Source organism: Streptomyces sp. NPDC049970 (assembly GCF_040660235.1).
GTDB lineage: Bacteria > Actinomycetota > Actinomycetes > Streptomycetales > Streptomycetaceae > Streptomyces.
Genome location: NZ_JBFALP010000009.1, coordinates 115,343 through 172,048, shown reverse-complemented (window position 1 = coordinate 172,048; position 56,706 = coordinate 115,343). Strand labels below are relative to the sequence as shown.

General features: G+C 71.7%; 52 protein-coding genes and 1 riboswitch (1 of these 53 running past the window's edge). Of the genes, 36 read left to right on the top strand and 16 right to left on the bottom strand.

The features are described from left to right. Positions 1-242 precede the first annotated feature (242 nt). Entirely contained in the window at positions 243-902 is a 660-nt protein-coding gene (locus AB0I83_RS18605; RefSeq protein ID WP_363305346.1) for a TetR/AcrR family transcriptional regulator, read from the top strand. Between the two features lie 73 nt (positions 903-975). On the opposite strand, the gene AB0I83_RS18600 is transcribed toward AB0I83_RS18605, so the two are convergent. The 10 genes from AB0I83_RS18600 to epsC all read right to left on the bottom strand — a co-directional run bounded on the left by AB0I83_RS18600 (position 976) and on the right by epsC (position 11,779). After that, positions 976-1,569, bottom strand: a complete 594-nt coding sequence (locus tag AB0I83_RS18600) for a flavin reductase family protein (RefSeq protein ID WP_363305345.1) — start codon at positions 1,567-1,569, stop codon at positions 976-978. Then, on the bottom strand, positions 1,566-3,032 hold the full coding sequence (locus AB0I83_RS18595) for a dihydroorotase family protein (protein ID WP_363305412.1): 1,467 nt from the start codon (positions 3,030-3,032) through the stop codon (positions 1,566-1,568). Before AB0I83_RS18595 ends, AB0I83_RS18600 begins: the two co-directional genes overlap by 4 nt. Beyond that, positions 3,029-4,315 (bottom strand): acyl-CoA dehydrogenase family protein, encoded by a 1,287-nt coding sequence (locus AB0I83_RS18590; protein ID WP_363305344.1) that lies wholly within the window; start codon positions 4,313-4,315, stop codon positions 3,029-3,031. Before AB0I83_RS18590 ends, AB0I83_RS18595 begins: the two co-directional genes overlap by 4 nt. Next, the gene (locus AB0I83_RS18585; RefSeq protein ID WP_363305343.1) at positions 4,294-5,397 is read right to left on the bottom strand and encodes a PrpF domain-containing protein; all 1,104 of its coding nucleotides are present in this window, start codon (positions 5,395-5,397) and stop codon (positions 4,294-4,296) included. Before AB0I83_RS18585 ends, AB0I83_RS18590 begins: the two co-directional genes overlap by 22 nt. Beyond that, positions 5,394-7,250: an asparagine synthase (glutamine-hydrolyzing) gene (gene asnB / locus AB0I83_RS18580; protein WP_363305342.1), complete on the bottom strand. Its 1,857-nt coding sequence runs from the start codon at positions 7,248-7,250 to the stop codon at positions 5,394-5,396. Before asnB ends, AB0I83_RS18585 begins: the two co-directional genes overlap by 4 nt. An 8-nt stretch (positions 7,251-7,258) precedes the next feature. Further along, the gene (locus AB0I83_RS18575; RefSeq protein ID WP_363305341.1) at positions 7,259-8,125 is read right to left on the bottom strand and encodes a cupin domain-containing protein; all 867 of its coding nucleotides are present in this window, start codon (positions 8,123-8,125) and stop codon (positions 7,259-7,261) included. Between the two features lie 294 nt (positions 8,126-8,419). Further along, positions 8,420-9,370: a DMT family transporter gene (locus AB0I83_RS18570; protein WP_356530676.1), complete on the bottom strand. Its 951-nt coding sequence runs from the start codon at positions 9,368-9,370 to the stop codon at positions 8,420-8,422. 81 nt (positions 9,371-9,451) lie between these two features. Continuing rightward, the gene (locus tag AB0I83_RS18565; protein WP_363305340.1) at positions 9,452-10,009 is read right to left on the bottom strand and encodes a cupin domain-containing protein; all 558 of its coding nucleotides are present in this window, start codon (positions 10,007-10,009) and stop codon (positions 9,452-9,454) included. A 2-nt stretch (positions 10,010-10,011) separates the two neighbouring features. Next, the gene (locus tag AB0I83_RS18560; protein WP_363305339.1) at positions 10,012-10,995 is read right to left on the bottom strand and encodes a cysteine synthase family protein; all 984 of its coding nucleotides are present in this window, start codon (positions 10,993-10,995) and stop codon (positions 10,012-10,014) included. 73 nt (positions 10,996-11,068) lie between these two features. Further along, positions 11,069-11,779: a serine O-acetyltransferase EpsC gene (epsC, locus tag AB0I83_RS18555; RefSeq protein ID WP_363305338.1), complete on the bottom strand. Its 711-nt coding sequence runs from the start codon at positions 11,777-11,779 to the stop codon at positions 11,069-11,071. 271 nt (positions 11,780-12,050) lie between these two features. Between epsC and AB0I83_RS18550 the strand changes: the two genes are divergently transcribed. From AB0I83_RS18550 to AB0I83_RS18540, 3 genes are all read left to right on the top strand, one after another. Beyond that, positions 12,051-12,296, top strand: a complete 246-nt coding sequence (locus tag AB0I83_RS18550; protein WP_363305337.1) for a 4-oxalocrotonate tautomerase family protein — start codon at positions 12,051-12,053, stop codon at positions 12,294-12,296. Beyond that, entirely contained in the window at positions 12,293-13,288 is a 996-nt protein-coding gene (locus AB0I83_RS18545) for a hypothetical protein (protein ID WP_363305336.1), read from the top strand. Before AB0I83_RS18550 ends, AB0I83_RS18545 begins: the two co-directional genes overlap by 4 nt. Before the next feature lie 242 nt (positions 13,289-13,530). Then, positions 13,531-14,067, top strand: a complete 537-nt coding sequence (locus AB0I83_RS18540; protein WP_363305334.1) for a hypothetical protein — start codon at positions 13,531-13,533, stop codon at positions 14,065-14,067. 175 nt (positions 14,068-14,242) lie between these two features. Here AB0I83_RS18540 and AB0I83_RS18535 read toward each other — a convergent pair whose 3' ends face one another. After that, positions 14,243-17,287 carry a BTAD domain-containing putative transcriptional regulator gene (locus AB0I83_RS18535; protein WP_363305333.1) on the bottom strand — a complete coding sequence of 1,015 codons (3,045 nt, stop codon included), beginning with the start codon at positions 17,285-17,287 and terminating at the stop codon, positions 14,243-14,245. A gap of 432 nt (positions 17,288-17,719) precedes the next feature. On the opposite strand from AB0I83_RS18535, the gene AB0I83_RS18530 reads away from it, so the two are divergent. The 5 genes from AB0I83_RS18530 to AB0I83_RS18510 all read left to right on the top strand — a co-directional run bounded on the left by AB0I83_RS18530 (position 17,720) and on the right by AB0I83_RS18510 (position 23,598). Beyond that, positions 17,720-18,667, top strand: a complete 948-nt coding sequence (locus tag AB0I83_RS18530) for a sugar kinase (RefSeq protein WP_363305332.1) — start codon at positions 17,720-17,722, stop codon at positions 18,665-18,667. After that, positions 18,664-19,284 (top strand): bifunctional 4-hydroxy-2-oxoglutarate aldolase/2-dehydro-3-deoxy-phosphogluconate aldolase, encoded by a 621-nt coding sequence (locus AB0I83_RS18525; RefSeq protein WP_363305331.1) that lies wholly within the window; start codon positions 18,664-18,666, stop codon positions 19,282-19,284. Before AB0I83_RS18530 ends, AB0I83_RS18525 begins: the two co-directional genes overlap by 4 nt. A gap of 477 nt (positions 19,285-19,761) precedes the next feature. Continuing rightward, positions 19,762-21,315: a pectate lyase gene (locus AB0I83_RS18520; protein ID WP_363305330.1), complete on the top strand. Its 1,554-nt coding sequence runs from the start codon at positions 19,762-19,764 to the stop codon at positions 21,313-21,315. A 212-nt stretch (positions 21,316-21,527) separates the two neighbouring features. Further along, positions 21,528-22,205 carry a GAP family protein gene (locus AB0I83_RS18515; protein ID WP_363305329.1) on the top strand — a complete coding sequence of 226 codons (678 nt, stop codon included), beginning with the start codon at positions 21,528-21,530 and terminating at the stop codon, positions 22,203-22,205. Positions 22,206-22,341: 136 nt separating this feature from the next. Further along, positions 22,342-23,598, top strand: coding sequence for a cysteine desulfurase-like protein (locus tag AB0I83_RS18510; protein WP_363305328.1), 1,257 nt, complete (start codon positions 22,342-22,344; stop codon positions 23,596-23,598). Positions 23,599-23,750: 152 nt separating this feature from the next. Here AB0I83_RS18510 and AB0I83_RS18505 read toward each other — a convergent pair whose 3' ends face one another. Then, the gene (locus tag AB0I83_RS18505) at positions 23,751-24,539 is read right to left on the bottom strand and encodes an IclR family transcriptional regulator (RefSeq protein ID WP_363305327.1); all 789 of its coding nucleotides are present in this window, start codon (positions 24,537-24,539) and stop codon (positions 23,751-23,753) included. 223 nt (positions 24,540-24,762) lie between these two features. Between AB0I83_RS18505 and AB0I83_RS18500 the strand changes: the two genes are divergently transcribed. The 6 genes from AB0I83_RS18500 to AB0I83_RS18475 all read left to right on the top strand — a co-directional run bounded on the left by AB0I83_RS18500 (position 24,763) and on the right by AB0I83_RS18475 (position 31,737). Further along, the gene (locus AB0I83_RS18500; RefSeq protein ID WP_363305326.1) at positions 24,763-26,091 is read left to right on the top strand and encodes an enolase C-terminal domain-like protein; all 1,329 of its coding nucleotides are present in this window, start codon (positions 24,763-24,765) and stop codon (positions 26,089-26,091) included. 180 nt (positions 26,092-26,271) lie between these two features. Continuing rightward, a complete protein-coding gene (locus tag AB0I83_RS18495) occupies positions 26,272-28,545 on the top strand; it encodes a heavy metal translocating P-type ATPase (RefSeq protein ID WP_363305325.1) in 2,274 nt (757 codons plus the stop codon). 80 nt (positions 28,546-28,625) lie between these two features. Next, on the top strand, positions 28,626-29,078 hold the full coding sequence (locus AB0I83_RS18490; RefSeq protein WP_363305324.1) for an NAD(P)H-dependent oxidoreductase: 453 nt from the start codon (positions 28,626-28,628) through the stop codon (positions 29,076-29,078). A gap of 435 nt (positions 29,079-29,513) precedes the next feature. Beyond that, positions 29,514-30,176 (top strand): helix-turn-helix domain-containing protein, encoded by a 663-nt coding sequence (locus AB0I83_RS18485; RefSeq protein WP_356530703.1) that lies wholly within the window; start codon positions 29,514-29,516, stop codon positions 30,174-30,176. 105 nt (positions 30,177-30,281) lie between these two features. Beyond that, positions 30,282-31,505: a cytochrome P450 gene (locus AB0I83_RS18480; protein WP_363305323.1), complete on the top strand. Its 1,224-nt coding sequence runs from the start codon at positions 30,282-30,284 to the stop codon at positions 31,503-31,505. A gap of 40 nt (positions 31,506-31,545) precedes the next feature. After that, on the top strand, positions 31,546-31,737 hold the full coding sequence (locus AB0I83_RS18475; RefSeq protein ID WP_363305322.1) for a ferredoxin: 192 nt from the start codon (positions 31,546-31,548) through the stop codon (positions 31,735-31,737). 280 nt (positions 31,738-32,017) lie between these two features. On the opposite strand, the gene AB0I83_RS18470 is transcribed toward AB0I83_RS18475, so the two are convergent. Next, complete coding sequence (locus AB0I83_RS18470) at positions 32,018-32,248, bottom strand: hypothetical protein (protein WP_363305321.1); 231 nt, start codon at positions 32,246-32,248, stop codon at positions 32,018-32,020. A 356-nt stretch (positions 32,249-32,604) separates the two neighbouring features. Further along, positions 32,605-32,790: riboswitch (cyclic di-AMP (ydaO/yuaA leader) on the top strand. A 4-nt stretch (positions 32,791-32,794) separates the two neighbouring features. Here AB0I83_RS18470 and AB0I83_RS18465 point away from each other — a divergent pair. Next, complete coding sequence (locus AB0I83_RS18465) at positions 32,795-33,643, top strand: LysM peptidoglycan-binding domain-containing protein (protein WP_363305320.1); 849 nt, start codon at positions 32,795-32,797, stop codon at positions 33,641-33,643. Positions 33,644-33,883: 240 nt separating this feature from the next. Then, a complete protein-coding gene (locus tag AB0I83_RS18460; protein WP_363305319.1) occupies positions 33,884-34,507 on the top strand; it encodes a hypothetical protein in 624 nt (207 codons plus the stop codon). 69 nt (positions 34,508-34,576) lie between these two features. Here the strand turns inward: AB0I83_RS18460 and AB0I83_RS18455 are convergent, their stop codons facing one another. Next, the gene (locus tag AB0I83_RS18455) at positions 34,577-35,473 is read right to left on the bottom strand and encodes an SIS domain-containing protein (RefSeq protein WP_363305318.1); all 897 of its coding nucleotides are present in this window, start codon (positions 35,471-35,473) and stop codon (positions 34,577-34,579) included. Positions 35,474-35,878: 405 nt separating this feature from the next. On the opposite strand from AB0I83_RS18455, the gene AB0I83_RS18450 reads away from it, so the two are divergent. From AB0I83_RS18450 to AB0I83_RS18385, 14 genes are all read left to right on the top strand, one after another. Beyond that, positions 35,879-36,871 (top strand): MBL fold metallo-hydrolase, encoded by a 993-nt coding sequence (locus AB0I83_RS18450; RefSeq protein WP_363305316.1) that lies wholly within the window; start codon positions 35,879-35,881, stop codon positions 36,869-36,871. A gap of 81 nt (positions 36,872-36,952) precedes the next feature. After that, entirely contained in the window at positions 36,953-38,377 is a 1,425-nt protein-coding gene (locus AB0I83_RS18445; protein ID WP_363305314.1) for an ATP-binding protein, read from the top strand. Beyond that, positions 38,374-38,796, top strand: a complete 423-nt coding sequence (locus AB0I83_RS18440) for a roadblock/LC7 domain-containing protein (protein WP_356530713.1) — start codon at positions 38,374-38,376, stop codon at positions 38,794-38,796. Before AB0I83_RS18445 ends, AB0I83_RS18440 begins: the two co-directional genes overlap by 4 nt. Continuing rightward, entirely contained in the window at positions 38,793-39,146 is a 354-nt protein-coding gene (locus AB0I83_RS18435) for a DUF742 domain-containing protein (protein WP_356842486.1), read from the top strand. Before AB0I83_RS18440 ends, AB0I83_RS18435 begins: the two co-directional genes overlap by 4 nt. After that, positions 39,124-39,735, top strand: coding sequence for an ATP/GTP-binding protein (locus tag AB0I83_RS18430; protein WP_356530716.1), 612 nt, complete (start codon positions 39,124-39,126; stop codon positions 39,733-39,735). Before AB0I83_RS18435 ends, AB0I83_RS18430 begins: the two co-directional genes overlap by 23 nt. Continuing rightward, positions 39,735-41,042: a cytochrome P450 gene (locus AB0I83_RS18425; protein ID WP_363305312.1), complete on the top strand. Its 1,308-nt coding sequence runs from the start codon at positions 39,735-39,737 to the stop codon at positions 41,040-41,042. Before AB0I83_RS18430 ends, AB0I83_RS18425 begins: the two co-directional genes overlap by 1 nt. 75 nt (positions 41,043-41,117) lie before the next feature. Further along, positions 41,118-41,525, top strand: a complete 408-nt coding sequence (locus AB0I83_RS18420; protein ID WP_356530718.1) for a cell division protein SepF — start codon at positions 41,118-41,120, stop codon at positions 41,523-41,525. Positions 41,526-41,580: 55 nt separating this feature from the next. Beyond that, complete coding sequence (locus AB0I83_RS18415; RefSeq protein ID WP_363305311.1) at positions 41,581-42,762, top strand: ATP-binding protein; 1,182 nt, start codon at positions 41,581-41,583, stop codon at positions 42,760-42,762. 65 nt (positions 42,763-42,827) lie between these two features. Next, on the top strand, positions 42,828-43,187 hold the full coding sequence (locus AB0I83_RS18410; RefSeq protein ID WP_363305309.1) for a nucleotide pyrophosphohydrolase: 360 nt from the start codon (positions 42,828-42,830) through the stop codon (positions 43,185-43,187). A 135-nt stretch (positions 43,188-43,322) separates the two neighbouring features. After that, positions 43,323-43,853, top strand: coding sequence for a DUF6099 family protein (locus AB0I83_RS18405; protein WP_363305308.1), 531 nt, complete (start codon positions 43,323-43,325; stop codon positions 43,851-43,853). 135 nt (positions 43,854-43,988) lie between these two features. Beyond that, positions 43,989-44,912 (top strand): LLM class F420-dependent oxidoreductase, encoded by a 924-nt coding sequence (locus tag AB0I83_RS18400; protein ID WP_356530725.1) that lies wholly within the window; start codon positions 43,989-43,991, stop codon positions 44,910-44,912. Positions 44,913-45,159: 247 nt separating this feature from the next. Continuing rightward, the gene (mmuM, locus tag AB0I83_RS18395) at positions 45,160-46,092 is read left to right on the top strand and encodes a homocysteine S-methyltransferase (protein WP_363305307.1); all 933 of its coding nucleotides are present in this window, start codon (positions 45,160-45,162) and stop codon (positions 46,090-46,092) included. 43 nt (positions 46,093-46,135) lie between these two features. Continuing rightward, positions 46,136-47,728 carry a 3' terminal RNA ribose 2'-O-methyltransferase Hen1 gene (locus tag AB0I83_RS18390; RefSeq protein WP_363305306.1) on the top strand — a complete coding sequence of 531 codons (1,593 nt, stop codon included), beginning with the start codon at positions 46,136-46,138 and terminating at the stop codon, positions 47,726-47,728. Further along, positions 47,725-50,307 (top strand): polynucleotide kinase-phosphatase, encoded by a 2,583-nt coding sequence (locus AB0I83_RS18385; protein WP_363305305.1) that lies wholly within the window; start codon positions 47,725-47,727, stop codon positions 50,305-50,307. Before AB0I83_RS18390 ends, AB0I83_RS18385 begins: the two co-directional genes overlap by 4 nt. Before the next feature lie 128 nt (positions 50,308-50,435). On the opposite strand, the gene AB0I83_RS18380 is transcribed toward AB0I83_RS18385, so the two are convergent. Further along, on the bottom strand, positions 50,436-50,771 hold the full coding sequence (locus AB0I83_RS18380; protein WP_363305303.1) for a nuclear transport factor 2 family protein: 336 nt from the start codon (positions 50,769-50,771) through the stop codon (positions 50,436-50,438). Between the two features lie 189 nt (positions 50,772-50,960). Between AB0I83_RS18380 and AB0I83_RS18375 the strand changes: the two genes are divergently transcribed. The 3 genes from AB0I83_RS18375 (at position 50,961) to AB0I83_RS18365 (ending at position 55,013) form a co-directional block, all read left to right on the top strand. Further along, entirely contained in the window at positions 50,961-52,193 is a 1,233-nt protein-coding gene (locus tag AB0I83_RS18375) for an arginine deiminase (RefSeq protein ID WP_356842475.1), read from the top strand. Positions 52,194-52,339: 146 nt separating this feature from the next. Further along, a complete protein-coding gene (gene argF, locus AB0I83_RS18370; protein ID WP_356530735.1) occupies positions 52,340-53,356 on the top strand; it encodes an ornithine carbamoyltransferase in 1,017 nt (338 codons plus the stop codon). 178 nt (positions 53,357-53,534) lie between these two features. Next, on the top strand, positions 53,535-55,013 hold the full coding sequence (locus tag AB0I83_RS18365; protein ID WP_363305301.1) for an amino acid permease: 1,479 nt from the start codon (positions 53,535-53,537) through the stop codon (positions 55,011-55,013). Here AB0I83_RS18365 and AB0I83_RS18360 read toward each other — a convergent pair. Next, positions 54,961-55,419: an ATP-binding protein gene (locus AB0I83_RS18360; RefSeq protein ID WP_356530739.1), complete on the bottom strand. Its 459-nt coding sequence runs from the start codon at positions 55,417-55,419 to the stop codon at positions 54,961-54,963. The two genes, AB0I83_RS18365 and AB0I83_RS18360, sit on opposite strands and share 53 nt — an antisense overlap. A gap of 306 nt (positions 55,420-55,725) precedes the next feature. Here AB0I83_RS18360 and AB0I83_RS18355 point away from each other — a divergent pair, with 306 nt between their 5' ends. Together AB0I83_RS18355 and AB0I83_RS18350 are read left to right on the top strand one after the other, a co-directional pair. After that, positions 55,726-56,553 (top strand): enoyl-CoA hydratase family protein, encoded by an 828-nt coding sequence (locus AB0I83_RS18355; protein ID WP_363305299.1) that lies wholly within the window; start codon positions 55,726-55,728, stop codon positions 56,551-56,553. Positions 56,554-56,557: 4 nt separating this feature from the next. Further along, positions 56,558-56,706: the 5' portion of a bifunctional salicylyl-CoA 5-hydroxylase/oxidoreductase gene (locus AB0I83_RS18350; RefSeq protein ID WP_363305298.1), read on the top strand. It continues 2,191 nt past the right edge of the window; only the first 149 of its 2,340 coding nucleotides appear in the window; it begins with the start codon at positions 56,558-56,560; the stop codon falls past the right edge of the window.

The following is a 56,706-nucleotide window of genomic DNA, read 5'->3' as shown; positions in this document are numbered from 1 at the left end:
GTGCTGAACCGGGAGAGCGGACAGCTTCGGCTCTCGCCCACCGCTGCTGCGGACGAATCGGCCCGCGTGTGTAGGGCGCCCGGCAGTCCGTGAACGTCCTGCTCCCACGCGGGCCGACACGGGCTGCCGGGCTCTGCCGCCCTCCGTGGGACCGGACGGCTTCTCGGCGCCCGGATCCACGGGTACCGGTCGTACCAGGATCACTGGGCAGCCCTATAAGTTTCGCCCTGTAAGGTAACAGCATGGCAGACGAAACCTCCACGACGCCCGTCCGCGTCCGCAACCGCCGCGGCGAGGGTGCCCGGCTGCGCCACGAGATCGTGGCGGCGGCTGTCGAGCTGCTCGACGAGACCGGGGACGAGAGCGCCATCACCCTGCGCTCCGTCGCCCGTCGGGTCGGCATCGCGGCCCCTTCGATCTATCGCCACTTCCCCGACCAGCCGGCCATCATGCTGGCCGTGGTGCGTAGTGCCTTCGCCGAGCTGGACGAACAGCTGGGCGTCGCCGTGGACGCCGCGGGGGAGGGGGCCCGGGAGCGGCTCACGGCTCTGTGCCGGGGTTACCTGGACTTCGCCCAGGCCTATCCGGGCCGCTACCGCACGATGTTCGGGGGGCTCTGGGCGCCCGATCTGAACGCGAGTTCCGTGACCGTGGAGGACATGGCCGCGCTCGGTCAGGAGAGTATTCGGCGAATCGTCGCGGCCCTCGACGGCTGCGTCACCGCCGGTTGTGCGACGAGCACGGACGTCGCCGCCGACGCCGTCGCGCTCTGGCTCGGCCTGCACGGACTCGCCCACCAGCGAGCGGTCTCCCCCTCGTTCCCGTGGCCGTCGGACATCGCCGAGCGCGTGATCGACACGCTCGCCCACTTCACGGACGAGCGGGACGGGCAGGGCGAGTAGGCGCGACAGTGCCCCGTCCGCTCCGGCCGGGACCGGAGTGGACGGGGCACTGTTCTCACACTCCCCGACCCGGTCAGCGCGCCTCCACCGGCCTCGCGTGTGCGAAGCCCCTGTGGTGCCAGACCAAGCCGCCGGCCGGGCGGCCGAGGCAGTCGGAGGCGGCGACCCGCCCCACCAGGATCGTGTGGTCACCCGCCTCGATCAGGTCGTACCGTGAGCAGGTCAACCGCAGTGCGCTTTCCGCCAGTTGGGGAGCGTGCAGGGAGGTCGGGCCGTTGGCCAGCTCGACGTCCTCGAAGCGCTGCGCGGTCGGGCCGGCGAACTTCCGGCCCAGGGCCTCGTTCTCCGGGCCGAGAAGATGGACGGTGAAGGCCGCCGCGCCGGTCAGTACGTCGTGGGTGCGTGAGCCCCTGTCCAGGCAGACCAGCAGCAACGGCGGGTCCAGCGACAGCGAGGAGACCGCGCTCGCCGTCAGGCCCCGAGGGGTACCCGTGTCGTCGTAGCACGTCACGATCGTGACAGGGGCGGCGAGAGAGGACATCGCGGCACGGAACTCGTCGGCCGGGATGTCGCGGGACATGAACGCCCCGGGGTCGTGGGCGGCAACCGCTGTCGCGGAGGGTGCGGACAGTGTCACGGATTCGGTCAGCAGGCTCGTGGCGCTCATCGGGAGGCTCCTTCCAGCTCGCGGTCCATCGTGGGCGGCGTGACGGACTCGGGGGCAGGCGGGACCGGTCCCGGCAGCCAGCGGCCGTTCGGCTCGCCCACCGTCCCGCGCTCCAGGTCCCAGGCCACCCTGCCGCCCGTCACCACGGTCGTGAACCGGCCGGTGAACATCCAGCCCTCGTACGCCGACCAGCCGCACAGCGACTCCACGTGGGAGGCCGACAACTGCCAGCGCGCGGTGGGATCGAGGAGCGCGAGGTCGGCGTCCGAGCCGACCGACAGCCTGCCCTTGCCCGCCAGCCCGAACAGGTCCGCGGGCCCGGTGCCCATCAGCCGCGTGAGGTGGGCCGCCGCGGTGTCGGCCTCGATTCCGCGCGCGAGCATCCCGGTCCACACCGATACGGCGAGTTCCTGGACGCCCGGCAGGCCGGGTGGCGCCTCGGCCGGCGGGCGGTTCTTCTCCTCGACGGTGTGCGGGGCGTGGTCGCTGCCGACGGTGGTGGCCTCCCCGCTGAGCACCGCCTGCCAGAGCCGTTCGCGGTCGCGCGGGGCCCGGATCGCCGGGGACAGCCGGGTGCGCGGGCCGCGCCGGGCCGTGTCGTGGTCGGTGAAGGACAGGTGGTGGCCGGTGACCTCGAAGGTGATCGGCAGCCCCTCGGCCGCCGCCGCGGCCAGCATGTCCGTCTCCTCCGCCGACGACACGTGCAGTATGTGCACCTTCGTGCCGTGGGTACGGGCCAGCTGGACGACCTTGGCGACCGCGACGATCGCTCCCGAGCGCGGGCGGTGCGGTTCGTAGGCGTCGTACGACTCGGGGTCGCCGCTGCGCGAGTCCAGCAGGTCGAAGACGTGCTGGTCCTCGGCGTGCAGCACCAGGCGGACGCCGCCGCGTGCGGCGGACGCGAACGCGGCCTCCAGTTCGTGCGCCTCACGGAAGACCACGGGCGCGGTGTGGTGCCCGGCCATGAACGCCTTCGCCGAGGTCGCCACCGCCGGGTCCAGGTCGGCGAGCACCTCCGGGTGGTCGGGGTCGGCCCCCAGGTGGAAGCGGTGGTCCACGTAGGAGCGGCCCGCGATCAGAGCCGCCTTGGCCCGCAGGGAGGGCGCGTCCAGGGACGGCGGACGGGTGTTGGGCATGTCCATCACCGTGGTCACGCCGCCGGCCAGGGCGGCCCGGCTGCCGTTCTCCCAGGTCTCCTTGTGCTCCAGCCCCGGAGTGCGGAAGTGCACGTGCGAGTCGATGAGGCCCGGCAGGACGTACCGGCCGCGGGCGTCCAGGCGCGGCCCCGGGGGGAGCGGGTCGCCGGGGGCGAGGATGGCGTCGACACGGCCGTCGCGGACGACGACGGTGCCGTCGAGGACTCCCTCGGGGGTGACGAGGCGGCCCCCTTCCACCACCAGGTCGGCCTCGGCCCGGGTGTGACGGGACGTCTGGGATATGCGGGACGAGAGTTCGGTGTTCAGCGGTTCCACGACAGACTCACCAGTTCCTTGCAGAGGTCGTTGGTCGGTCCCATCAGGGCGACGGCACGGGCGTCGCGCCCGAACCGGTTGATCGGGTGCGTCTCGACGTATCCCGCCGAGCCGAGGAACTGCGCCACGTCCGCCACCACGCGCTCGGCCGTCGCGGACGCGGCCAGCTTGGAGTGCAGGGTGGTCAGTCCCGGGTCGGCCGAGGTGCGGCGGCCGGCGCGCTCCACCACCGCGCGTGCGGTCTCGACCTGGGTCGTCAGGTCCACCAGGCGGTGGCGTACCGCCTGGTGCGCGTGCAGCCCCCGGCGCGAGGCGTGCTCGTGCGCGGCGTCGAGCGCGGCCTGGGCGATCCCCACGGCGACCGCGCCGAGCGAGGCCCCGCTGTTCCTGACCCGGGCGATGATGGACGCGGCCACACCCGTGGCGCCGAGCCGTGCGGTGTCGGGGACACGGCACTCCCGCACCGACACGAAACCGGTGGCGGAGCCGCGCATCCCGGCGAGCCTGAGCGAGGTGTCGGGCAGCAGACCGGGGTTGTCGCCGGGGATCAGGAAGAACGTCTGCCCGGCGGCGCCGTATCCGGTGTCCTTCGACGAGGAGTCCGACGCGGCGGGCTCGTCCCCCCGCGACTCCTCCTCCGGCTCCTGCGACTGCGCCAGGACGAGATAGACGTCCGCCAGCCCGGCACTCGTGGTGAAGGACTTCGCGCCGTCCAGCAACCAGCCTCCGTCGGCGGTGCGTCGGGCCAGGGTCGAGAGGTTCTTCTTGGCTGCCCCGGCCCCGCTCTCCGACCAGGCCGAAGCCGCCAGCCACTGGCCGCCGGCCAGTCTCGGCAGCACCTCGCGGTGCTGTGCGGGGGAACCGTTCTCGACGATCCGGCTCGTGACGGCGCAGTGCTGGAAGAGCATGATCGCGGCGGAGGCGTTCACCGAGGCGACCTGCTCGACACAGGAGTTGAGTGCCACCGCGTCGGCTCCCGCACCGCCGTGGGACTTCGGCACGACGAGGGCGAGCAGTCCGCTCTCGCGCAGCACGGCGACGGCCTCACGGTCCGGCTCCCCGCTGCGATCGGCCACCTCGGCGCAGGCCGCCAGCCGGCTCAGCACCTCGGGTGAGGGGGTGAGGGGTGCGCGGCGGACGGGATCGACGCGACCGGCACGGTGGAAGTCCGCCGGTGTGTACGGCGCGGCGTACGTGGTGGCGGCGTAGGAATCGGTCAGGGCCTGCGGCGGGATGCTCCCGCGCACGGCTGTCAGGCTGTCTGCGGAACCCACGAGGTCTCCTCGGATGAGTGGTCGGACGTGGCGAGTACGGGGGTACGGCGGCCGGCCGCGGCGACAGACCGCGGGGCCGTGGCCCGGGGGCGCGACAGCAGCCCCCGGTACTCGACCTGCTTCTCGGCGACCGAGACCCAGGCGAGCCTGCGGACTCCGTCGGTGCCGTGCGTCGAGTGGGCGGCGACCCGCACGCACCCGCCGGGGGTGCGCACCGGCAGCAGTGCGTCGGGGTCGCGTGCCGCCGACCCGGCCAGCGACCAGGGCACGCTGCCGGCGATCCCGGCGGCGGCGCCCAGGCAGATCGCGCCGGTCAGAGCGACCGTGGGGTGCCAGGACGGCACGGACACTGCCCGCACGTACAGTCCGCCGCTCTCCTGCGGCAGCAGGGCCGCGATCTTCGGGAAGGCCCCGAAGGTGTCCCAGCCCTGGGACTCGCAGACCGCGACCCGCAGCCTGGTCATGGCGTCGAACAGTCGCGGATCGTCCGCGAAGAGCGCGTCGGGGCCGCTCACACCGAGGTCGGCGGCGTCGACGAAGGCGTACGCGTTGCCCATCGACACCAGGGAGACGGGCACCGAGCGGCCCTCGAAGGGGACGTGGGTCACGGTCTCACCCGTCATGAGCAGCTCGGGCAGCCTCAGCGGCGGCGAGCACAGGAAGTGGGCGGTGAACCGGGTGCCCCCGTCGGAGGTCTCCTCGGTCTCGCACACCACGTTGTCGCCGTTGTTCAGCACGTTGACCCGGACCCGGCAGCCCGGCACCAGCGGCTGGATCATGCCGGTGCGGGCAGCCGCCTCGACGGCGGCCAGGATCGAGTGACCGCACGAGCCGCGCAGGTCGAAGCTGTCGTGGCTCTGCGGGAGGGACTGCACGAACCGGTAGTCGAGGTCGAAGAGCGGGTGCCTGGACGGTCGGACGATGGCGTTCTTGAGTACGTCGCCGGCGCCCTGCCCGCTCAGATCGGCCCGCAACTCGGCCAGTGCGCCGAGGAGTTCGGATTCGGATTCGGGAAAGGACCGGCCGTCGAGGACAGCGGTGGGGCAGGGTGCGCCGTGTGCCTTGGCGAGGGAGACGTTCATCCGAGTGCTCCCGCCGGCTCGGGCGTGCGCAGTGAGGCCCCGGCGGCCGCGCCGAAGAACTCGGTGCGCCACATCTGGTGCGACATCAGTGCCCACAGGGCCAGAGACACCTGGTCGGACGGCTTGACCGCCTGCTCGGCGAACAGCGCGTCCACCGCCTCGTACCGCAGCCTCCCGTCGGCGCGCAGCGCCTGCGGGGAGAGCACGTCGCGGGCCATCGCCCACATCCGCTGGCCGGGGGCCAGCATCGCGGTGATCGGCAGGGTGAAGGGCTGCTTGGGGCGGTTCAGGACACTGTCCGGCAGCAGTCCGTCGGCGGCCTTGTACAGGGCGCGCTTGACGCCCGTGCCGGGGATCGTGCGGTGGTGGTCGGGCAGCGTCGCCGCGTAGCGCACGATGCTCGGCTGGCAGAACGGCAGCCTGGCCTCGACCGAGCTCGCCATCGACAGGTGGTCGACCCGGCGCAGGTGGTAGGCGGGCAGCCGGTAGCGCTGCTCGATGCGGGAGATCCGCTGGAGGCGGCTGCCCGAGCCGTGCGCGAGGATCTCGCCGAGGCCGGGCGGCATGGCCGAGCCGTGGGACAGGACCCGTGCGGCGTAGTCGCCGGTGTAGAGGTGCTCGCGCAGGGAGCGCGGCACGGCGGCCAGGTGGTCGAGGTAGGCGCCGGCCCAGTCCGAGCCCTCCGGAGCGGCGACGGCCTGCGTCATGCGGGCGTATCCGCCGAAGAGTTCGTCCGCCGCGTCGCCGGTGAGGGCGACCTTGAAGCCGGCGTCGCGGACCGCCCGGAAGAGGGAGAAGGTGCTGAGGGTGATCGGGTCGGCGTTGGGCTGGCCCAGGTGCCGTACGACGTCGCCCATCAGGTCGGGGAAGGTCGCCGGGTCGATCTCCACCTGGTGGTGGACGGTGCCGGTGTGCCGGGACACCTCGGCGGCGAACTCCCGCTCGTCGCCGGGCCAGTTGCCCGTGTAGGCGATGTTGAAGGTGTGCAGGGCGCCGGTCGCGCCGCGGTCCCGCAGGGTGCTGGCGGCGAGTGCCGTGACCAGGCTGGAGTCGAGACCGCCGGAGGTGATGGCGGCGACCGGGGCGTCGGCGATGAGCAGCCGTGACACCTCGCGGGCCAGCAGGTCGCGCAGTTCGCCGCCCGCCTGTGTGAGGCTGCGCTCCTCGCGGACCGGCGGCGCGCTCTCGTACCCCATGCGCCGGGTGGTGAGGTGCAGGCCCTCCGCACGGGTGACGACCGCGGTGGCGGCCGGCGGCAGCACGTCGATGCCCTGGAACATGGTGCGCTGGCCGAAGGGCGTCTTGGCCGAGAGGTAGGTGTGCAGGCCGAGTTCGTCCTCGTAGGGCCGTACGTCGGTGAAGCCGAGCAGGGCGGGCAGCTCCGAGGCGAAGTGGAACCGGCCGCTGCGCTCCTCCCAGTGGTAGTAGAGGGGCTTCATCCCGGAGGCGTCGGTGGCGATCACCAGGCGCGGGGCGGACCGCAGGTCCATGACGGCGACGGAGAACATGCCGTCGAGCTGCTCGGCGAACCGCTCGCCGTACGTGAGGTACAGGGCCGGCAGGATCGAGCCGTCGCAACGGTCCTCGAAGTGGAAGCCCTGCCGTATGAGTTCCGTGCGCAGCCGGTCGTGGTTGTAGAGCTCGCCGTTGAAGACGACGGTGATGTCACCGAGGCGGTAGGGCTGTGCACCGCCCTCGGGGTCCATGATCGACAGCCGGTTGTTGCCGAGTGCCCAGCCGGAGTGCTGGGCGAAGGACTGGGCGTCGGGCCCGCCGTGGTGCTGGAGGGCGGCGACGTCGCGCATTTCCTGGGCGGTGGTACGGGCGTGGAAGGATCCGTGGATGCGGCACATGGCTCAGATCACCTGACGTCGGAGGAGAGACCGGCGGCGGAGTAGAGCGCCGGGTCGTACGGGCTGGGACCACCGCAGGTCACGAAGCGCAGGGCGTCGGGACCGGTGTGCGGGTTGCGGGTGCCGTGCAGGACGCCGGGTGCGGCGTACAGGACGTCTCCGGGGGACACGTCGACCCAGCGGTCGGCGAGATACATCTGGCCGATGCCTTCGAAGGCGATCATCGACTCGTCGCTGTCGGGATGCAGGTGGACGCTGAAGGTCTCACCGGGCTGCTGGATGCCGCAGTGCAGGCAGAGCCGGCTGCTGCCGTTGCCGGGCCAGAAGACGAAGTTCATGGTGGCGCGCTTGGCGTCGGGGGCGATCTGGCCGGTGCCGCCGAAGCCGCGCAGCTGGGTGGTCTCGTCCCAGAGGCTGGAGAACGGCTCGGGGTCGGTACCGGGGACGGAACCTGCGGCCAGAGGGGTGCGCCAGACGTAGACGGTGAGACCCTCCGCATCGGCGGTCGGGCTGTCCGGGCCGGCGCCGGGGTCCTCCGTGTCGGCGGTGAGGGTCAGGGCCTGGCCGGTGGGCGCGTACACGGCGTCGGCCCGGCCGATCCGTTGGGTGCGCGAGCCGACGGTCGCGGTGCCGAGACCGGAGAAGACGACCGCGGTGTTCTCCTCCTCGGCGCTGGCCTCGGGGCTGAACGACTCGCCCGCCGCGACTCGCACGACGTGCAGGGTGACGTGGGTGGCGCCCGCGGCGGGACTCACCGGAGTGGCGAGCGTGGTCCGCCGGCCGGGGAGCGAGGCGAACTCGAATTCGGCGGAGGCGATGATGCGGGCGTCCCCGAGGGGGGTCGCGGTGAGGGTTCCCGAGGTGGATGTGCGCATGATGCGGTGGACTCCTTGGGGTGGGGGAGGGGCGAGGGTTCCGGTGCTTCCCTTCGTCCTGTGACCTCAGAGTGGCTCCCTCCGGTCCCGCCGCACTCCCGCTCCGCTACCGCCGCGAGGGACATGGCCGGGAAGCGTCCCGGACCACCGGACGCGTGTCGTCATAACGTCAACTGCCTTACAGAGGCGCCTAGTTGCTGCACCCGTGGCGCAACGAGCCGGGGCCGGCGCAGGCACCCGCAAAGGGTGTCCGCGCCGGCCCCGGCTCGGTGTGGTGCGCTGTGCGTCCCCTGGCTACGGGCGGGCCTCCTCAGGCACGCGTGCGGGGGCGACGGGCGTCGGAGGTTCGGTTGCCGAGCGCTTGGAGAGGGCGGAGATGCGGCCTTCCGCCAGGGCGAGCGCGGCGATGACGACGACTCCGCCCACCGGCACGTTCCAGGTCAGCGGCTCCCCGAGGGCCAGGACACCCACGATCACGGAGAACACCGGCACGAGGTAGTTCACGCCGGAAGCGGTGGTCGGCCCGGCGTCCGCGATCAGACGGTTGAGCAGGGCGAACGCGATGCCGGTCGAGGCGGCGCCGAGCACCAGGAGTGCGAGCAGCGGCTTGGCTGTCAGGTCGCCGTGCAGTGTCCAGCCGGTCATGAAGGTGGTCACCACCACGGTGATGACGGCGGCGAACCCGAGCTGGGCGGCGGTCACGGAGAGGGCCGGCAGCTTGTGGGGGCCGATGAAGCGGCGTACGTACACGAAGCTGACGGCGTAGCTGGCCGCGGCGCCGACACAGGCGAGCTGACCGCCCAGCGTGCCGAACCCGTCGGTGTTCCAGGGCCCGACGACCACGATCAGCCCGATGAACCCGCCGATCAGACCGATCACCTTGCGGGTCGTCGGCTTCTCCTCGGAGAGCGCGAGGGCGGCGACGCCCATCGTGATGAGGGGAGTCGCTCCCTGGATGACGCCGGCGGTGGTCGCGGTGGTGTGCTGCTCGCCGATGGCGAAGAGGGTGAAGGGGATGACGTTGCCGAAGACCGAGGCGACGGCGATGTGCCCCCAGATCTTGCGGGAGGGCAGGGTCAGCCGCTTCAGGGCGAGGATGCCGAGCACGACGAGGGCGCCGACGATCAGACGGCCGGAGGCGAGCTGGAGCGGTGCGAAGGCCTCCAGGGACATCTTGATGAAGGCGAAGCTGCAGCCCCACAGGGCGGCCAGCAGGCCGAAGCGGCCCCAGTTGGTGAGGTTCATGGCGAGTTCTCCAGAGATGGAAGTGGGATGAAGGCGAAGGGGAGTCGAGCGGTGTCTGTAATGCCTGTGGTGCCTGTGATTTCAGTGGTGGACGTGCGGTGCCTGGTGCGTGTGTGAGCCGTCGGCGCCGTGGTGGTGGTGCCCGTCCCCGTGGGAGGGCGGGTGGTCGTGGTCGGTGTCGGGAGCCTCGACCTCGTACTGGTCGTACTTCTCCATCAGGGCGACCATCTCCTCGCGCGACGGTCGGTTGCCGTCGGCGAGGAGAGCGGCCAGGCCCTGGAAGTAGCCCTCCCGGTGCTCCGCCGGGGTGAAGATGATCAGCATCTCCACGAGGGAGTCGCTCTCGTTGCGGAAGCCGTGCACGGCGTTCTCCGGCACGTGCAGGAAGTCCCCCGCCCGAGCGGTGCGCCATCCGGTCCCGTCGTGCAGGCGTACTTCGCCCGAGAGCACGTAGAAGGACTCCGAGATCTGGGAGTGGTAGTGCGGATCGGCACCACCGGCGCCCGGCAGCATCGAGTGGTGGAAGAGCCCGAAGCGGCCGTCGGTGGTCTCGGCGAGAGCGATGAACCGGGTGGTGGTGGCCACCCCGATCTCGGCCTTCACCGCGTCGGCGTACGCCCGGAACATGGCGTGACTCATGCTCAGGCCTCCCACATGCTCAGATAGCGCTCGCCGGTGTCGGGAAGCAGGGTCACCACCACGCGGTCACTGAACTCGGGCCTGCGAGCGATGAGTTCCGCGGCGTACGTGGCAGCACCGGACGAGACGCCGGCGAACAGACCCTGACCGCGGGCGAGCCTGCGCGCGGTGTGGAGGGCGTCCTCGTCGGAGACGGTGAGCACCTCGTCGATGAGTGTGACGTCGGTGGTGTCGGCGACGAAACCGCCGTTGAGCCCCGGGATGCGGTGCTGACCGGCGTAACCCTTGGAGAGGATCGGCGACTTCTCCGGCTCGACGGCTATCACCCGCACGTCCGGGTCCTGTTCCTTCAGGTGGCGGGCGACGCCGGTGAGGGTGCCGCCGGTGCCGACCGCGCACACGAAGGCGGCGATGCGGCGGCCGGTGGTGGCGACGGCGGAGTGGATCTCGGGGCCCGTTGTCTCGTAGTGCGCCCGGACGTTGTCCTGGTTCTCGTGCTGGCAGGGGAACCAGGAGCCGAGAGTGGCGGCGTGCAGCCGCTCCGCCTCGGCGATCGCCCCCGGGTAGCCGAGCGCGCTCGGCGTCTGGACGATCTCCGCCCCGAAGGCGCGCAGCAGCTTGACCCGCTCGGTGGTGGCGTTGTCCGGGAGCACGATCACACAGCGGTAGCCGCGGGAGGCCGCGAACGCGGCGAGCGAGATACCGGTGTTGCCGGAGGTGGCCTCGATAACGGTGCCGCCGGGCGGCAGGTCGCCGCGGTCCTCGGCCGCCCGCAGCATGTAGAGCGCGGCGCGGTCCTTGCTGGAGGACATCGGGTTGGCCGACTCCAGCTTCGCCAGCACGCGGGCGCCGGGAGCCAGGTCACGGAGCCGCAGTTCCAGCAGGGGCGTGGAGCCCACGAGGTCCTCGATACGGGAGGCGACCGCGGGGCGGACTGGGGCGGTGTGGGCCAGGGGGGCCTGTGCGGTGATCGACACGGTTCTCATCTCTCGCAATCGGGGAGTCGTACCGGGGGGCGGGAAGGTCGGGAGAGCGGGGGGCGGTGCGGAGTCCGGGAGATCACCAGGAACCCGCGGAGGCGATGACGGTGAAGACGTCCTCCATCAACTCCGGACGGCGGCCCGGCTCCTTGATGACGGCGGTGGGGGCGAGTACCCGGGCGCCACCGGGGACGTCCTTGTTGACCAGTGCCTGCGCGCCGATGACCGCGCGGTCGCCGACGGTCACCGGGCCGAGCACGGTGGCGTTCGCACCGAGGATCACACCGCTGCCGACCACGGGGTGGCGGCGGTCTCCCTCGGGCCGCTTGTTGTCGCTCCACCAGCCGACCGCGCCGAGGGTGACCTGGTGGTACATCGTCACGTCGTCACCGACGACGGCGGTCTCGCCGATCACCACTCCGGCGCCGTGGTCGATGAACACCCGGCGGCCGAGCACCGCGCCCGGATGGATCTCGACGGCGGTCACCCGCCGCGCCCACCGGGCGAGCAGCCGGGCCGGCATCCGCAGGCCGCGGCCGTGCAGGCGGTGAGCGACCCGGTGCGCCCACAGTGCGGTGAGCGCGGGATGGAGTACGGCCTCCTTCGAGCCCCGCACCGACGGGTCGCGGGCGACGACGACGTGCAGGTCCTCGCGGAGGGTGTGAAGGAGACGGGGAGTGGGGGATGCGGGAGTGGCGCCGGTCGCTGCGGGGCTGCCCGTGGGGGCGGTACCGGACGCGGGGCCGGATGCCGGAATCGGCTCCCGTTTCGTCGGACTGAGCAGGCTCATCGTGGCTCCAGTGGCGGGGCGGGCCTCTTGACTGGAACAGAGCGTGCCTGGCCGCCTTCCCGCCGGAGTCCCGGTCCGTTCCCGCCCGGAGGGACCGCCGGCCGTGTCGGCGGAACGAGGAGGGAACGTGCCGGGAAACAGACGGGAACGGCCGTCCCCACACTCGCCTGAGCAGCACCCCGTCGTGCACCGGCCTCCGGCGCACGAGCCTGCCGGTGCGACGGTCAGCCGACCGCACACCGTCATCCCACTTCGAACAGAGGAGCTCCCCGTGCCCGTCATCTCCGTCGACTGGTGGAAAGGGAACGACCGTGCCCAACGCCAGGAGCTGGTCACAGAACTGACCGCCTGCGTGTCCCGCATAGCGGGATGCCCCAAGGAGGCCGTCACCGTCATCGTGCGGGACGTGGATCCCGGTCACTGGGGTAAGGGCGGCGTGCTCGCCGACGTGCTCCTTGCCGACGCCGACGCCGACGCCGACGCCCCCGAGCCACAGGACACGGGGGGAAAGCCATGACGTCGCCCGCCGGGCGGAGCGACTCCGACCCGCGGCGACTCCTCCTCGTCTCACCGCCGCCGCGGCTGGTGGCGGAGGCCACGGAGGCCGGCTTCCACATCCTCACCGTCACGGACACGGACGGCTTCCCGGACGACGAATCGCTCCGCGCGTACCTCGCGCAGACGGCCCGCACCCACCGGGTGAGCAGGATGATCGCCTGCGGTGAGGCGGCCGCCCTGCCCGCCGTACTGGAGACGGCCGAACGCCTCAGCCTGTCCCCGAACCCGGCCGCCCTGCCCTGTCTGCTGGCCGACCCGGAGCGTATCCGGGGCCTGCTGACCCGCAGCGGCCCCCAGTGGGAGGCGGTCGCGCTGCCCGCGGAGGCACGGGACGGATCCCTGTCGTACGACGTCGAGTACGGCGTGGAGACACTGACGGCGGAAGGGATGCACAGGGTCACCGGCATCGTCGAACTGAGCTCCACCGGACCGGACGGACCCCGCGCCGGGTCCGAGCCCGGGCCGGGAGACGGGGGCGGGCCCGGGGCCGCCGGGGCGGAGCGCGGGGGAACACCCGTCCACACCTTTCCCGCGCCGCTCACCGGGCAGGAGGAGGCGGAGATCCGGGCCCTGGCCACCGGTCTGCTCGATCTCGCCGGCTACGAGTTCGGATATGCCTTCACCCGCATCGCGCAGACGGGACAGGGGCTCCGCATCATCAACTCCCTCACCCGGCAGTCGTGTCGGCCCGCCTCCCGGCTGATCGAGCTGACCACAGGGCTGGTTCCCGAGAGGGAACTGGTGCGCGCGCTGTCGGGGAAGCCGATGGAGGCGCCGGTCCTGGTCGGATGCGCCTCCGCCGTACCGCTGCCCGACGCGTCCCGCGTCCCCCAGGGCATCACGGCGCTCGACGGCGTGCGAGAGGTGCGGGACGGGCACGTCGTGCTCACCGCCCTCACGCCCGCCCAACTCGCCCGCTGCACGGCGGCCGTTCTGGATCGCCTGGCCTGAGTCCCTCCCCCCGTGTCATGCCGTGAAGGACCCGCCGACGACCCGGCGGGTCCTTCACGCAATGGGGCTCCAGACGCCCTCCAGACGCCCTTCCGCCGTGTCTGGTCAGGGTTTCCCGCCCCGTTCCCGTCGGGCGGAAACAGCGGGTAGCGGAAGCGGAACGGGCCGGGAGCGGGTCCGGCGAAAGTCATTCCTGTCAGAAGGAAAGCCCAGGCAGGACCCCACCAGAAGGCGGAAATCAGATGCGGAACTCGGTGTTCACGATCGCGGGAATCGTCACGGCTGCTGTCCTCACGCTGGGGGCGGGCGGCATCGCCGCCGCGGAGGCCACGACGGACCGTGTCGTGCTCGCCTCGGTGGCCACCGCGCACCTGTTCACCGACGGCGGCGAGGGCCCCAACGCCGCGCCCACCGCGCCGACGTCCGGTGAGGGTCCGAACATCGTCCCGACTTCGGGTGAGGGTCCGAACTTCGCTCCCACGTCCGGTGAGGGTCCGAACTTCGCGACCGACGGCCCGACTTCGGGTGAGGGTCCGAACATCGTCCCCATCTCTGGTGAGGGCCCCAACTTCGGTACTGACGAGCCGACTTCAGGTGAGGGCCCCAACATCGTCCCGACTTCGGGTGAGGGTCCGAACTTCGCTCCCACGTCCGGTGAGGGTCCGAACTTCGCGACCGACGGCCCGACCTCCGGTGAGGGCCCCAACATCGTCCCCGCGTCCGGTGAGGGCCCCAACTTCGCCCCCACCTCGGGTGAGGGTCCGAACCTCGCGGTGTGAGCCCTGCCGTCACAGGTCGCCTCCCCGCCCCCGGTGAATCCGTCGAGCGGATGCCCCGCCCCCCCACAGGGGAGCGGGGCATCCGCTCATTCGCGTCGGTACCGGACGACGGGTGCGCCGGGCGTCCGGAGCGCCGGCGGGGAGGCCGGGGGAGGGCCTGGGTGCGCTCTCGTCGTCAGCTGCCCTGCGGGATGCCCATCGCCTCGAACGCGAGGTCCGCCGCCGTCAGATGGACCCGAGCCGCCTCGTGTTCACCGAGCTGTCGCAGGGCGCGGGCCATACCGGCCAGCGCGCGCGCCTCCTCGACGCGGTAACCCACCCCGGAGGCGGCGCGGTGCGCCCGCTGGTGGAGTTCGAGGGCGAGGGCGTGCCGGCCCCTGCGGGCGTGCAGCCGGCCGACGATGTTGCCGACGGCGGCCTCTCGGATCGGCGCGCCGCTCAGGTCTCCGAGCTGGAGCGCCGAATCGGCCCACTCGGTGGCCTGCGCGCTCTCGCCGAGCCGGTCGGCGGCATCGGCGGACAGGGCGAGCAGCAGCGACATGTCGGCGGGGGACATGACGTCCACGGCCAGCTTGCGGGCGCGCCGCAGCACCTCGGCTGCCTCGTCGACCGCGTCCAGGCCCAGCCGGGCGATCGCGAGATCGACGAGGCCCTCCACCTCCTTGTCGATCGCCCCGATGCTGTGCGAGAGCGAGACGGCGCGGGTGGCGGCCGTGACCGCTTCGGGATACCGGCCCCATTCGGCGTACAGATTGCTGAGGTTGGTGAGGGACTCGGCCTCGGCGCGTTCCGCACCGAGCTCCCGCTTGATGGCGATGGACTGCTCCAGGCGGGGCAGGGCCTCGCCGTACCGCCCCAGCGCGCTGAGCAGGAGGCCGAGTACGCCGGTGTCCTTGGCCTCGCCCCGGCGGTCGTTGAGGCTGACGGCCAGGCCGTACGCCTCCTCCGACATCTCTATCCCCTCCTCGAAGCGGCCAAGCTTCCAGCAGGCCACCGCGAGGTTGGACAGGCTCAGCCGCAGCAGCGCCGGATCGCCGAGCCTGCGCGAGGCGGCGACCGCGGTGCGGCTGAGCTCCCGGAACTCCTCCAGTCGCCCGCGCAGGTCCAGCGGGAAGACAACGTTGGCGGCCAGCAGCCCGACGTGGCTGTCCAGCCCCCAGCGGTACGCGAGGGAGACGGCGGCGAGCAGTGAGTTCTGCTCGCGGTCCAGCCAGTCCCTGGCCTGCTCCGGGGTGTGCAGTGGCGGGAGCTCGGCGCCCGGCAGGCGCTCGGAGCCCGGAATGCGGGCCCGCCCGGGGAAGAGGAGGTCGCAGGCGGCGTCCGTGGCACCCAGGGCGTAGTCGAGCAGACGGCGCACGGCGCGAGCCGCCTCCTCGTCGCCCGGGCTGCCGTCGCCGGCTTCCGGCGAGGGGCCCCCGGTGCCGCGCGAGAGGTTCTGGGCGAAGCTGCGGACCAGGTCGTGGAACGTGTAGCGGCCGGTCTCGTGCTGTTGCAGCAGGTGCATGTCCAGGAGGTACTCAAGGACGTCCTCCGCGTCCCGCGCCCGTCTGTCGAGCAGGGCTCCCGCCGCGTACACCTCGATCTCGGCCCCCGGGTGCTGGCCCAGCAGCCGGAACGCCTCGCGGGTCTCCGCGGACAGACCCTCGTACGAGAGCCGCAGGGTCACCTCGACGCTGCGCTCGCCCGAGTTGAGCTCGGCGAGTCGGTGGGCGTCGTCGCGGAGCCTGTCGACGAGGTAACGCACCGTCCAGCGCGGGCGCTTGCGCAGCCTGGCGGCGGCGATGCGCAGGGCGAGCGGCAGATGGCCGCAGAGTTCGGTGAGCTGCGCGACGGCCTCGGGCTCGGCGCGTGCACGGGCACTGCCGAGAACGCCCTCGACGAGGGCGACGCTGTCGTGCGGAGGCATGACGCCGAGGGAGACGGTGTGCGCGGCGTCCAGGTCCGAGAGCAGGGCGCGGCTGGTGACCAGGACGAGGGTCTGGGTGGGTGACGCGAGCAGCGGTCTGACCTGGGACTCGTCCGCGGCGTTGTCGAGCAGCAGGATCATCCGGCGGGAGCTCATGGTGCGCCGCCAGAGGGCGATGCGGCCCTCGGCGTCGTCGGGGATGCGTTCGCCCGGGGCGCCGAGCATGCGCAGCAGGGCCTCGGCGGCCGCACCGGCGCTGAGCGGCGGCTCGCTCGGGGTGAACCCCCGCAGGTCCAGGTGGAGCTGAGCGTCGGGGTACCGGTCGGTGAGCTGGTGGGCGGCGCGTACGGCGAGTGAGGTCTTGCCGCTGCCGCCCATGCCGTCGATGGCGACGATGAGCGGCCCGGTACCGGGCGCCTCCTCCACGAAACCGAGCAGCTGGCCGACCTCCTCCTCTCGGCCGGTGAAGTCGCGCAGGTCGTAGGGGAGGGTGGAGGGCGAGCCCTCCGGGGCGAACGGCGCCGGCCCGGCGGGCTGGGGCGGGGCGGCGAGCTCGGGGCTGTTGCGGAGTATGGCGTGGTGCAGGTCGGTGAGCGCGTCGCCGGGGCCGATGCCGAGTTCGTCGACCAGGAACTCGCGGACCTTGGCGAACTCCTCCAGGGCCTCGGCCTGCCGCCCGGATCGGAAGAGGGCGAGCATCAGCTGGCCGCGCAGCGTCTCGCGCAGCGGATTGGCCTCGATGAACTCACGTAACTCGCCGACGAGTTCGCCGTTGTCCCCGGCCGCGAGCCGCAGATCGAAGAGCTGCTCGACGGCGGTCAGCCGACGTTCCTCCAGGGCCGCGGAGGCCGCGGACAGCACGGAGCCGCCGCTGCCGGAGAGCAGGGGGCCCCGCCACAGGTCGAGCGCCTCGCGCAGCGCCGTCGCCGCGTAGGCATTCTGTCCGGCAGCCGTCGCTTCCCTGGCTTGTTTCAGTGCCTCGGTGAACCGGCTGAGGTCCACCTGGTCGGGTGTGGTCAGCGCCCGGTAACCCGGCCCCTCGGTGACGATCAGGTTCCGTCCGTCGGGGATACGCTGCCGCAGCTCGGCGACCGCCTTGCGCACCTGGTGGGCTGCGGTGGCCGGTGCGTTGTCGTCCCAGACGGCCTCCACCAGCCGGAAGACCGGGAGTACGCGTTGCGGCTCCAGGAGCAGGGTGACCAGTACTTTCTCGTGTACGGACCCACCCACTCGGACGCGCTCCGGTCCGTCCCAGCACTCGAATGAGCCCAGGATCCGGAACCGGACCCCGTGCCCGCCTATGTCCTCACCCATGAAACTCGTCCTTCCAGCAGGCCCCTGAGCAGCTGCTGCTGCCACCCCACGAACACCGACGTCCCCCGGTCCCGTCCGTCCCTAATGTGCCATCACATCAGGGCACTTCGGCGGGCGGCAAGACGGCCCTCCGTTCTGTGGCCGCAAATTCTTCCCATCGCAAAAAAACTAATATGCCGTCAACACATATTCGCGGTAGTGGATCCCTGGTCGAGAACCGACAGTCCGATGACATCCTGGGCGTACGGGCAACGGCCGGAACAACCGGGCTTTGCCCCGCGCACCCCCGGCGACCAGCGCGTCACCCAATACCTCCGGTCGTCCCCGGAAGTGTCACCGGGGAATCCCTGCCCGTATCCCGCCCGTTTGTGATGTGCATCCCGCACAGCGTCAAGGTGGAGTGCGACGGGAACTTCCGGAAAGGCGGGAGACGTGACTGATCTACCGGCCGATGCGGTCTGCATCGGCGAAAGCATGGCCATGCTCGTTCCCGAGGACGCGAGCCCCATCACCGACCGATCGCGCTTCGTGGTGCGCGTCGGAGGCGCCGAGTCGAACGTGGCGGTGTCACTCGCACGCCTCGGCCACCGTTCACGCTGGGTGAGCGCCCTGGGTGCTGACCCGTTCGGCCGCATCGTCCTCGACGACGTCGCCGGGGCGGGTGTCGACACCTCGTTCGTCGTCACCGACGACGCCGCCCCGACGGGCATCTACGCCAAGGACCCCCAGGGGCCCTCCACCCGTGTCCACTACTACCGCCGCGGTTCGGCCGCGTCGCGGATGGACGTGACGGGCATCGACCCGGCTGCGGCGGAGGGCGCGGGCGTCGTGCACCTGAGTGGGACGACGCCCGCCCTGAGCGAGTCGTGCCGGCGGCTGACGCGCGCCGTGGTGGCCGACCGGTCGCTCGGCACCGCGAGCGTCAGCTTCGACGTGAACTACCGACCCGGGCTCTGGTCCGTCGCGGAGGCCGCGGGAGAGCTGGCGGCGATCGCCAGGCGCGCCGACATCGTCTTCGTCGGCCGCGACGAGGCAGCCACCCTGTGGGGCACCGACACGGCGGAGGACGTCCGGGACCTGCTGCCGGAGCCCGCGGTGCTCGTCGTGAAGGACGGGGCGACCGGCGCGAGCGTCTACGGCCCGGACGGGACGACCTGGGCGGACGCACTGCGGGTCCCGGTCGTGGAGACGGTCGGAGCGGGCGACGCGTTCGCCGCCGGGTGGCTGAGCGCCTGGCTGCGCGGGCTCGGCCCCGAGTGCTCGCTGCGGCTCGGTCACCTGGTCGCCTCGCGAGCCGTGCAGATCGTCGGCGACTGCCCCGAGGTGCCGCCACGTGACGAGATCGACCGCTACCTCGGACTCCAGGAGGGACGAGCATGACCCAGGACCAGCCCTTCGACCGGCTCTTCGCCGACGTCCGGGTGATGGGTATCTTCCGCGGGCTGTCCCCGCGGAAGACCGTCGAGCTGTGCCACGCCGCGTGGGACGCGGGTGTGACGGCCGTCGAGGTGCCGGTGCAGACGGAAGAGGCGTTCGGCGCGCTCGCCGCCGCGGTGGCCGCCGGGCGTGAGCGGGGCCGGTCCGTCGGCGCCGGTACCGTGCGGTTCCCCGCCCAGCTGCGCCGTGCCACAGAGCTGGGCGCGCAGTTCACCGTGGCCCCGGGCCTCGACCTGGACATCGTCCGGCTCTCCGACGAGATCGGTGTCCCGCACCTCCCGGGTGTCGCGACGTCCACCGACATCGACACCGGGCTCAAGGCCGGGCTCACCTGGCTCAAGGCGTTCCCGGCGTCCGTGCTCGGCGCGGAGTGGGTGCGCGCACAGCTCGCCCCGTTCCCCGAGGTGCGCCTCGTCGCGACCGGCGGGATGGGCGCGGCGAACGCCCGCGAGTTCCTGGACGCGGGCTGCCGCGCCGTCGCCGTCGGCTCGGCCTTCGGCGACCCGGCGCAGCTCGCCCGGCTCGTGGACGAAGGGCTGCTGCCGACGTCCCCCGGGTGAGCCCGAGGCGGTCCCGGCGCCGGGCCGGGACCGCGGGAGCTGCCCGGGCCACGGATCCGCAGTCGGCATTCGTGCGTGTCATGAACCTTGTCAGCCGCGCCGTGGCGGCTCTATTGTCACGGGCAGAAAGCGCTTTCCCCTCCTGGGGTCCGCCCGGTGGAAGCGCCCGTCGCGACGGCCATCGTGACGGTCGCGCATGAGCCGCCACCGGTCCGGTGCAGGTCTTCACACAGATCGCCGATCCGTCGCGGAACGACCGGTGCGTGCCACGAGGCGCACGCCGCTCCGAGGCCGGTTCCGGCGATACCGCGTCTCGGGACCGGCGGCGTGACCGCCGATCCGATCGCTGTGGGAAGCGCCTGCGTGACCGGGGCGACGCGGTTTTGCCGGCGAACGCCCGGCAGGCCCGCCGACGCGCGTACGGCGCTGCCGTATCCAGCGGCAACACCCGGCATTCGAAGACGAATGGGACACGACATGAGACGACCAGTCGCGCTGCGACTCTATGCGGCGCTGGCCACGACTGCTCTGGCGACGGCGACAGGCGTGATGGTGGCGATGCCGTCGGCATCGGCGGCGGTGACCGGCAGTGCCACCGGTTACGCCACCCAGAACGGCGGCACGACCGGCGGAGCGGGCGGGCAGACGGTACGGGCCACCACGGGTACCGCGATCCACGCGGCGCTGTGCGGCCGGGCCAGCAGCAGCACCCCGATCACCATCGAGGTCGAGGGCACGATCAACCACGGCAACACCACCAAGGTGTCGGGTGGCAGCTGCAACACCGCGGCCGGAGTGATCGAGCTCAAGCAGATCAGCAACGTCACGCTCGTCGGCGTCGGCAGCGGTGCCGTCTTCGATCAACTGGGTATCCACATACGCCAGTCCAGCAACATCATCATCCAGAACGTGACCGTGCGGAACGTCAAGAAGTCCGGCTCGCCCACGTCCAACGGCGGCGACGCCATCGGTATGGAGAGCGACGTCCGCAACGTCTGGGTCGACCACACCACCCTGGAGGCGTCGGGTGGCGAGTCGGCGGGCTACGACGGCCTGTTCGACCTGAAGGACAACACCCAGTACGTCACCCTGTCCTACAGCACCCTGCGCAACTCCGGCCGCGGCGGCCTCGTCGGATCCAGTGAGACCGAACTGTCCAACGGCTACATCACCTACCACCACAACCTGTACGAGAACATCGACTCGCGCACACCGCTGCTGCGCGGTGGCATCGCGCACATCTACAACAACTACTACGTGAAGCTCAACGAGTCCGGCATCAACTCCAGGGCCGGTGCGCGCGCCAAGGTGGACAACAACTACTTCAAGGACTCGAAGGACGTCCTGGGCACCTTCTACACCGACGCGGCCGGATACTGGCAGGTCAGCGGCAACACGTTCGACAACGTGACCTGGTCCGCGCCCGGTTCGGAGAACAACCCGGCCGGACCGGACCCGAAGTCCAACACCACCGTCAGCATTCCCTACGCCTACACCCTCGACGGCGCGAGCTGCGTACCCGCCGTCGTGACCCAGACCGCCGGCGCCGGCAAGGGGCTGAAGGTGTCGGACGGCAACTGCTCGGCGCAGACGCCGACACCCGCACCGACGACCCCGACGGAGCCGACCCCGGACCCGACCACTCCCACGCCCGACCCCACCCAGCCCAGCGGCACCAACCTCAGCATCGGTGCGGGCTCGGACGGTTCCAGCAAGGCGGGTGGGTCGAGCTACGGCAACGTCCGGGACGGTGACCTGAACACATCCTGGTCACCGGCCGGTTCGACCGGTTCCATCTCGATCAAGTGGGGCGCGGCCACCTCCGTGTCCAAGGTCGACATCCGTCAGGCCTCGGGCTCCGCCATCGGCTCCTGGAGGGTCGTCAACGGTGACACCGGCGCCGTCCTCACCTCCGGCAGCGGCGCGGGCGTCATCACCTTCGCGAAGACCTCGCTGAAGAAGATCACGTTCGAGATCACCGGTTCGACGGGGACGCCGAAGATCGCCGAGTTCGAGACCTACGCCGGATAGCGGCACGGGTCCTCCACCCGGGGCGGGGCCGTCGGAAGCGACGCCCCGTCCCGGGTGGTCGCCGCACGTCACGACCCGTTCGACACCCACTCGACCGCCACTTCGACGACCCGTACGGACGGCGGTGCGGGAGTCCGCCGGAAGGGCGCCCCCGGTACTGTCCTGAGACGCGCTCCGAGGAGCCCCGCGAGTGCGGTTCGGAAGGGAAGTCGATGCTGACGCAGACGATCGGAGCCGTGCTGCCCACGGCGCTCGCGGTCGCGCTCAGCCCCTTCCCCCTGATCGGGATCGTCCTGATCCTGGCCGGACCGCGGGGCCGGCGGAACGGTCTGCTCTTCACGGCCGGATGGATCGCCGGACTCGGGATCGTGGCCACGCTCGTCGTGGCCGTCCTCGGCGGGGCGCACGACCCCGACAGCCCCTCGTCGGCGATCGCGGACTGGGGCCGGATCCTCGCAGGAGGGGCCCTCATCGCACTGGGGGCACGCAAGTGGTGGCGGCGTCCCCGTGCGGGGGAGGAGAGCCGGACACCCCGCTGGATGGCGTCACTCGACGACGTCTCGGCATCCCGGGCGCTGCTCCTGGGTGCGCTCCTGTCGGGCGCCAACCCGAAGAACCTCGTCCTGACCGCGTCGGCCGCCGCCTCGATCGCCGAAGCGGGTACGGACGACACCGATCTCGCCCTGGCCGTCACGGTCTTCGTGCTCATCGGTTCCTGCACCGTCCTCGGCGCGGTCGTCGTCCACCTCCTCGGGGGAGAGCGTGCGGTGTCGTTCCTGGACGGTGTCAGGCGCTTCATGGTCGGCAACAGCACGGTGATCACCGTGATCGTGTTCCTCCTGCTGGGGGCGGGAATCCTGGGGGACGGCCTCACGGGCCTCGGACGGTGAGGCAGGTCCACCTGCCAGGACGCCCCGTGGCGCGGTGGCCCGGTAACGCGGCAGCGCCGCGATGCCCGTTGCCGATCCGGCCGGCGCTGCCCATGATGAACCTCCGGCCCCCTCGCTCCGTCCCCCTGGAGTTCCCTTGACCAGCGACATCACCACCGCAGGCGCCACCACCGGCGACCCCGCCACCCGCGACGCTCTCGATGTGCACGCGATCCGCGCCTGCTTCCCCGCGCTGAAGGCGGGAACAGCCCGATTCGACGCCCCCGGTGGCACCCAGACGCCCCAGCAGGTGATCGACGCGATCTCCGAGGCGCTGTCCCGGCCGCTGGCCAACCGCGGGGGGCTGACGGAAGGCGGCCGCAACGCCGAGGCGATCGTCAACGGTGCGCGGCAGGCGTTCGCCGATCTGCTCGGCGCCGAGGCCGATTCGGTGGCCTTCGGGCGCAGTGCCACCCAGCTCGTCTACGACCTGGCGCGCACCCTGGCCAAGGACTGGGGGCCGGGCGACGAGGTGGTGGTCTCCCGACTGGACCACGACTCGAACATACGGCCCTGGGTGCAGGCCGCCGAGTCCGTGGGGGCGACGGTCCGGTGGGCCGACTTCGACCCCGCCACGGGTGAGCTGGAGACCGGACATGTCGAGGCGGTGCTGTCAGGGCGTACCCGGCTGGTCGCCCTCACCGCCGCCTCCAACCTCATCGGCACGTGCCCCGACATCTCCGCCGTCGCGGAACTGGTGCACCGGGCCGGGGCGCTCCTCCACGTCGACGCCGTGCACTACGCCTCGCACCTCTCGGTCGACCTGGACGCACTCGGCGCGGACACCCTGGTCTGCTCGCCCTACAAGTTCCTCGGACCGCATCTCGGCGTCCTGACGGGCCGGCCGGAGCTGCTGCACACCCTGCGGCCGGACAAGCTGCTGCCCTCCAGCGACGCCGTGCCCGAGCGTTTCGAACTCGGCACGCTGCCCTACGAACTGCTCGCGGGGGCGACCGCGGCCGTGGACTTCCTGGCCGGCCTGGTGCCCGGCGGTGCCGGTGGCCGGCGGGAGGACCTGCGCCGCGCGTTCACGGCACTCGAATCGCACGAGGACCGGCTGAACAGGCGGATCGAGGAGGGTCTGGCCGCGCTGGACGGCGTCACGGTGTACTCACGTGCCGCACGGCGTACGCCGACCACCCTGTTCACCGTGGCGCGGAGGACCCCCGCAGACGTCTCCCGGGAGCTGGCCGAGCGCGACGTGGACGCGCCCGCCGGATCGTTCTACGCGTGGGAGGCGTCGCACCGGCTTGGCCTCGGTGAGGCGGGCGGCGTACGCGTCGGCCTCGCCCCCTACACGTGTGACGACGACGTCGACCGGCTGCTGAACGCGCTCGACGTGCCGCGCCCCTGACGCGACGGAGACGGAGGACGAGCGGCGGGGCCGTCCGGCGGGGCGTGGACCGGCGCGGACGCCGCGGCTCCGGTGAGCACCCCGAGGGCGCCCGCCCCTTCCGACGGCGGCGTCCGAGGGGCGGGCGCCCTCACGGATGACGACGGCGCGGGTCAACGCCAGTCGGGAGCGCCCGGAGCCGGCGACAGCGCACTCTCGATCTTCGCCCTGATCTCCCGCATGACCGCCACGACCCGGGCCTCGTGCTCCTCGCCGAGCCGCGCCACCGGTACCGAGCAGCTGACGGCGTCGACGGCCGGCGAGTCGTACCGCAGGGCGAAGCCGAACCCGGCGATGCCGCTCACCGTCTCCTCGCGGTCGACGGAGTAGCCGCGCTCGCGCACCCCGGCGAGATCGGCGAGCAGCGCGGCCCGGTCGGTCAGGGTGTTCGCCGTGCGCGCGGGCAAGGGGCCCGCGGGGAGCGGAAGCCGGTCGTCCGGACGCTCGGCGAGCAGAGCCTTGCCGAGCGCTCCCGCGTGGGCCGGGATCCTGCGGCCGACGCGGCTGATGGTGCGTACGTACTCGTGTGACTCGCGTGTCGCGAGGTAGACCACGTTCGGGCCGTCGAGCCGGGCCAGGTGGATCGTCTCGCCGAGTGCGTCCGACGCCTCGTCGAGGTACGGGCGCGCCGCGCGCACGTGCGGATCGCTGTCCAGGTAGCTCGTACCCGTGTGCAGGGCGCGGATCCCGATGCCGTAGAGGGAGCCCGTCGTGTCGGTGCGTACCCAGCCGCAGTCGATCAGGGTCCGCAGCAACTGGTACATGCTGCTGCGCGGTACGCCGAGCTCCCCGGCGAGTTCGTCCAGGCGGGCCGGGCGGTCGCCGCGGGCTGCGAGGAGTTCGAGCAGGGCGACGGTACGGGACGCCGACTTCACACCGCGGACACCGCTGTTCTCCGGCATGAGCACATCGTAGATCCGCGTCGTCGCACCCATTGACCTCGGCGTGTTCAGCCGCCTAGCCTCCGTTTTCATACATATATTTCATCTGCATATGGGGATGATGCCTCCTCGCTCCTGCGGCGTCCTGGCCGGGGAGACCCTCGACACCATCGGTCTCCAAGAGCCCCGGCCGCCGTCCGTCCCACCCACCCACCCACCCACGCTCCCGAGGAACCCGACACGCATGAGCCAGCCGACCGTCACCCGCTTCTCCGTCCATCCCGTCGCAGGCCGCGACAGCATGGAGCTGAACCTCTCCGGCGCCCACGGCCCCTTCTTCACCCGCAACATCGTCGTCCTCACGGACTCCGAAGGCCGCACGGGGCTGGGGGAGGTGCCCGGCGGGGAGCGGATCACCCGGACCCTGCGGGACGCCGAGCCGCTGGTCGTCGGCGCCCGGGTGGGCGACTACAAGCGCGTCCTCCGCGAGATCGGGAGCCGGTTCGCGGACCGCGACCAGGGCGGCCGGGGAGCCCAGACCTTCGACCTGCGGACCACCGTGCACGCCGTCACGGCCGTCGAGTCGGCACTGCTCGACCTGCTGGGACGGCACCTCGACGTGCCGGTGGCGGCCTTGCTGGGCGACGGCCAACAGCGCGACGCCGTAAGGGTGCTGGGCTATCTCTTCTACGTCGGTGACCCCGGCCGCACCGGCCTGGAGTACGTCCGGGAGCCCGGGGCGGACGTCGAGTGGTACCGCGTCCGGCACGAGGAGGCGCTCACCCCCGAGGCGATCGTCCGCCAGGCCGAAGCGGCCTACGACCACTACGGCTTCCGGGACTTCAAGCTCAAGGGCGGTGTCCTGGCCGGCGCGGAGGAGGTCGAGGCCGTACGCGCGCTCAAGCGCCGCTTCCCGGAAGCGCGGATCACGCTGGACCCGAACGGGGCGTGGTCCCTGCGCGAAGCGGTCGAGCTGTGCGAGCCGCTGGTGGGCACGCTCGCGTACGCCGAGGACCCCTGCGGGGCGGAGGGCGGCTACTCGGGGCGCGAGATCCTCGCCGAGTTCCGCCGTGCCACGGGCCTCCCGGTGGCGACGAACATGATCGCCACCGACTGGCGGCAACTTACCCACGCACTCGCGCTTCAGTCGGTGTCCATTCCGCTCGCCGATCCGCACTTCTGGACCATGGAGGGCTCGGTCCGCGTGGCCCAGCTGTGCAATGCGATGGGCCTGACCTGGGGGTGCCACTCCAACAACCACTTCGACATCTCGCTCGCCATGATCACGCACTGCGGCGCCGCGGCCCCGGGGGAGTACAACGCCCTGGACACGCACTGGATCTGGCAGGAGGGCCTGGAACGGCTGACCGTCGCTCCGCCCCGCATCGTGAACGGCGAGATCGCGGTCCCGGACGCCCCCGGCCTGGGCGTCGAGCTCGACACGGACCGCCTGCTCGCCGCCGAGGAGCTGTACCGCGAGAAGGCGCTGGGCGCGCGGGACGACGCCGCCGCGATGCGGTACCTCGTACCGGGCTGGACCTTCGACGCCAAGCGTCCGTGCCTGGTGCGCTGAGGGTGCGGGCCCGAGGGTGCGCGGTCCGGCGGTTGCGGGGTGCCGCTGGGCCGTGAGCCGGTGGCCGTACTCCGTGGGGGGTCGAGATTTGCCAAAGATACCGGAGGGGGGTATAGGTAGAAGGGCGGGAAGGATACCCGGTGGGGGTATATCGGATCCCGTCCGAACGAGGAGTGGAGAATGACTCCCAGGACTCCCGGTGCCACCCGGGTCGAGCTCGCCATCAGCGGTATGACCTGTGCCTCGTGCGCCGCGCGGATCGAGAAGAAGCTGAATCGGATGGAGGGGGTCGACGCCACCGTCAACTACGCCACGGAGAAGGCCGGTGTCACCTTCGCCGAGGACGTCTCCGTCGATGACCTGATCGCCACGGTCGAAGCCACCGGATACTCGGTCCGGCCGCCCGAGCCGTCCCGGTCCGCGCCCGCCGTGGGTGCGGCTGTGCCCGGCGCCCCCGCCGAGGAGGAACCCGCCGACCCCGAGCTCGCTTCGCTGCGGAAACGGCTGGTCGCCGCGGTCGTGCTCGCGGTGCCCGTCATCGCGATGGCGATGGTCCCCCCGCTCCAGTTCCAGTACTGGCAGTGGCTCTCCCTCACGCTCGCCGCCCCGGTCGTGGTCTACGCGGGCCTGCCCTTCCACCGGGCCGCCTGGACCAACGCGCGGCACGGCGCGGCCACCATGGACACCCTGATCTCCCTCGGTACGTCCGCCGCGTTCCTGTGGTCGCTGTGGGCACTCTTCCTGGGCACGGCCGGCATGCCGGGCATGACTCACCCGTTCGAATTCACCATCTCCCGAAGCGACGGTTCCGGGAACATCTACCTGGAGGCCGCCGCGGGTGTCACGGCCTTCGTCCTGGCCGGCCGGTACTTCGAGGTCCGCTCGAAGCGCAAGGCGGGTGCCGCCCTCAAGGCGCTCATGGAGATCGGGGCCAGGGAGGTCACCGTTCTCCGCGACGGCCGCGAGATCACGCTGCCCACGGCGGAGCTCAGTGCAGGAGACCGCTTCCTCGTCCGCCCCGGCGAGAAGATCGCGACGGACGGCACGGTGACCGAGGGCTCGTCCGCGGTGGACGTCTCGATGCTCACCGGCGAGTCGGTACCCGTCGAGGTCTCCGTCGGCGACCCCGTCACCGGCGCGACACTGAACGCCGGCGGACGCCTGGTCGTCGAGGCCACCCGGGTCGGTGCCGACACGCAGCTGGCCCGCATGGCCCAGCTCGTGGCGGACGCCCAGAGCGGCAAGGCCGCCGCCCAGCGGCTGGCCGACAGGATCTCGGCCGTGTTCGTACCGGTCGTCATGGGTCTGGCACTGGCCACCCTCGGCTTCTGGCTCGCTTCGGGCGCCGGTCTCACCGCCGCGTTCACGGCCGCCGTCGCCGTCCTGATCATCGCCTGCCCGTGCGCCCTGGGGCTGGCCACGCCCACCGCCCTGATGGTCGGCACCGGGCGCGGCGCCCAGCTCGGCATCCTGATCAAGGGGCCGGAAGTGCTGGAGACCACCCGTGGAGTCGACACGGTCGTCCTCGACAAGACCGGTACCGTCACCACCGGCCGGATGACACTCCTGAAGGTCCACACCGCAGAGGGCGCGGCCGAGTCCGAAGTGCTGCGCATCGCAGGGGCGTTGGAGCACTCCTCCGAACACCCGATCGCGCGGGCCGTCGCCGAGGCAGCGGCCCGGGAGGTGGGAGAGCTGCCCGCTCCCGAGGACTTCGCCAACATCCCCGGCCTCGGTGTCCAGGGCGTCGTCGACGGCCACGCCGTACTCGTCGGCCGCCGGAGGCTGCTGAGCGAACGGGCCGTCGAACTGCCCGAAGAGCTCAGGAACGCCGAGGACCTGGCCGAGGAGCAGGGGAGGACCGTGATCGCGGTGGCCTGGGACGGTGAGGCGCGCGCGGTCCTGGAGGTCGCCGACGCGGTCAAGGAGACCAGCGCCGAAGCCGTCAGGCGGCTTCGGGCCCTGGGCCTGTCACCCATCCTGCTGACCGGCGACAACAAGGCGGTCGCCGCCTCCGTCGCCGCCGAAGTCGGCATCGACGAGGTCATCGCCGAGGTGATGCCGCAGGACAAGGCCGACGTCATCGCGAAGCTCCAGGCCCAGGGGCGCAGCGTCGCCATGGTCGGTGACGGTGTGAACGACGCCGCCGCGCTCGCCCGCGCGGACCTCGGCCTGGCCATGGGGACCGGCACCGACGCCGCCATCGAGGCCGGGGACCTGACTCTCGTACGCGGGGACCTCCGGGCCGCAGCCGACGCGATCCGCCTCGCCCGCCGGACGCTGGGCACGATCCGCACGAACCTCTTCTGGGCCTTCGCCTACAACGTGGCCGCCCTGCCGCTCGCCGCCACGGGCCTGCTCAGCCCCATGATCGCGGGGGCGGCCATGGCCTTCTCCTCCGTGTTCGTCGTCGGCAACAGCCTCCGGCTGCGCGGCTTCCGCGCGGCCGACTGAGGGGGCCACCGCTCCGGACGCGGTCCGGAGCGGTAGCCCCGGTTTGCGTACGCTCCCACCGGACGGCAGGGTTCGGGGGTGTGGCCACTCTGCTGATCGTGCATCACACCCCCTCGCCCAACTGCCAGGCGCTGTTCGAAGCCGTGGTCTCCGGCGCGACCACCGAGGACATCGAGGGCGTACGGATCGTCCACCGGGCGGCGCTGTCCGCCACGGCGTCCGATGTCCTCGCCGCCGACGGCTACCTGCTCGGGACCCCCGCGAACCTCGGTTACATGTCCGGGGCCCTCAAGCACTTCTTCGACCAGGTCTACTACCCGTGCCTGGAGGAGACCGTGGGCCGCCCCTTCGGCTACTACGTGCACGGCGGCAACGACGTCACCGGTGCGGTCCGGGCCATCGAGTCGATCACGACCGGCCTGGGCTGGCGCCGTACGGCCGAAGCCGTGACCGTCACGGGTGAGCCGGGCAGGGCCGACACCGAGGCGTGCTGGGAGCTGGGTGCGACGGTGGCCGCCGGGTTGATGGCCTGACGGGTCGGCCTGTCGGCCTGCGGTGAGGTGACGTGAGCCGACGGTCGCGCCGGACCGGGACCCGTCGTGCTCTGCCCGGGGTCGGGGTCGCCACTGCCGAGCGGGTGACGGCACCCGGCGGGATTCCGCCAACCCCCGGGGTCCGCGCAAGCCCTGCGCGCCGTCGTCGTGTGCGTCGGACCGGCCGGGCCGCGCGGGGCCGGAACCGGGGCCACTCCCGTAGCCGGGCCGTCACGCCCGATCGCGCGCGCCTGCCAGGTGCCACGGGACAGGGGTGTGGTGAGGGCCTGACCTTCTCGGCCATCCCTTAAGTCAGTCGCTTGACCGAAGTGTCCGAGCCGGATTGCCTTGATCCTCCGAGAGGGCCTCGATCCGAGGGGCGGCGACGCGACCTGTCTCCGCGTCCGTCGGGCCGAGCCGATTCCGGTGAGGCGGATGACCATGGGGACAGCGCGGACCGAGCAGGCCGACGGGACCAGGGAACGGATCCTGCACACAGCCGAGCGTCTCTTCGCCGAGCGCGGTGTGTACGCGGTGTCCAACCGCCGCGTCAGCGAGGCCGCGCAGCAGGGCAACAACGCGGCGGTCGGCTACCACTTCGGGACCAAGGCCGACCTGGTGCGCGCGATCACCCGCAAGCACAGTCGGCGGATCGAGGAGAACCGTGAACGGCTCCTGGCCGGCATCGCTGATCCGACGGACATCGGGGAGTGGGTCGCCTGCCTGGTGAGGCCCACCACGGAACACCTGGCCGCCCTCGGCAGCCCCACCTGGTTCGCCCGGTTCCGCGCCCAGATCATGACCGATCCGGCACTCCAGGACATCATCGCCGAGGAGTCGCTCTCCTCCGCGCCGATGCTGAGGACCCTCGAAGGCCTGAACCGGTGCCTGCCCGAACTCCCCGCGGACGTCCACGTCGAGCGGGGTGCGATGTCGCGCAGCCTGATCGTCCACACCTGCGCCGAGCGTGAGCGCGCTCTCGCCGACAACGCCTCCACACCGCGCGCCACCTGGCACGACACCGCCACCGGGCTGATCGACGCGATCGTCGGGCTGTGGACCGCGCCGGTCACGTCCCGCACCGGGCGGCACCCCTGATCCCCCCACCCGGGTCCGGCGGCCCCGTCTCCGGCCGTCGAGCCGGCCGGGGCCGTGACCGATGCCGACAAGGAGTCGGTGACCGCACGACGAAGTGAGGAAGCGATGACCAGCACCGTACGTCCCGAAGGAGCTCACACGCCCTCCGTTCCGGAATACCCGATGCCCCGGGCCACGGGGTGCCCCTTCGATCCGCCGCCCGCCCTGAAGGAGGAGCAGGAGCAGGGTCCGCTGAGGAAGGTCCGCCTGTGGGACGGGAGCACGCCGTGGCTGGCGACCCGTTACGCGGACCAGCGCACCCTCCTCGCCGATCCGAGGATCAGTGCCGACGTCTCCCGGTCGGGCTACCCCAGCCCGGCACCCCAGAGGGGCTCGACGTTCAGTTTCATCCTCATGGACGACCCCGAACACGCCCGGCAGAGGCGGATGGTGACGGCGCCCTTCACGATCAGGCGCGTCGAGGCGATGCGCCCCGCAGTCCAGCGGATCGTCGACGGACTGATCGATGACATGCTCGGCGGCCCCCCGCACGCCGACCTCGTCCAGGCGTTCGCCCTCCCGGTTCCCTCGCTGGTGATCTGCGAACTCCTCGGAGTGCCCTACGGCGACCATGACTTCTTCCAGCGGAACAGCGGGGTTCTGATCAGCCGCGTCTCGGCCGCGGACGACCGCGCAGCGGCCCTCGACAACCTGATCGGGTATCTGGACGAGCTGATGGAGGACAAGATCGCCCGGCCCGTCGACGATCTGCTGTCCGGGCTCGGTACCCGGGTCGGAGCCGGTGAACTCTCCCGCCGGGAAGCAGCCGAGATGGGTGTCCTCCTGCTTATCGCCGGACACGAGACCACCGCGAACATGATCGCCCTCGGCACCCTCGCCCTGCTCGAGCACCCCGACCAGCTCGACCTGCTGCGCGACACCGACGATCCGAAGGCGGTCGCCGGCGCGGTGGAGGAACTGCTGCGCTACCTCAACATCACCCACGGTGGGCGCCGTCGGGTCGCCCTGGAGGACATCGCGATCGGCGGCGAGGTCATCAGGGCCGGAGAGGGCGTCATCGTGCCCAACGACATCGGCAACCGTGATCCCGATGTCTTCGCCGACCCCGACCGCCTCGACCTCGGGCGCGACGCCCGACGCCATGTGGCCTTCGGGTTCGGTGTGCACCAGTGCCTCGGCCAGCCGCTGGCCCGGATGGAGCTCCAGGTCGTCTACAGCACGCTCTACCGGCGCATCCCCACCCTGCGGCTGGACGCCCGGCTCGACGAGGTGTCGTTCAAGCACGACGGGGCCGTCTACGGCGTCCACGCACTGCCCGTGGCCTGGTGACCTCCACCCGCACACCTGCCCCACCGAAGAAGGAGCGCTCATGAAAGTGACCCTCGACCAGGACAAGTGCGTGGCGTCGGGACAGTGCGTGGTCGCCGCGGGCGACGTGTTCGACCAGGACGACGACGGCATCGCCGTACTGCTCGATCCCGCGCCGTCGTCCGCCCGCGCCGACGACGTGCATCAGGCCGCGGCGGTCTGCCCGGCACTCGCCATCCTCGTCCAGGACTGACAGCCGCCTCCGGTCCTGGTCCGCCCGGCCGGCCCCCGGCACCTGGCCGGCCGGGCCCCGCGGTGCCGGGGGCCGCGCAACGAGGGCCCGGTTCGGCCGGTGCCGCCGGGTGACACGGCGTGGCGCGCCCGCCCATCCCGGCGCGCCGGGGTGGGCCCGGAGAGCCGGGCTCCGAGAGCCGGGCTCCGAGAGCCGGGCTCCGAGAGCCGGGCTCCGAGAGCCGGGCTCCGAGAGCCGGGCAGGGGCGGTCCGGAGTGCGCGGCTACACCCCGGACCGCCGTCAGCGCGGCCGCCAACTCAGCTTGCCGCCGCCCACCCACCGCACGGAGGCGGGGTCGTCCAGGTCGTGGACCGGGACCCCCGCCGCCGCCGCGGCGAGGAGTACGTCGGTCATGGCGGTCGCCGTTCCGATCACTTCTCCGTCGATCTCCACGACGCGGAAGGGCGGGTCGCCGGGCTGAACGGGCAGCACGGTGATCCGCGGGTTCGAGACGTAGGGGCTGTCGGTCATGAGGGACCGGTTCCACGGCGACACTCGCCTTACGCCCGGATGAACCACTCGTGAGCCTTATGCCCGATTTAATGTCTTTTCTGGGATTGATCCCGTAATCCATAAAAGGCCATTTCGTGTGACCTGAGCCCCTTCGGTAAGGAGCGAAACGCCCGTATCGGACTCTGTGGTCAGGGTCACCTCCCGCACCCCGGACGGGTGGGCGCGGCGCCCGGTTCCCTTGTGCGCCAAGAGGATCGGGTTGCGGGGTGTGGGGTGGATTACAGGAATTCCGAAGAATTGATCTTGTGCGTGAATTGTGATCACGATTTCGGGCTTGTTCCTTTCGCTATTCCTCGCCTACGGTCACCATCACTCCGGATGGAACGCCTAATCCTGCCGCCGTCCGGTGACCCGACCACTTCTCGTACGGCAGGAGCGGGGGACCCAGGTAAGCGCCGATCCGGTTTCCGGGGCGGCTCGGGGTTAAGTCGCATTGTCATGCGGCCGGGCATCTCCAGCTCGAACCCGACAGCTCACTTCGTAGGCGACGGAGAGGAATTCAGCATGCCCGGATTTACCAATGTCCGTCGTTCCAGGACCAGTTCGCTGAAGCGCGGCGTCATAGCCGTGACCACGGGTGGAGTCGCTCTCGCGCTTCCCGTGATCGGTGCGGCCGGTGCCTTCGCCGCTCCGGCCCAGCCTGTTGCCGCTGAAAAGGTGACGACGTCGACTGCCCTGTCCGCCAAGGGAATTGCCGCGAAGGACGCCAAGTCCAGCAGCTATTCGGTTGCCGTGGGTGACACTCTCGCCAAGATCGCACGCGAGCATTCCGTCGACGGCGGCTGGAAGGCCCTGTACGAAGGCAACAAGAAGGCTGTCGGTGAAAACCCCGACCTGATTCACCCCGGTCTGAAGCTGACCGTCGGTGGCAAGGCCGAGAAGAAGCCGGCTGACAAGGCTGCGAAGGCCGGCAAGGCGTCCGAGACCGAATCCAGGGCGTCCGACCGTGCGGACCGTTCGGAGCGCACCGAGCTCGCCGCGCAGAGCACCCCGGCCGTCGAGGCGGCTCCGGCCGCCGAGTCGACGTCGTACACGAACGACCTCGACGGCTGGATCAAGGAGTCGCTGGCCGTCATGGCCGAGCACGGCATCCCCGGCAGCTACGACGGGATCCACCGCAACATCATCCGTGAGTCCGGGGGCAACCCGCAGGCCATCAACAACTGGGACTCGAACGCCGCCGCGGGCATCCCGTCCAAGGGGCTGCTGCAGGTCATCGACCCGACCTTCCAGGCGTACCACGTGTCCGGCACGTCGACGGACAGCTACGACCCGGTCGCCAACATCACGGCCGCGTGCAACTACGCCGCCGACCGGTACGGCTCGATCGACAACGTCTTCGGGGCCTACTGAGCCTCCGGTGGCGTGTGACCCTCCTGCCGCGCACGGCGTGTGACGGAGGGGCAGGAACAGAGGGTGGTGCGGGTTCGGCGGAACCCGCACCACCCTTCCTTCATGTCCGCGTCCGGTCACGTGCGCGAGGGACCGACGGCCGACGGCCCCGCGGTGTTCCGGCCGACTCGGTCCCCGCGACAGGCCGGTCGTGGCCCGGGTGACTGGTCTCGTACAGGTTCGTCGTCCATACTGCCCGCCGTGGAGCAGCGCATAGATTCGAACACTCAGCCCGAGTTCGCCGCGGGGACAGACCCGGCGTACATCCCAGGCCTGACGGCCCCTGCCCCCGCGCGGACGGAGGCGGATGCGGAAGCGGTCGAGGCGGCCCCGGAGGACGTCGGGGAGCCGGATGCGCTCACCAAGGGCGCGGTCGAGCCCGAGGCGGCCGTCGACGCGGTGGAGGGTGCCGAGCCGGTCGCCCCGGCCGTCACCGCCGCTGATCCGGTCGCGCCCGACGCCACGGTCGCGGAGGCTGCCGAAGACGTCGCGGAGCCGGCCGGTGACGTCGCCGATGCGGACCCGGCCGAGAAGGCCGCGGCCGACGGCCCCGTATTCGAGGTCAGCGACCGGCGTGGATCGATCAGGGTGGACGCGGACGGTGTCCGCTTCCGGCTGGACGACCAGGAGGCGGAGTTCGACTGGGCCGAGATCGGTGCGGTCGAGGTCAGGACCGGCCGCTTCGGACGTCGGTTCACCGTGACGGTCCACCTGTCGAGCCGCCGGTGGTTCAACGCGGAGGTCGAGGCCGAGGCCCGTGGCCGCCTCAAGGAGTGGACGGCGGAACTCGACGCGGCACTGGACGCCCACTTCGAGGAGGCCTGACCGAGGCCGGTTCACAGCTGCGCGCCGGGCTCAGTGCGAGCCCGGCGCGCAGCATGCCGTGACGCGGGATCAGGCTCCTGCCGTGCCGTCGAGCACCACCGACCTGGTCAGGTGACGCGGCAGGTCGGGGTCGAGACCGCGCACCGCTGCCCGGGCGATCGCCAGGCGCTGCACCCTGACCAGATCGGCCAGCGGGTCCAGGCCGCTCTCCACCCAGCGCGCTCCGGTCGCCCGCACCTGTTCCGCCAGCCCCTCCGGAGCGGCGCCGAACATCCATGTCGCGGTTCCGGCCGTGGCGATGCTGATGGGGCCGTGGCGGTACTCCATCGCCGGATACGACTCCGTCCAGGACAGGGACGCCTCCTTCATCTTGAGCGCCGCCTCGTTGGCGATCCCGACCGTCCAGCCGCGCCCGAGGAAGCTGAACTGCGTGCTCTCCAGCAGTCCTTCGGGCAGCGGATCGGCGAGGGCGGTCTCCGCGTCCCGCACGGCCCGGTCGGTGTGCAGCCCGAGATGGGCGCGGAACAGGGTCAGCGCGGTGGTCGCGAACCGGGTCTGCACCACAGAGCGCTCGTCGGCGAAGTCGAGGACGACCACCTCGTCGGCGGCGTCCATGACCGGTGTCATCGGGTCGGCCGTCACCGCGACGGTCCGGGTGGTGCTGTCCCGCAGCCGGGACAGCAGTCCCAGGACCTCCGTCGTGGTCCCGGACCGGGTCAGGGCCACGACCCGGTCGTACGTCCGGCCGAAGGGGAACTCGGAGGCGGCGTACGCGTCCGACTCGCCCTGGCCGGATTCCTCGCGCAGCGCGGCGTACGCCTGCGCCATGTAGTACGACGTACCGCAGCCGACGACGGCGATGCGCTCGCCGGTGGCGGGCAGGTCCGCCGCCCGGTCCGCGGCGACCTCCGCGGCGCGGCGCCAGCACTCCGGCTGGCCGGCTGTCTCGGTCTCGACATGGGACATGTCCGCACTCCGCTTCCGCTGGTGGTCGCGCCTGATGGGGTGAGAAGGGCCGGATCAACGCCCGTTTGCTCGATTCTGCATGTTACATGTGCCAAATGAGCAAAAACAAGCAAGGGAATCCAGCTCGGGTGATGCGTGGTACAGCGGTTTTCGGCCATGCTCGGTGGGTAGTCGGCGCAATCCGGTTCTGCCGTCCCCTTCTGGGTAGCGACCGTGCGGCCCGATCCGGCGCGGTGATATGCCGGACATCTGATGGAAAATGCTCTGCCTGATCGATCAGTGGTGACCCCGGACGGTCACCGAATGGCCGCGAGTGGCCGACAGCAGGGTCGATTTCGCGTCACGGGTCCTACGGGTTGGCCGAGTTCGAACGCGCGACCGGATCGAGGTCGGCATAATCGCCCCATGTCGATCACGGGTGGTGACGTCGTTGACCTCGGCAGGGGCCTGTACGCCTGGCTGCCGCCCAAGCGGGGCTGGGGTCTGGCCAACTGCGGCCTCCTGGTGTCCCCGCGCGGCGCGCTGTGGATCGACACGCCCTACGACCCGGTGCTCGCCGGACAGTTCCTGGTGGAGAGCCGGAAGCGACTGCCCGACGGTGTGAGCGTCGACCGTGTGATCGTCACCCATGCAAACGGGGACCACTTCTGGGGCGCGGGCGTACTTCCGGACGCGGAGATCATCGCGACCCGGGAGGCCAGGGAACACATCCACTACGACCCCACCCCGCAGCAACAGCACGCCCTCGTGACCGGAAGCGATCCCGCGACCGCTCTCGGGGCCTACCTCGGCCGCCACTTCGGAGTCTTCGACTGGTCGGCGACCGAGCAGGTGATGCCGACGACCTACTTCACCGGTGAGCTCGAACTGACCCTGGGGGACTATCCGGTCCAGGTGTCGTCCCTGCCGCCCGCACACACCGCAGGCGACCTCATCGTCCACCTGCCCGTACAGGGCGCGGTGTTCAGCGGCGACATCATCTTCTCCTCCACCGCGCGGCGGCCCGGGGACCACCCGGTGCACTGGGCGGGCCCTCTGAGCAACGTCATCGACGCCTGCGAACAGGTCCTGGCCACCGGCGCCGAGGTGATCGTGCCGGGCCACGGACCGGTGCTCGACCCCGCCGGGGTGCGCGAGCACATCGGCTACCTCGCGTACGTGCGGGAACGGGCCCACACCCACCACGAGGCCGGTGTGCCCGCGATCGAGGCCGCCCGCCGGGTGATCGCCGAGGGCCGGTACCCGGCACTCGGCCTGCCTGAGCGCCTGGTGGTGACGATCGGGAGCGAGTACCGCGCCCTGGACGGATCCGAGACGCCCGGCGTCCTCCAGGTGATGTCCGAAGTGGCCGCGGTGGCCCGGGAGACCGACGCGGCCCGTACCGGGGAGCCGGTGTGAAGGCCGGCCGGAACGACAGCCGCACGCCCCGCCGCCGCGCGGGGTGCGGGCGGCTCCCGACAACAGAAACGCGGTGACCCCGTGGTGGGATGGATCGTGGCCCTGATCGCCGTCGCGGCGGCCGTCTGGTCCGTCGTACGGATGCAACAGGCCAGGCGGGACGCCTACGGAGCCTCGGCGCACGCCGAGCTGACCGAGCGTCAGGCCCGGGCGGCCGAGGGGCGCACCCTCGCGCTCACCGAGGAGATACGCCAGCTCGCCGAGAAGCGGATACCCGCCGCGGCCGTCGCACTGTCCCACCGGACCGCACCCGTTCCCGGACTCAGGGAGGCCGCCGGGATCGAGGGGGACGCGGCCCGGCTGCTGACCGAGGCCGTACGGGCCACGCGTACGGCGATCCTGGAGGAACGCGTGCGCGTCGACGCGGCCGCACGGTCCGCCATGCGGGGCACCTCCGCCAAGATCCAGTCACTGCTCAACCAGTCGCAGTCCCTGTTGCAGGAGCTCCAGCACGAGTACGACGACCCGCGGATCCTGCAGCTCGACTTCCGCAACGAACTCGCGCTGCGCCGCACCCAGGCAACAGCCGTGCTCTGCGACGCCTGGCCCGGTCTGGCCCGGCAGAACTCCTCGGTCGTCGAGGTCGTGCTCGGCGCCCAGTCCCGGGTCGCCGGGTACGAGCGCGTCAAGGTCGCCAACCATCTTCGCCAGGAGCGGCTCGCGCTGGTCGCCCGCGCGGCCGAGCCCCTCGCGATCGCGCTCGCCGAGCTGCTGGCCAACGCGACGGCGTACTCGCACCCGGACACCGAGGTGCCGGTGACGATCCAGCAGACCGCCGGGCGCGGGGCCATGATCCTCGTCGACGACGCCGGTATCGGCATGGACGACGACGCTCTGAAGCGGGCCCGCGCACTGCTCTCGGGCCCCTCCGAGGTGCTGCTCACCGAACTCGGCGATCCGCCGCAGACCGGGTTCGCCGTGGTGGGCCGGCTCATCGCACGCTACGGCTTCAGCTGCCACATCGAGTCGTCGCCGTACGGGGGAATGCGCGCGATGCTGCGGATTCCGGCGCACCTGCTGACCGTCATGGACGACGACCGCACGCTGTCCGTGCTCGCGCCGAAGCCGGTGCACGCGCACGGTGCCGGGCCGGACACGCCCGTCGCCGAGGACACCGCCGCAGAGCCGTCCCCGGACCGCGCCGCACCTCCCGCGCCCCCGGCACCCTCCGGGGACGCGGCTGTCGGAGGTGACCGCCCGGCCGGACTGCCCAGCCGGCGGCGCCGATCCCGCCGGACGGACGCCCCGGGAACGCCGTCGGCCGGGCGCAGGACGGTTGAGGAGGATCCCCTGCCCCGTACGCCGGAGCAGGCCGGATCGGCCTGGGCATCGCTCCAGGAGGGCACCCTCAGCGGCAGGAGGGCCCCCGAGCCGCCGGCCTCGGAGCCCTCATCCGCAGTACCCGCAGCATCCTCATCGGACGACCAAGGAGACGACGAGACGTGAGCACCACTCCCACCACCGGTGATCTCGCCTGGGTGCTGACCCCGCTGCTCGAACTGCCCGGCGTACAGCACGCCGTGGTCGCGACCGGCGACGGACTCGTCGAGGGCGCGTCGCCCGGCCTGGACCGTGCGTCCGCCGAGCGCGTCGCCGCCATGACGGCCACCCTGCACGCGGCTGCCCGTGCCTTCACCACCGCCTTCACCGAGGCGGAGGCGCCGCGTCTGGCACAGACGGTCGTGGAGTCCGACCTGGGCTTCGCCATCGTCGTGCCCGCGGGCAGGAACACCACACTGGCCCTGTTCGCCGCCCCCGACGCGCACCTGGGCAACATCGCCTACCAGATGCAGGTGCAGGTCACCGCGCTGACCAGGACCATGAACGCCCCCACCCGGCAACCGGACACCGCCGACCGGCCATGACCCCCGGCCCAGGGCGCCGTCTGATTCCCGCCTACCTGGTCACCGGTGGCCGTTCCACGCCCACCGGGCCCGCGCTCGACCGGCTCGCCGTACTCGTCCGCACGGACGCGGTGCTCGAGCCCGGTACCGGATCGGAACAGCGCAGGCTGTGCGAGCTCCTGGAGCCGGGCGCCCTCACCGTCGTCGAGTGCGCCGCCCACCTGGAACTGCCGGTCAGCGCCACGGTCTTCCTGGCCACGGACCTCGTGGCCGCCGGACATCTGCACGCTCGACCACCGATCCCCAGCGCCGGTGAGATCGACCGGTCGCTCGTCGAGAGGCTGCTCGTTGGACTCCGTTCCCTCCACTGACCGGAGCGGCGTCGGCTACCTGCCGAGTGCCGCCGAGACCCTGATGAAACTCGTGGTCACGGGTCCCTTCGGCGTGGGCAAGACGACCCTGATCCGTACCCTGTCGGAGATTCCGACCCTGCACACCGAGGAGGCGATGACCCAGTCCAGCAAGGGACTCGACGACACCGCCGGACTCCCGGAGAAGACCACGACCACGGTCGCCGTCGACTTCGGACGGCTGACCGTCCAGGACGACCTGGTGCTCTACATGTTCGGAACCCCGGGCCAGGAACGCTTCTTCCCCCTCTGGGAGGACATCGCGCGCGGTGCGCTCGGGGCCCTCGTCGTGGTCGACACCCGCCGGCTCGAGGACTCCTTCGCCGTCATGGACATGGTGGAGGAACAGGGGCTGCCGTACGCCGTCGCCGTGAACCGCTTCCCCGACGCACCCGCCCACGCGGACGAGGTGCTGCGCAAACACCTCGACCTCGACCCCCGCACCCCGTTGGTGCAGTGCGACGCGCGGGAGCGCCGGGGCAGCATCGACGCCCTGATCGCACTCGCCGAACACGCGCTGACCCGTCTGCCCGCGTCCCAGGAATCGTGATGACCCCTCCCGTACCCGGCACCCCGACCGCCCCCGAAGCCCTCGGGAACGAGCCGCTCGCGCTGTACGGCCCCGGCTTCGCCGCCGATCCGCACGGGCACTACCGCAGGCTGCGCGACCGCGGGCCGCTGGCCAGGGTCCGTATCGCCCCGGACGTGGACGCGATGCTGGTCGTCGACTACCAGGCCGCCGTCGACCTGCTGCGCGACACCGACACCTTCACCAAGGACCCGCGCGCCTGGCAGGCGGGCGTCCCCGCCGACTCGCCGGTCCTTCCCGTGCTCGGCTACCGCCCCACCGCGCTGTTCAGCGACGGCGAGGTCCACGCCCGCTACCGCGACGCCATCAACGACACCCTCGCCCTGATCGAGCCCCACCTGCTGCGCTCCGAGGTCGCCAGGGTCGCCCGGCGCCTGATCACGGGCTTCTCCGCCAGCGGCACGGGTGACCTCATCGCCCAGTACGCCCGCATGCTCCCCCTGCACGTCTTCACCGCGTCCTTCGGCGTGGCGCCCGAGGACGGCCGGCGGGTGGTCCGGGGCGTCGGCGGGATGATGGACTCGGCGGAGGACGCGGCGGCGGCGTACGGCGACCTCGTCCGCGTCGTGTCCGCCCTGGTGTCCGATCGGCGCGCCCGGCCGGGTCGCGACCTCACCACGTATCTGCTCGCGCACCCGGCGGGCCTCGACGACGACGAGGCCGTGCGTCAGATCACCCTCATCATGAGCGCGGGCCACGACCCCACGACGAACCTCATCGGCAACGCGCTCCTGCGCATGCTCGGCGACGCCGGGTACGGAGGGTCCCTGCACGGTGGTGCGACGACCGCGCGCGAGGCCATCGACGACGTACTCTGGCGCGATCCGCCGCTGGCGAACCTGGGCGCGCACTACCCGCGCCAGGACACCGAGTTCCACGGGGTCCCGCTGCGCGCCGGGCAGTTGGTGCTCGTCTCCTTCGCCGCCGCGAACACCCAGTCGCCGCCGTCCTCCTCGGATCCCGTGGTGCGTTCGGGTGACGGTGCTCACCTGGCCTGGTCCACGGGACCCCACCGGTGCCCCGCGAAACAGCCCGCGCTGCTGATGGCCGTGACCGCGATCGAGGAGCTCACCAGCCAGCTCTGCGACCTCGAACTCGCCGTCGATCCAGGCGAACTGGTGTGGCGGCCGGGTCCCTTCCACCGCGCGCCGGCCCATCTCCCGGTCCGCTTCACGCCGCTCGACACCCTCCCCGAGGCGGACGCCCCCGGCGCACTCGCCACTGTCGATCACCTTCCGACCCGTGTCGGTGGTACTCCGAACGGGTGAGGGGCGAGAGAATTGCCCGATGAACAGCGAGCGCAGCCGGCGCACAGCCAACCGGCACACGGACGGGGTGGTTCTGTGAGCAGGTACGACAGGTACGACAGGTACGACGCCACCGACGAACAGTGGGACGGGCTCGCCCAGGTCGTACCCCTGAGGGGGCGCAACGAATGGCCCTCCCGGGTCGATCACCGCACGGTCCCCGAGCAGCGGGAGGCGGACGACCAGCGTCGCCTGGTGGTCCTGCGGGTCCAGGTGTTCGCGGACGCGCGCGAGGTCGCCGAGTACCTCGTGGCGCAGATTCCGGTCCTGCTCGACCTGACCGGCGCCGAGGGCGACGTGGCCAAGAGGATCCTGGACTTCAGCAGCGGTGTGGTCTTCGGGCTGGGCAGCGGAATGCACCGGGTCGACCGCAACGTGTTCCTGCTCGCACCGGTCGGCATGGAGGTCGAGGGGGTCACCGCGGCAGGCGTACCTCAATCGTAGGAAGGTCCCGCGGGCGGAACGGTTCGCCGTCCGACGGCGTGCGTACGGTCCGCTCATGACTGTGATCCCCATGAGGACGACCGCCCCGTCGCCCTCCCGCGTGGCGCTCCCCGCCCGCCCCCTCGTCGGTGAACTCCGGCTCGACGCCTTCGCCTCGCACCGCCGCACCGTCCTTCCGCTCGGCCCGCTCACCCTGCTCACCGGGGGCAGCGGAAGCGGCAAGTCGACGGCCCTGCTGGGGTACGAGGCGCTGGCGCGGCTGGCCGCCGGTGATCCCCTGGACGCGGTGTTCCCGGACCCGGCGGCCCTGGTGCCGGAGTGGGCGGGCGCGGACGCGCGGGGACGGCGCGGATTCAGGCTCGGCTGCACGGTGGACGGGCCGGCGGGACCGGTGGGGCTGGATCTGGCCGTTCAGGCCGAGCCCGCGCTGCGCATCGTCGGCGAGCGGCTCAAGGACCACGGGCAGACGCTGCTGAGCACCGCGCTGCTGGACGCTCGCCGCTCCACCGTCCAGGCCGCGTGGCACACCGGCGGCGACGTCCCCGTGACACGCGCCCACCTTCCGGACGACCGGCTGGGCACCGCGCTGCTGCCGCTGCGGGTCGCCGGTACGACGCAGGGGCAGTTGAGGGTGCTCGCCGCGGCGGAGCAGGTGGTGGTGGCGCTGAGATCGGCCTTCGTCTGCGACCCCCGGCCGCCCCTGATGCGTGCGGCGGTCCCGGTCGGGGACGGCCTGTCGACCTCGGCCTGCGACAACCTCGCCGACGTCCTGTACCGCGCTCAGGGCTGGGGCGCGCAACGGCACGCGCGGCTCCTCACCGGCGCGGCCGCAGGGTTCTCGGGGCGCTTGACGGGGCTGACCGCCGAGCGGCTGGAGGACGGGACGGTGCGGGCCCTGGTGGAGCGCGGGCCGGGCCGCAGCACTCCCGTCGGCCGCCTCGGCGACGGTGAGCTCCGGTATCTCGCCCTGTCGCTGGCGCTGTTGACCGGCCCCGACGTCCTGGTGGCCGACCCGCACGTCGAGGTCCCCTCGGCCATGAGGGCGCTGACCCTCCTGGCCGACGGGCTCGACCGGAGCCTCGACACACGCCAGGCGGAGGAACTGCTGGCCCTGGCGGCGTCGGTGTGCGGGACCGGCCACACACGGGTGCTGGGCACCGTCGGTGAGGCGACGGCAGCGGCGGCCCGTGGGACGGCCGGTGTGACGGTGGTGGAGCTGGCGCCGCGACGGCACTGACGGAACCGGCGCCGAGACCGCGGTGGTGGAACTGGCCGTGTGGCGGCGGTGGTAGACCTGGCACCGTGACGGAATTCGACGTGGCGCAACTCCAGCGCAGGCTGGCCGACTTCTCGGCGTCCCGCGCCTGGGAGCCCTACCACACCCCCAAGAACCTGGTCGCGGCCCTGAGTGTCGAGGCCTCCGAACTCCTGGAGATCTTCCAGTGGCTGACGCCGGAGCAGTCGGCTCGGGTGATGGACGATCCGGACACGGCGTTCCGCGTCAAGGACGAGGTCGCCGACGTCCTGGCGTATCTGCTGCAGTTCTGCGAGGTCCTGGGCGTCGACGCGTTGGCGGCGCTGGCGGCCAAGATCGACCGGAACGAGGCGCGTTTTCCGGTGGCGGAGGGCACCGAATCAAGACTCCGTCACTCTTCGGAGTGATCAAGTTATCCACATTCGACCTCCTGTCCACAGATTTCCGATTTCCTCTGGCTTTCGTGTGCCACTCACCTCACTGTGGGTAATGAAGAGGTGAGGGCGTTCTTTGTACGGGTGTCTCGGCGACGGGGGAGCGGCATGGAAGCGGAGCGGCTGATCGAGGCGGGTCGGCGGGCCCTGGCAGGAAGCCGGGACGTGCCGGCTGTCATGGCGGAGGCATGGCAGGCCCAGGTGCTCGCCCGGGCGGTGGGCGGCCAGCTGGCCCGGAGCGGTCCCGCGGAGTTACGCACGGAGGCGCGCGAGCTGAGCGACACCGGTGCCCCGGCGGGCACCGTTCCCAGCCACCCGATGGCGGCCGCGGGAGGTGTGCGCGCATCGCAGCTCAGTGAAGTGGGCGACGTTTCACAGGCGTTGGGCGCCCTTGCGCAGCTCCTCGGCGAGGTGGGGATCGCGCTCGTGGGCGTCGCCTGCGTGACCGATGAGGAGGGCCTCTACTGGCAGTGCATCGAGGCCATAGACGCGGCCGACGAGTCGGTCGACAGGGTCCACGGCATGTTGAGACGGTTTGCCGAGCACGAGCACGAGCGGGAGAGAGGACCCGGCGAGGAGCGGGACGGCCCGTACGGCATGGCCCGGGGCCCGGCCGACCGTGCCGCGGGCTATCCGTGAGCCGGAGGCGCGGATGCCCGGCTGCCCGGATGCGGCGCGGGAGCCGTCTGCGAGCGGGGAGAGAGGGGATCGGGGAGGGCGAAGACGGGGCAGGGGAGACGGGGCGCGACGGTCTCGAAGGTGCAGGATGGAGGCATGGATCTTCGAATCTTCACCGAGCCCCAGCAAGGGGCGAGCTACGACACCCTGCTGACCGTCGCCAAGGCCACCGAGGACCTCGGCTTCGACGCCTTCTACCGGTCGGACCACTATCTGCGCATGGGGTCGGGTGACGGCCTGCCCGGACCGACCGACGCGTGGATCACCTTGGCCGGGCTCGCGCGTGAGACCAGGCGTATCCGTCTCGGCACCCTCATGACTGCCGGCACCTTCCGTCTGCCCGGGGTGCTGGCGATCCAAGTGGCGCAGGTCGACCAGATGTCGGGCGGCCGGGTCGAGCTGGGCCTGGGCGCCGGCTGGTTCGAGGAGGAGCACAAGGCCTACGGCATCCCGTTCCCCAAGGAGAAGTTCGGCCGGCTGGAGGAGCAGCTGGCCATCATCACCGGCCTCTGGGAGACCGAGACGGGCAAGACGTTCAGCTACGACGGGACGTACTACCAGCTCACCGACTCGCCCGCGCTCCCGAAGCCGGCCCAGGCGAAGGTGCCGGTGCTGATCGGCGGCCACGGCGCGGTCCGGACACCCCGGCTGGCCGCCCGGTACGCCGACGAGTTCAACATCCCCTTCGCATCCATCGAGGACAGCGAGAAGCAGTTCGGGCGGGTCAGGGATGCTGCCGTCGCGGCGGGCCGGGCCCCGGACGACCTGGTGTACTCCAACGCCCTGGTGGTCTGCGTCGGCAGGAGCGACGAGGAGGTGGCCCGGCGGGCGTCCACCATCGGGCGGGAGGTCGAGGAGATCAAGGCGAACGGCCTGGCCGGCTCGCCAGACGAGGTCGTCGACAAGATCGGCCGCTATGCGGCGATCGGCTCGTCCAGGATCTACCTCCAGGTCCTGGACCTGGACGACCTGGACCACCTGGAGCTGATCTCCTCGCAGGTGCAGTCGCAGCTGAGCTGACGGAACCGGCCGTCGGAGCGGTCCGACGGGACGGTCGTCCGGCACCCTTCCGCCGGAACCGGCCGTCCGCCGGAATCGGCCCGCCTGACCGGACGGGCCGCAGGGACGCGGTACCGGCCGGTCGAGGGTGCCGGCCTGTCGGGCTGGCGCCTCGGACCGGTCCGTCCGACCGGCCCGTCGGGCTTCGCCCGGCCTGGACCGGCCTGGACCGGCCGACAGATATCGCGCAGGAGTGAGAGGAGCAGTCGTGCAGCCCGCCCGGACACCGGAGGTCTCATCCCGCCGTACGCTCGGCGAAGCGCTCGCCGAGGGGACCGTTCTGCTGGACGGTGGTCTCTCCAACCAGTTGGAGGCACAGGGCTGCGACCTGTCCGACGCCCTGTGGTCCGCCCGGCTGCTGGCCGACGCGCCCCAGCAGATCGAGGCCGCCCACACGGCCTACGCCCGCGCCGGGGCACAGGTGCTGATCACGGCCAGCTACCAGGCAACCTTCGAAGGTTTCGAGCGGCGTGGGATCGGGCGTACCAGGGCCGCGGAACTGATGGCCGGAAGCGTGGAGTCGGCCCGCCGCGCCGGGGCGGTGGCCGGACGGGAGCGCTGGGTGGCCGCTTCGATCGGGCCGTACGGAGCGATGCTCGCGGACGGCAGCGAGTACCGGGGCCGGTACGGCCTGAGCGTCCGGGAGCTGGAGCGCTTCCACCGGCCCCGGGCGGAGACGCTGGCCGCGGCGGGTCCCGATGTGCTTGCCCTGGAGACGGTGCCGGACATCGACGAGGCGGAGGCGCTGCTGCGGGTGGTCCAGGACCTCGGCGTGCCCGTGTGGCTCTCGTACAGCGCGGCAGGCGGCCTGACCAGGGCGGGACAGTCCCTGGAGGAGGCGTTCGGGCTCGTCGCGGGCATCGACCAGGTGGTGGCCGTGGGCGTCAACTGCTGCGATCCCGCCGACGCCGACCGTGCGGTGGAGACGGCTGCGGCCACCGGAAAGCCCGTTGTCGTCTATCCGAACAGCGGGGAGTACTGGGACGCCGCCGGCCGCAGGTGGGCGGGGAGCAGCACGTTCGCTGCGGACCGGGTGCGCGGTTGGCAGCGGGCGGGCGCGCGCCTGGTCGGCGGCTGCTGCCGGGTCGGCCCGTCCGACATCGCGGCGCTGGCCGAGCGAACAGGGCTGCCGGAAGCGTGAAATTGCCTGGTGGGGGACAGGACACGGGACCATACTCGGGCGGGTGTTCCTTACTATCGGTACGACCGGCACCCCTGAACGTCCCGCCACCGACCTCGGTTTCCTGCTGCACAAGCATCCCGACAAGGCGCAGACGTTCTCGACCTCGCACGGCACCGCGCACGTGTTCTACCCCGAGGCGTCAGCGGAGCGTTGCACGGCCGCCCTGCTTCTGGAGGTGGATCCGGTGGCGCTGGTGAGGCGGGGCAAGGGCAAGGGACGGGGCGGTGCACCCGACGCGGCCCTCGCGCAGTACGTCAACGACCGCCCGTACGCGGCGTCGTCGCTGCTCTCGGTCGCGATGGCGACGGTGTTCAAGTCCGCGCTCAACGGGGTATGCCGGGCGATGCCCGAGCGGGCCGAGACACCCCTGCCGCTGCGGATCGAGGTTCCGGCCCTTCCGGCACGTGGCGGTGCCGACCTGGTGCACAAGCTCTTCGGGCCGCTCGGCTGGACACGCGTGGACGCCGTCGCCGTGCCGCTGGACGAGCAGTTCCCGGAGTGGGGCGACTCACGCTACGTACAGCTGGTGCTGGAGGGCGAACTGCGGCTCGCGGACGCGTTGCGGCAGCTGTACGTCCTGCTGCCGGTGCTGGACGACGCCAAGCACTACTGGGTCGCACCCGACGAGGTGGACAAGCTGCTGCGGGCCGGCGAGGGCTGGCTGGCGGGCCACCCGGAGCAGAAGCTGATCACCAGCCGCTATCTCTCCCGACGCTGGGGCCTCACCCGGCAGGCCATGGAGCGGCTCGAGCTCGTGCGGCTGGCCGAGTCGGACGACCTGGAGGTGGAGAGCGTCGACAACGCCGTGGACGAGACCACCGACACGGAGGAGCGGCCGGTACCGCTCGCCGGGCAGCGTCGCGCGGCGATCCTGGAGGCGCTGCGGGCTGCCGGGGCGAACCGGGTGCTCGACCTGGGCTGTGGCCAGGGCCAGTTGGTGCAGGAGCTGCTCAAGGACGTGCGCTTCACCGAGATCGTCGGGGTCGACGTGTCGATGCGCGCCCTGAACGTCGCCGCGCGCAGGCTGAAGCTGGACCGGATGGGCGAGCGGCAGGCCGGGCGGATCACCCTGCGGCAGGGCGCCCTGACCTACACGGACAAGCAGCTGAAGGGGTACGACGCCGCGGTGCTGAGCGAGGTGGTCGAGCACCTCGACCTGCCGAGGCTCCCGGCCCTGGAGTACGCCGTGTTCGGCTCCGCCCGACCGCGGACCGTGCTCGTGACCACGCCCAACGTCGAGTACAACGTCCGCTGGGAGACGCTGCCGGCCGGGCACGTGCGCCACGGCGATCACCGCTTCGAATGGACCAGGGAGGAATTCCGGGACTGGGCAGGGCAGGTCGCGGAGCGCCACTGCTACACGGTGGAGTTCGTGCCCGTGGGCCCGGACGACCCCGAGGTCGGGCCGCCCACGCAGATGGCCGTGTTCACGATGGCCGGAGCGGACGGCCGCGCACCGGAGGAGACAGCCGGGAGAACGCGCGACACCGCCACCGGCCCTACGACCACCGTCACCGATCCCGCGAATGCAACCGCCGACCCCGCGAGCGCAACCACCGACCCCGTCGAGACGAAGGAGGCGAAGGCCGCATGAACAGCAGCACCGACACCTCTCGCACGCTGCCGGTGACCGACCTGTCCCTCGTCGTGCTCGTCGGAGCCAGCGGTTCGGGCAAGTCCACCTTCGCCCGCAAGCACTTCAAGCCGACCGAGATCGTCTCCTCGGACTTCTGCCGCGGGCTCGTCGCGGACGACGAGAACGACCAGAGCGCCAGCGGCGACGCCTTCGACGTCCTGCACTACATCGCGGGCAAGCGCCTCGCCGCGGGACGCCTCACGGTCGTCGACGCCACCAACGTGCAGCCCGAGAGCCGCAAGCAGCTCGTGCAGCTGGCACGGCAGTACGACGTGCTCCCCATCGCCGTGGTGCTGGATCTCCCGGAGGAGCTCTGCCTCGCGCGGAACGCGGGCCGCCCCGACCGGGCCGGCATGCCCCGCCACGTCGTCCAGCGCCACCGCCGCGAGCTGCGCCGGTCGCTGCGGGGCCTGGAGCGCGAGGGCTTCCGCAAGGTGCACGTCCTGCGCACCGAGGAGGAGGCCGACACCGCCGAAGTGGTTCTGGAGCGTCGCTACAACGACCTCCGCCACCTCACCGGCCCCTTCGACATCATCGGCGACATCCACGGCTGCAGCTCCGAACTGGACTCGCTGCTCGGCAAGCTCGGCTACTCCGACGGAGCGCACCCCGAGGGGCGTACCGCCGTGTTCGTCGGCGACCTGGTGGACCGGGGGCCCGACAGCCCCGGTGTGCTGCGGCGCGTCATGTCGATGGTCGCGGCGGGCAACGCCCTGTGTGTCCCGGGCAACCACGAGAACAAGCTCGCCCGCCATCTCAAGGGGCGCAGGGTCAAGCACAGCCACGGTCTCGCGGAGACCGTCGAGCAGTTGGAGCGGGAGGACGTCAGGGACCCCGAGTTCCGCGAGCGGGTGGCGGAGTTCATCGACGGACTGGTCAGCCACTACGTCCTGGACGAGGGCAGGCTCGTCGTCTGCCACGCCGGGCTGCCGGAGAAGTACCACGGGCGTACCTCCGGCCGGGTGCGCTCGCACGCGCTGTACGGCGACACGACCGGCGAGACCGACGAGTTCGGCCTGCCGGTGCGTTACCCGTGGGCGGAGGAGTACCGGGGGCGTGCCGCCGTGGTCTACGGCCACACCCCCGTACCCACCGCTTCGTGGGTCAACAACACGCTCTGCCTCGACACCGGGGCGGTCTTCGGCGGAAAGATGACCGCGCTGCGCTGGCCGGAGCGCGAGATCGTCGACGTACCGGCCGAGCAGGTCTGGTACGAGCCGGTGAAGCCGCTGAGCACGGAGGCGCCCGGAGGCCGGGAGGGGCGTCCGCTGGACCTCGCCGACGTACAGGGGCGCCGTGTCGTCGAGACCCGTCACATGGGCCGTATCGCGGTGCGCGAGGAGAACGCGGCGGCGGCGCTCGAGGTCATGAGCCGGTTCGCCGTCGACCCGAGGCTGCTGGCCTACCTCCCGCCGACGATGGCACCGACGGCCACCTCGCGCGAGGAGGGTTACCTGGAGCATCCGGCCGAGGCCTTCGCGCAGTACCGCGCGGACGGCGTCGCCAAGGTCGTCTGCGAGGAGAAGCACATGGGCTCGCGCGCCGTGGCACTCGTCTGCCGCGACGCCGAAACCGCCCGCGAGCGCTTCGGAACCGGTGGCGCCTCCCACGCCCTCGGCGGCGGGGGAGGCCCCACCGGGGCTCTGCACACCCGCACCGGGCGGCCGTTCCTGGACGACGTCGCGCTCACCGAGGTCCTCCTCGGCAGGCTCCGTACGGCGATCACCGCCGCCGGGCTCTGGGAGGAGTGGAACACCGACTGGGTGGTTCTCGACGCCGAGCTGATGCCCTGGTCCCTCAAGGCGGCCGGACTGCTGCGTTCGCAGTACGCGGCGGTGGGCGCCGCCGCCGGCGCGGTCCTGCCGGTGGCGGCCACCGCCCTGGCAGCGGCGGCGGCACGTGGGGTGGACGTGGACGGTCTCGCCGGGCGCCAGCGCGAGCGTGCCGGGGACGCCGCCGCCTTCACCGAGGCGTACCGCCGCTACTGCTGGAGCACCGAGGGGCTCGACGGAGTCCGCCTCGCGCCGTTCCAGATCCTCGCCGTACAGGGCCGCTCGCTCGCGTCCGTGCCGCATGACGAGCAGCTGGCCTGGCTGGACCGCCTGGTCGAGCACGACCCGACCGGGCTCCTCCAGGTCACCCGCCGCCTCGTCGTCGACACGGCGGACGAGGAGTCCGTGCGCTCCGGCGTCGACTGGTGGCTGGAGATGACCGGCCGCGGGGGTGAGGGGATGGTCGTCAAGCCGCTCGGTGCCCTCGTACGGGACGCCAAGGGCAGGATGGTCCAGCCGGGCATCAAGGTGCGCGGCCGGGAGTACCTGCGGATCATCTACGGCCCCGAGTACACCCGGCCCGAGAACCTGGAGCGGCTGCGCTCCCGCTCCCTCAACCACAAGCGCTCGCTGGCCCTGCGTGAGTACGGGCTCGGCCTCGAAGCCCTCGACCGGCTGGCCGAGGGGGAGCCGCTGTGGCGGATCCACGAGGCGGTCTTCGCGGTGCTGGCCCTGGAGTCGGAGCCGGTGGACCCCCGGTTGTAGGGGAGCAGCCTCCCGCGGGCACCGGTGGCCCGCGGGGCCTCCTCCCGTCGTGCGCCCGGCCGGGGGCACGACGGAAGGCGCGGCCGTGCGGTCAGGGCGTGCGCTGCCGTACCGCTGCCGTCAGGCGGTCAGGCGGTGATGCGCATCAGGCTGATGAGTCCCTCCTGGACGGTGAACGTGAAGTGCGAGGGGCCGTTGAACCCGTCACCGCCCACCTGCGCCAGGACGGTGACGTCCGCGTCTCCGGGGCCCGTGGCCACCTCGGTGACGTCGAGGGTGACGCGTGCGCCGATGAACTCCGCGTCGCTCCAGGCACGCACGGCGTCGTGGCCGCTGAGGACGCGGCCCCAGTCGTCGACGGCTCCGTCCGGGGTGAAGGTCCGCAGCCAGGCGTCGGTGTCATGGGCGTTCGCGGCGTCCAGGAAAGCGTCGACGACCGGGGGCAGAGGGGTGGTGGCAGGCATGGCCGGGGCTCCTTCGACGTGGGGACGCCCAGTCTCGGGTGCCGGCGCATCCGGTGTCCCGCACGGCACGCGGAGAGACCGCGGGCATGTGCCGTTCGGGGGCTCGAACCACGGCGTGTTCGCCGCCCGGCCCGGAATCGGATGGCGGTTCGCGGGGTGAAGCGCGCTCCGCGTGGTGAGGATGGAGGCATGGGATTCCATGTCGACTCCGAGGCCGGGCGGCTGCGCCGCGTCATCCTGCACCGCCCCGATCTGGAACTGAAGCGGCTCACACCCAGCAACAAGGACGCGCTCCTGTTCGACGACGTGCTGTGGGTGCGGCGCGCCAGGGAGGAGCACGACGGGTTCGCCGACGTTCTGCGCGACCGCGGGGTGCAGGTCCATCTCTTCGGCGACCTGCTCCGCGAGTCGCTCGACATCCCGGTGGCACGGCGGCTCGTCCTCGACCGGGTGTTCGATGAGAAGGAGTACGGCCCGCTGGCCACGGAGCACCTGCGTGCCGCCTTCGAGGACCTGCCCGCAGCGGAGCTGGCCGAAGCGCTGGTCGGCGGGATGACGAAACGGGAGTTCCTGGAGCGGCACCCCGAGCCGACCTCCGTCCGCTTCCATGTCATGCGGCTCGACGACTTCCTGCTCAGCCCCCTGCCCAACCACATCTTCACCCGCGACACCTCGGCCTGGATCTACGACGGTGTGTCCATCAACGCCATGCGCTGGCCCGCCCGGCAGCGCGAGACCGTGCACTTCGAGGCGATCTACCGGCACCATCCGCTCTTCACGGGTCCCGAGGCGGGCGTCTTCCACCACTGGTCGGAGGGGCAGGACGACTACCCGTCCACCATCGAGGGCGGCGACGTCCTTGTCATCGGCCGGGGGGCCGTCCTGATCGGGATGAGCGAGCGCACCACCCCGCAGGCCGTGGAGATGCTGGCGAGGGGGCTCTTCGACGCCGGGTCGGCCAGGACGATCGTCGCGCTGGACATGCCGAAGCGACGTGCGTTCATGCATCTCGACACGGTCATGACGATGGTCGACGCGGACACCTTCACCAAGTACGCCGGGCTCGGGATGCTCCGCTCCTACACGATCGAGCCCGGCAGCGGCCCCCGTGAGCTGAAGGTCACCGACCATCCGCCCGAGCACATGCACCGGGCCGTCGCCGCCGCGCTCGGCCTGGACGAGATCCGGGTGCTCACCGCCACGCAGGACGTGCACGCCGCCGAGCGGGAGCAGTGGGACGACGGCTGCAACGTCCTGGCCGTCGAGCCGGGGGTCGTCGTCGCGTACGAGCGGAACGCCACCACCAACACGTTCCTGCGCAAGGAGGGCATCGAGGTCATCGAGATCCGCGGCAGTGAGCTGGGGAGGGGGAGGGGCGGCCCGCGCTGCATGAGCTGCCCGGTGGTCCGCGATCCCGTGTGAGGGGCGCTGCGTGCGGGGACACGGCTGACGGCGAGGGGCGGCGGGCCGGACAGGGGTCTGTATAGCAATGCGATGTCTCGTATAGACTTCCAGGACTTTCAGGATAGTCTTGCGCACGCCCTCAGCCCGACCCAGGAGCAGTCACCATGGCCATAGACCTCACAGGCCGCCATTTCCTCAAGGAGCTGGACTTCACGGCCGAGGAGTTCCGCGGCGTGATCGACCTGGCCGCCGAGCTCAAGGCCGCCAAGAAGGCCGGCGAGGAGGTGCAGCGGCTGCGTGGCCGCAACATCGCGCTGATCTTCGAGAAGACCTCCACCCGCACCCGCTGTGCCTTCGAGGTCGCCGCCGCGGACCAGGGTGCCTCCACGACGTATCTCGACTCCTCCGGTTCCCAGATGGGCCACAAGGAGTCGGTCAAGGACACGGCCCGGGTGCTCGGCCGGATGTTCGACGGCATCGAGTACCGGGGCGACAGCCAGGAAGTGGTCGAGGAGCTGGCCGCGTACGGCGGCGTCCCCGTGTTCAACGGGCTCACCGACGACTGGCACCCCACCCAGATGCTCGCCGACGTGCTGACGATGACGGAGCACAGCGACGGGCCCCTGGAGCAGATCGCCTTCGCCTACCTCGGTGACGCCCACTTCAACACGGGCAACTCCTACCTGATCACCGGTGCGCTGCTGGGCATGGACGTCCGGATCGTCGCGCCCGCCGCTTTCTGGCCGGCGCCGGCGATCGTGGACCGGGCGCGCGAGCTCGCGAAGTCCAGCGGCGCCCGCATCACCCTCACCGAGGACGTCGCCGAGGGCGTACGGGGCGTCGGCTTCGTCGTCACCGACGTCTGGGTCTCCATGGGTGAGCCCAAGGAGACCTGGGACGAGCGCATCGCCGCCCTCGCGCCCTACGCCGTGACGATGGACGTCCTGCGTGCCACCGGCAACGACGACGTCAAGTTCATGCACTGCCTCCCCGCGTTCCACGATCTCGGCACCGCGGTGGGCCGCGAGATCCACGCCCGGCACGGCCTGACGGAGCTGGAGGTCACCGAAGAGGTCTTCGAGTCCCCGCACTCGATCGTCTTCGACGAGGCCGAGAACCGGATGCACACGATCAAGGCGCTCCTCGTCGCGACGGTGGCCGGCGGCGCGGCGAGCGTATGAAGATGCACCTGATTGGGTGAACATACGTGCAAGTGGCTACGATGGTGCCACTTGGTGGGGTTCGGGCTCGCACGCTCGAACCCCTTTTCCGTGTGCCCGGCCAGGCGGCACGACGTATGTCCGAGCCTCCCCACGGGCTCAGCTCCACGCATCACCAGAGAAGAGACCCGCCCCCCCCATGAGCCCCGATCCCCTTGCGTCCCTGCGCCCCGCACCCGGTTCCGGGGCGCGCGTCAAGAGTCCGGCCCTGCTGCTCGCCGAGTCCGGGGGCGACCTCGAGGGGCACGGCCTGCGGCGCACCATGGGGCTGTTCCAGCTCGTGTGCTTCGGGGTCGGCGCGATCGTCGGCACCGGGATCTTCGTCGGCCTGTCGGACAGCGTCGCCGAGGCGGGCCCCGCCGTGCTGGTCTCGTTCGTCCTCGCCGCGATCACCTGCGTCTTCACGGCCTTCTCCTTCGCCGAGCTGGGCGGCGCCATCCCGGTCTCCGGGAGCTCCTACTCCTTCGCCTACGCCACTCTGGGGGAGCGCACCGCGTTCCTCGTGGGCTGGTGCCTGCTGCTGGAGTACGGCGTCTCGGTCTCCGCGGTCGCGGTCGGGTGGAGCCAGTACGTCAACGAGCTGCTGGACAGCCTCGTCGGCTGGAGCCTGCCCGCCGCGCTCTCCTCCGGCCCCGCCGACGGCGGGGTGATCAACCTGCCGGCGATCGTCGTGATCATGATGGCGGCCACCCTGCTGGTGCGCGGCATCCGTGAGAGCGCGGGCGCCACGGCGGCGATGGCGGTGCTGAAGATCGGCATCCTCGTCGCCTTCTGCGCGATCGCCTTCAGCGCGTTCGAGGACGGCAACCTCTCGCCCTTCGCCTCCCACGGCGTGGCCGGGGTCACCGCCGGTGCGTCCGTGGCGTTCTTCTCGTACATCGGCTTCGACGCCATCACCACGGCGGGCGAGGAGGTCAAGAACCCCCGCAGGAACATTCCGATCGCGATCATGATCTGCATCGGCGTGGTCACCCTGCTCTACTGCGCGGTCGCCATCGGGGCCATCGGGGCCCTCGGGGCGGACGCGGTGTCCGACAAGCCGGCCGCGCTCTCTCTGGTCGTCGACCAGGTCACCGAATCGGACATCGGCGGCGGGATCATCGCCTTCGGCGCGGTCGTGGCCATCGCGTCCGTCGTCCTCGCGGTGATGTACGGCCAGACGCGGATCCTGATGTCGATGTCCCGTGACGGGCTCGTCCCCCGGATCTTCGAGCGGGTGTCGCCGAAGACCCGCACCCCGGTCGCCAACACCTGGATCGTGGCGTCCGTCTTCGCCGTCCCCGCCGCGTTCTCGTCGCTCGACGTCGTGGTGAACCTGACGACCATCGGCACCCTCGCCACCATGGCCGTCGTGAACGTTGCCGTCGTCGTGCTGCGGCGCCGGAACCCCGAGCTGCGGCGGTCCTTCCGGGTGCCGCTCTACCCGGTCAGCCCGATCCTGGGCGTCGGCTTCTGCCTGTACCTGATGTACGGCACGGGCTGGACGACCTGGGTGCAGTTCGCGGCCTTCGTGGCGGTCGGCGCCCTGGTGTACGCGGGGTACGGCCGTCGCCGTTCCCGGCTGGTCAGTCCCGGGGAGCCGGGGGACCGGGTGGGATCCGGCCCGACGGAAGCGTGAACCAGACCGCCTTGCCGTGCTCCGTCGGGCGGTGGCCGCAGGCGGAGCTGAGGGCGCGTATCAGCAGGAGTCCGCGGCCGTGCTCCTGCCACGGGTCCGGCGCACTGCCGGGCAGCAGGCGGGACAGGTCGCCGGGCGGTCCCGGATCGTGGTCGTGGACCTCCACCTGGCAGCCCGACGCCAGGAGCTCGACCACCAGCTCGATCGGCCCCGAGCCGTCGGTGTGCTCCACGGCGTTGGCGACCAGCTCGGCGGTCAGCAGCTCCGCCGTGTCGCTGTCCGCGGGCGCGTCGAGGTCCGCCAGCGCCGTACGTACGAGGGCGCGGGCGATCGGCACGGCCGCCGCGGAGTGCGGCAGGGCGATGCGCCAGGAGGCGGGTGGGGACGCGGGGACGTCGGACGGCAAGGCGGGGGTTCCGTTCGGGAGCGGGGCATCCGGCCGGCACGTGTGTTCCGGGACCGCTGCGCCCGGGGCCACGTGCCCCGACGCCGGAGGATACGGAATTGCGTACCAGGACTTCCTGCGCCCAACCATACGAAGTGCGACGGCGCAGACATAGAGGCTGCCGACTGTCGCAAAGGGGACTTTCGCCACACTCGCCTCGCGCGGCATCCCGCTTCCGCGTGGTATCGCGTACTCGTGACGGAAGTCACGGATGAGTGATAGCTTCGAAGCGGATCAGCAGCGGACCGAGGCTGAGGGGACCCTTCCATGAGCCCGTTCACCGGCTCCACCCCGCGTACGGAGCGCTGGCGGCATCTGCGTCTGACGACGCACGGCGGGGTGGCGACCGTCACGCTCGCCCGGCCCGAGAAGCTCAACGCGCTCACCTTCGGCGCCTACGCCGACCTGCGCGACCTGCTCGCCGAGCTCTCCCGCGAACGCTCCGTGCGTGCCCTCGTGCTCGCCGGCGAAGGGCGCGGCTTCTGCTCCGGCGGCGACGTCGACGAGATCATCGGCGCCACTCTCGCGATGGACACCGCCCAGCTCCTGGACTTCAACCGGATGACCGGGCAGGTGGTACGAGCCCTCCGGGAGTGCCCCTTCCCCGTGATCGCGGCAGTCCACGGGGTGGCGGCCGGAGCCGGGGCGGTCCTCGCCCTCGCCGCCGACTTCCGGGTCGCCGACCCCACCGCCCGATTCGCGTTCCTCTTCACCGCGGTCGGCCTCTCCGGCGGCGACATGGGGGCCGCCTACCTCCTGCCGCGCGTCGTCGGCCTCGGCCACGCCACCCGGATCCTCATGCTCGGCGAGCCCGTCCGCGCACCCGAGGCGGAGCGCATCGGGCTGATCAGCGAGCTGACGGGCGAAGGCGAGTCGGCCACCCGGGCCGCCGAGCTGGCCAGGAGGCTCGCGGACGGTCCGGCGCTCGCGCTCGCCCAGACGAAGGCCCTGCTCACCGCGGAGCTCGACATGCCCCTCGCGGCGTCCGTCGAGATGGACGCCGCCACCCAGGCGCTCCTGATGAACGGCGAGGACTACGCCGAGTTCCACGCCGCCTTCACCGAGAAGCGGACTCCGAAGTGGCGGGGCAGGTAGCCCGATGGCCACCTCGGACACGGGGCGGATCGCGGTCATCGGCGGCGGGCCCGGGGGCCTCTACGCCGCCGCACTCCTCAAGCGGCTCGGCCCCGGCCGCGAGGTCACCGTCTGGGAGCGCAACGCCCCCGACGACACGTTCGGCTTCGGCGT

Excerpts from the sequence above, each read along its gene's own strand:
- AB0I83_RS18565 (WP_363305340.1), bottom strand. The coding sequence starts at position 10,009 with ATGAGTCACGCCATGTTCCGGGCGTACGCCGACGCGGTGAAGGCCGAG.
- AB0I83_RS18470 (WP_363305321.1), bottom strand. The coding sequence starts at position 32,248 with ATGACCGACAGCCCCTACGTCTCGAACCCGCGGATCACCGTGCTGCCC.
- AB0I83_RS18600 (WP_363305345.1), bottom strand. The coding sequence starts at position 1,569 with ATGAGCGCCACGAGCCTGCTGACCGAATCCGTGACACTGTCCGCACCC.
- AB0I83_RS18495 (WP_363305325.1), top strand. The coding sequence starts at position 26,272 with ATGACTCCCAGGACTCCCGGTGCCACCCGGGTCGAGCTCGCCATCAGC.
- AB0I83_RS18520 (WP_363305330.1), top strand. The coding sequence starts at position 19,762 with ATGAGACGACCAGTCGCGCTGCGACTCTATGCGGCGCTGGCCACGACT.
- AB0I83_RS18365 (WP_363305301.1), top strand. The coding sequence starts at position 53,535 with ATGAGCCCCGATCCCCTTGCGTCCCTGCGCCCCGCACCCGGTTCCGGG.
- argF (WP_356530735.1), top strand. The coding sequence starts at position 52,340 with ATGGCCATAGACCTCACAGGCCGCCATTTCCTCAAGGAGCTGGACTTC.
- AB0I83_RS18375 (WP_356842475.1), top strand. The coding sequence starts at position 50,961 with ATGGGATTCCATGTCGACTCCGAGGCCGGGCGGCTGCGCCGCGTCATC.
- AB0I83_RS18415 (WP_363305311.1), top strand. The coding sequence starts at position 41,581 with ATGACTGTGATCCCCATGAGGACGACCGCCCCGTCGCCCTCCCGCGTG.
- AB0I83_RS18535 (WP_363305333.1), bottom strand. The coding sequence starts at position 17,287 with ATGGGTGAGGACATAGGCGGGCACGGGGTCCGGTTCCGGATCCTGGGC.
- AB0I83_RS18585 (WP_363305343.1), bottom strand. The coding sequence starts at position 5,397 with ATGAACGTCTCCCTCGCCAAGGCACACGGCGCACCCTGCCCCACCGCT.
- AB0I83_RS18380 (WP_363305303.1), bottom strand. The coding sequence starts at position 50,771 with ATGCCTGCCACCACCCCTCTGCCCCCGGTCGTCGACGCTTTCCTGGAC.
- AB0I83_RS18475 (WP_363305322.1), top strand. The coding sequence starts at position 31,546 with ATGAAAGTGACCCTCGACCAGGACAAGTGCGTGGCGTCGGGACAGTGC.
- AB0I83_RS18405 (WP_363305308.1), top strand. The coding sequence starts at position 43,323 with ATGGAAGCGGAGCGGCTGATCGAGGCGGGTCGGCGGGCCCTGGCAGGA.
- AB0I83_RS18400 (WP_356530725.1), top strand. The coding sequence starts at position 43,989 with ATGGATCTTCGAATCTTCACCGAGCCCCAGCAAGGGGCGAGCTACGAC.
- AB0I83_RS18545 (WP_363305336.1), top strand. The coding sequence starts at position 12,293 with ATGACGTCGCCCGCCGGGCGGAGCGACTCCGACCCGCGGCGACTCCTC.
- asnB (WP_363305342.1), bottom strand. The coding sequence starts at position 7,250 with ATGTGCCGCATCCACGGATCCTTCCACGCCCGTACCACCGCCCAGGAA.
- AB0I83_RS18465 (WP_363305320.1), top strand. The coding sequence starts at position 32,795 with ATGCCCGGATTTACCAATGTCCGTCGTTCCAGGACCAGTTCGCTGAAG.
- AB0I83_RS18385 (WP_363305305.1), top strand. The coding sequence starts at position 47,725 with ATGAACAGCAGCACCGACACCTCTCGCACGCTGCCGGTGACCGACCTG.
- AB0I83_RS18480 (WP_363305323.1), top strand. The coding sequence starts at position 30,282 with ATGACCAGCACCGTACGTCCCGAAGGAGCTCACACGCCCTCCGTTCCG.
- AB0I83_RS18570 (WP_356530676.1), bottom strand. The coding sequence starts at position 9,370 with ATGAACCTCACCAACTGGGGCCGCTTCGGCCTGCTGGCCGCCCTGTGG.
- AB0I83_RS18605 (WP_363305346.1), top strand. The coding sequence starts at position 243 with ATGGCAGACGAAACCTCCACGACGCCCGTCCGCGTCCGCAACCGCCGC.
- AB0I83_RS18560 (WP_363305339.1), bottom strand. The coding sequence starts at position 10,995 with ATGAGAACCGTGTCGATCACCGCACAGGCCCCCCTGGCCCACACCGCC.
- AB0I83_RS18540 (WP_363305334.1), top strand. The coding sequence starts at position 13,531 with ATGCGGAACTCGGTGTTCACGATCGCGGGAATCGTCACGGCTGCTGTC.
- AB0I83_RS18575 (WP_363305341.1), bottom strand. The coding sequence starts at position 8,125 with ATGCGCACATCCACCTCGGGAACCCTCACCGCGACCCCCCTCGGGGAC.
- AB0I83_RS18425 (WP_363305312.1), top strand. The coding sequence starts at position 39,735 with ATGACCCCTCCCGTACCCGGCACCCCGACCGCCCCCGAAGCCCTCGGG.
- AB0I83_RS18435 (WP_356842486.1), top strand. The coding sequence starts at position 38,793 with ATGACCCCCGGCCCAGGGCGCCGTCTGATTCCCGCCTACCTGGTCACC.
- epsC (WP_363305338.1), bottom strand. The coding sequence starts at position 11,779 with ATGAGCCTGCTCAGTCCGACGAAACGGGAGCCGATTCCGGCATCCGGC.
- AB0I83_RS18455 (WP_363305318.1), bottom strand. The coding sequence starts at position 35,473 with ATGTCCCATGTCGAGACCGAGACAGCCGGCCAGCCGGAGTGCTGGCGC.
- AB0I83_RS18525 (WP_363305331.1), top strand. The coding sequence starts at position 18,664 with ATGACCCAGGACCAGCCCTTCGACCGGCTCTTCGCCGACGTCCGGGTG.
- AB0I83_RS18500 (WP_363305326.1), top strand. The coding sequence starts at position 24,763 with ATGAGCCAGCCGACCGTCACCCGCTTCTCCGTCCATCCCGTCGCAGGC.
- AB0I83_RS18505 (WP_363305327.1), bottom strand. The coding sequence starts at position 24,539 with ATGCCGGAGAACAGCGGTGTCCGCGGTGTGAAGTCGGCGTCCCGTACC.
- AB0I83_RS18450 (WP_363305316.1), top strand. The coding sequence starts at position 35,879 with ATGTCGATCACGGGTGGTGACGTCGTTGACCTCGGCAGGGGCCTGTAC.
- AB0I83_RS18485 (WP_356530703.1), top strand. The coding sequence starts at position 29,514 with ATGACCATGGGGACAGCGCGGACCGAGCAGGCCGACGGGACCAGGGAA.
- AB0I83_RS18355 (WP_363305299.1), top strand. The coding sequence starts at position 55,726 with ATGAGCCCGTTCACCGGCTCCACCCCGCGTACGGAGCGCTGGCGGCAT.
- AB0I83_RS18515 (WP_363305329.1), top strand. The coding sequence starts at position 21,528 with ATGCTGACGCAGACGATCGGAGCCGTGCTGCCCACGGCGCTCGCGGTC.